At 60.8% G+C, this 57,288-nt stretch carries 50 protein-coding genes and 1 tRNA gene (2 of these 51 running past the window's edge); 23 read left to right on the forward strand and 28 right to left on the reverse strand.

What is annotated here, in order from left to right; genetic code table 11:
* From ACQKKX_RS19225 to rfbC, 10 genes are all read right to left on the reverse strand, one after another.
* On the reverse strand, positions 1 to 775 hold the 5' portion of the coding sequence (locus tag ACQKKX_RS19225) for a hypothetical protein (protein WP_427572978.1). Its footprint begins 602 nt before the window's first position; the window shows 775 of its 1,377 coding nt (coding positions 1-775); it begins with the start codon at positions 773 to 775; its stop codon lies off the left edge, out of view.
* On the reverse strand, positions 772 to 2,001 hold the full coding sequence (locus ACQKKX_RS19230; protein ID WP_427572980.1) for a glycosyltransferase family 4 protein: 1,230 nt from the start codon (positions 1,999 to 2,001) through the stop codon (positions 772 to 774). Before ACQKKX_RS19230 ends, ACQKKX_RS19225 begins: the two co-directional genes overlap by 4 nt.
* Positions 2,002 to 2,031: 30 nt before the next feature.
* Positions 2,032 to 2,859, reverse strand: a complete 828-nt coding sequence (locus ACQKKX_RS19235) for a glycosyltransferase family 2 protein (protein ID WP_427572982.1) — start codon at positions 2,857 to 2,859, stop codon at positions 2,032 to 2,034.
* Between the two features lie 105 nt (positions 2,860 to 2,964).
* The gene (locus ACQKKX_RS19240; protein WP_427572984.1) at positions 2,965 to 4,161 is read right to left on the reverse strand and encodes a glycosyltransferase family 4 protein; all 1,197 of its coding nucleotides are present in this window, start codon (positions 4,159 to 4,161) and stop codon (positions 2,965 to 2,967) included.
* Entirely contained in the window at positions 4,161 to 5,558 is a 1,398-nt protein-coding gene (locus tag ACQKKX_RS19245; protein WP_427572985.1) for a hypothetical protein, read from the reverse strand. Before ACQKKX_RS19245 ends, ACQKKX_RS19240 begins: the two co-directional genes overlap by 1 nt.
* Positions 5,559 to 5,637: 79 nt before the next feature.
* Positions 5,638 to 6,864, reverse strand: a complete 1,227-nt coding sequence (locus tag ACQKKX_RS19250; RefSeq protein WP_427572987.1) for a glycosyltransferase — start codon at positions 6,862 to 6,864, stop codon at positions 5,638 to 5,640.
* An 83-nt stretch (positions 6,865 to 6,947) separates the two neighbouring features.
* Entirely contained in the window at positions 6,948 to 7,847 is a 900-nt protein-coding gene (rfbA, locus tag ACQKKX_RS19255) for a glucose-1-phosphate thymidylyltransferase RfbA (RefSeq protein ID WP_427572989.1), read from the reverse strand.
* Positions 7,848 to 7,936: 89 nt separating this feature from the next.
* The gene (gene rfbD / locus ACQKKX_RS19260; RefSeq protein WP_427573080.1) at positions 7,937 to 8,839 is read right to left on the reverse strand and encodes a dTDP-4-dehydrorhamnose reductase; all 903 of its coding nucleotides are present in this window, start codon (positions 8,837 to 8,839) and stop codon (positions 7,937 to 7,939) included.
* A 5-nt stretch (positions 8,840 to 8,844) separates the two neighbouring features.
* Entirely contained in the window at positions 8,845 to 9,900 is a 1,056-nt protein-coding gene (rfbB, locus tag ACQKKX_RS19265) for a dTDP-glucose 4,6-dehydratase (RefSeq protein WP_427572991.1), read from the reverse strand.
* 35 nt (positions 9,901 to 9,935) lie between these two features.
* Entirely contained in the window at positions 9,936 to 10,493 is a 558-nt protein-coding gene (gene rfbC / locus ACQKKX_RS19270; RefSeq protein ID WP_427572993.1) for a dTDP-4-dehydrorhamnose 3,5-epimerase, read from the reverse strand.
* A 683-nt stretch (positions 10,494 to 11,176) separates the two neighbouring features.
* On the opposite strand from rfbC, the gene ACQKKX_RS19275 reads away from it, so the two are divergent.
* The 5 genes from ACQKKX_RS19275 (at position 11,177) to ACQKKX_RS19295 (ending at position 17,833) form a co-directional block, all read left to right on the forward strand.
* Positions 11,177 to 12,481 carry a UDP-glucose dehydrogenase family protein gene (locus ACQKKX_RS19275; RefSeq protein WP_427572995.1) on the forward strand — a complete coding sequence of 435 codons (1,305 nt, stop codon included), beginning with the start codon at positions 11,177 to 11,179 and terminating at the stop codon, positions 12,479 to 12,481.
* Between the two features lie 260 nt (positions 12,482 to 12,741).
* Positions 12,742 to 15,021 carry a polysaccharide biosynthesis tyrosine autokinase gene (locus tag ACQKKX_RS19280; protein WP_427572997.1) on the forward strand — a complete coding sequence of 760 codons (2,280 nt, stop codon included), beginning with the start codon at positions 12,742 to 12,744 and terminating at the stop codon, positions 15,019 to 15,021.
* A 236-nt stretch (positions 15,022 to 15,257) separates the two neighbouring features.
* Positions 15,258 to 15,334: transfer RNA gene (locus tag ACQKKX_RS19285), tRNA-Pro, on the forward strand.
* Between the two features lie 361 nt (positions 15,335 to 15,695).
* On the forward strand, positions 15,696 to 15,941 hold the full coding sequence (locus tag ACQKKX_RS19290) for a hypothetical protein (RefSeq protein ID WP_427572999.1): 246 nt from the start codon (positions 15,696 to 15,698) through the stop codon (positions 15,939 to 15,941).
* 530 nt (positions 15,942 to 16,471) lie between these two features.
* Positions 16,472 to 17,833, forward strand: coding sequence for a hypothetical protein (locus ACQKKX_RS19295; protein ID WP_427573001.1), 1,362 nt, complete (start codon positions 16,472 to 16,474; stop codon positions 17,831 to 17,833).
* A gap of 518 nt (positions 17,834 to 18,351) precedes the next feature.
* Here the strand turns inward: ACQKKX_RS19295 and ACQKKX_RS19300 are convergent.
* The gene (locus tag ACQKKX_RS19300) at positions 18,352 to 19,710 is read right to left on the reverse strand and encodes an MFS transporter (RefSeq protein ID WP_427573003.1); all 1,359 of its coding nucleotides are present in this window, start codon (positions 19,708 to 19,710) and stop codon (positions 18,352 to 18,354) included.
* Positions 19,707 to 19,847, reverse strand: coding sequence for a hypothetical protein (locus tag ACQKKX_RS19305; RefSeq protein WP_427573004.1), 141 nt, complete (start codon positions 19,845 to 19,847; stop codon positions 19,707 to 19,709). The genes ACQKKX_RS19300 and ACQKKX_RS19305 overlap by 4 nt, the downstream gene beginning before the upstream one ends.
* Before the next feature lie 190 nt (positions 19,848 to 20,037).
* On the opposite strand from ACQKKX_RS19305, the gene cyoA reads away from it, so the two are divergent.
* The 5 genes from cyoA to ACQKKX_RS19330 all read left to right on the forward strand — a co-directional run bounded on the left by cyoA (position 20,038) and on the right by ACQKKX_RS19330 (position 25,144).
* A complete protein-coding gene (gene cyoA / locus ACQKKX_RS19310) occupies positions 20,038 to 21,231 on the forward strand; it encodes a ubiquinol oxidase subunit II (protein ID WP_427573006.1) in 1,194 nt (397 codons plus the stop codon).
* Positions 21,232 to 21,259: 28 nt separating this feature from the next.
* A complete protein-coding gene (gene cyoB / locus ACQKKX_RS19315; protein WP_427573008.1) occupies positions 21,260 to 23,260 on the forward strand; it encodes a cytochrome o ubiquinol oxidase subunit I in 2,001 nt (666 codons plus the stop codon).
* 4 nt (positions 23,261 to 23,264) lie between these two features.
* Positions 23,265 to 23,885 carry a cytochrome o ubiquinol oxidase subunit III gene (gene cyoC / locus ACQKKX_RS19320; RefSeq protein WP_427573010.1) on the forward strand — a complete coding sequence of 207 codons (621 nt, stop codon included), beginning with the start codon at positions 23,265 to 23,267 and terminating at the stop codon, positions 23,883 to 23,885.
* Positions 23,882 to 24,286 carry a cytochrome o ubiquinol oxidase subunit IV gene (gene cyoD / locus ACQKKX_RS19325; RefSeq protein WP_427573012.1) on the forward strand — a complete coding sequence of 135 codons (405 nt, stop codon included), beginning with the start codon at positions 23,882 to 23,884 and terminating at the stop codon, positions 24,284 to 24,286. The genes cyoC and cyoD overlap by 4 nt, the downstream gene beginning before the upstream one ends.
* Positions 24,287 to 24,373: 87 nt before the next feature.
* Entirely contained in the window at positions 24,374 to 25,144 is a 771-nt protein-coding gene (locus ACQKKX_RS19330; protein ID WP_427573014.1) for an SURF1 family protein, read from the forward strand.
* A gap of 288 nt (positions 25,145 to 25,432) precedes the next feature.
* Here ACQKKX_RS19330 and ACQKKX_RS19335 read toward each other — a convergent pair whose 3' ends face one another.
* The 3 genes from ACQKKX_RS19335 to mqo form a co-directional block, all read right to left on the reverse strand.
* Positions 25,433 to 26,353, reverse strand: coding sequence for a helix-turn-helix domain-containing protein (locus ACQKKX_RS19335; RefSeq protein WP_427573016.1), 921 nt, complete (start codon positions 26,351 to 26,353; stop codon positions 25,433 to 25,435).
* 293 nt (positions 26,354 to 26,646) lie between these two features.
* Positions 26,647 to 27,531 carry an MBL fold metallo-hydrolase gene (locus ACQKKX_RS19340; protein ID WP_427573018.1) on the reverse strand — a complete coding sequence of 295 codons (885 nt, stop codon included), beginning with the start codon at positions 27,529 to 27,531 and terminating at the stop codon, positions 26,647 to 26,649.
* Positions 27,532 to 27,646: 115 nt separating this feature from the next.
* Positions 27,647 to 29,350, reverse strand: a complete 1,704-nt coding sequence (gene mqo / locus ACQKKX_RS19345) for a malate dehydrogenase (quinone) (protein ID WP_427573082.1) — start codon at positions 29,348 to 29,350, stop codon at positions 27,647 to 27,649.
* Between the two features lie 288 nt (positions 29,351 to 29,638).
* On the opposite strand from mqo, the gene ACQKKX_RS19350 reads away from it, so the two are divergent.
* Together ACQKKX_RS19350 and ACQKKX_RS19355 are read left to right on the forward strand one after the other, a co-directional pair.
* On the forward strand, positions 29,639 to 30,316 hold the full coding sequence (locus ACQKKX_RS19350) for a response regulator transcription factor (RefSeq protein WP_427573020.1): 678 nt from the start codon (positions 29,639 to 29,641) through the stop codon (positions 30,314 to 30,316).
* A complete protein-coding gene (locus tag ACQKKX_RS19355) occupies positions 30,294 to 31,682 on the forward strand; it encodes an ATP-binding protein (protein WP_427573022.1) in 1,389 nt (462 codons plus the stop codon). The genes ACQKKX_RS19350 and ACQKKX_RS19355 overlap by 23 nt, the downstream gene beginning before the upstream one ends.
* Before the next feature lie 123 nt (positions 31,683 to 31,805).
* Here ACQKKX_RS19355 and ACQKKX_RS19360 read toward each other — a convergent pair whose 3' ends face one another.
* The 3 genes from ACQKKX_RS19360 to ACQKKX_RS19370 all read right to left on the reverse strand — a co-directional run bounded on the left by ACQKKX_RS19360 (position 31,806) and on the right by ACQKKX_RS19370 (position 33,426).
* Positions 31,806 to 32,192: a hypothetical protein gene (locus tag ACQKKX_RS19360; RefSeq protein ID WP_427573024.1), complete on the reverse strand. Its 387-nt coding sequence runs from the start codon at positions 32,190 to 32,192 to the stop codon at positions 31,806 to 31,808.
* A 253-nt stretch (positions 32,193 to 32,445) separates the two neighbouring features.
* Positions 32,446 to 32,691, reverse strand: a complete 246-nt coding sequence (locus tag ACQKKX_RS19365) for a DUF982 domain-containing protein (protein ID WP_427573026.1) — start codon at positions 32,689 to 32,691, stop codon at positions 32,446 to 32,448.
* A 42-nt stretch (positions 32,692 to 32,733) separates the two neighbouring features.
* Positions 32,734 to 33,426: a GntR family transcriptional regulator gene (locus ACQKKX_RS19370; RefSeq protein WP_427573028.1), complete on the reverse strand. Its 693-nt coding sequence runs from the start codon at positions 33,424 to 33,426 to the stop codon at positions 32,734 to 32,736.
* A 512-nt stretch (positions 33,427 to 33,938) separates the two neighbouring features.
* Here ACQKKX_RS19370 and araD point away from each other — a divergent pair.
* The 4 genes from araD (at position 33,939) to ACQKKX_RS19390 (ending at position 38,655) form a co-directional block, all read left to right on the forward strand.
* On the forward strand, positions 33,939 to 35,690 hold the full coding sequence (gene araD / locus ACQKKX_RS19375; protein WP_427573030.1) for an L-arabinonate dehydratase: 1,752 nt from the start codon (positions 33,939 to 33,941) through the stop codon (positions 35,688 to 35,690).
* Positions 35,691 to 35,701: 11 nt separating this feature from the next.
* Positions 35,702 to 36,427 (forward strand): ribonuclease activity regulator RraA, encoded by a 726-nt coding sequence (locus tag ACQKKX_RS19380; RefSeq protein ID WP_427573032.1) that lies wholly within the window; start codon positions 35,702 to 35,704, stop codon positions 36,425 to 36,427.
* A 453-nt stretch (positions 36,428 to 36,880) separates the two neighbouring features.
* A complete protein-coding gene (locus tag ACQKKX_RS19385) occupies positions 36,881 to 37,930 on the forward strand; it encodes a four-carbon acid sugar kinase family protein (protein WP_427573034.1) in 1,050 nt (349 codons plus the stop codon).
* Positions 37,931 to 37,932: 2 nt separating this feature from the next.
* Complete coding sequence (locus ACQKKX_RS19390) at positions 37,933 to 38,655, forward strand: FadR/GntR family transcriptional regulator (RefSeq protein ID WP_427573036.1); 723 nt, start codon at positions 37,933 to 37,935, stop codon at positions 38,653 to 38,655.
* 70 nt (positions 38,656 to 38,725) lie between these two features.
* On the opposite strand, the gene ACQKKX_RS19395 is transcribed toward ACQKKX_RS19390, so the two are convergent.
* The gene (locus ACQKKX_RS19395) at positions 38,726 to 38,944 is read right to left on the reverse strand and encodes a hypothetical protein (protein ID WP_427573038.1); all 219 of its coding nucleotides are present in this window, start codon (positions 38,942 to 38,944) and stop codon (positions 38,726 to 38,728) included.
* Positions 38,945 to 39,264: 320 nt separating this feature from the next.
* Here ACQKKX_RS19395 and ACQKKX_RS19400 point away from each other — a divergent pair, with 320 nt between their 5' ends.
* Positions 39,265 to 40,152 (forward strand): hypothetical protein, encoded by an 888-nt coding sequence (locus tag ACQKKX_RS19400; RefSeq protein ID WP_427573040.1) that lies wholly within the window; start codon positions 39,265 to 39,267, stop codon positions 40,150 to 40,152.
* 187 nt (positions 40,153 to 40,339) lie between these two features.
* Here ACQKKX_RS19400 and ACQKKX_RS19405 read toward each other — a convergent pair whose 3' ends face one another.
* The 3 genes from ACQKKX_RS19405 to ACQKKX_RS19415 are packed head-to-tail and all read right to left on the reverse strand — an operon-like array spanning position 40,340 to position 43,622.
* Positions 40,340 to 41,461, reverse strand: a complete 1,122-nt coding sequence (locus tag ACQKKX_RS19405) for an iron-containing alcohol dehydrogenase (protein ID WP_427573042.1) — start codon at positions 41,459 to 41,461, stop codon at positions 40,340 to 40,342.
* On the reverse strand, positions 41,458 to 42,417 hold the full coding sequence (pdxA, locus tag ACQKKX_RS19410; protein WP_427573044.1) for a 4-hydroxythreonine-4-phosphate dehydrogenase PdxA: 960 nt from the start codon (positions 42,415 to 42,417) through the stop codon (positions 41,458 to 41,460). Before pdxA ends, ACQKKX_RS19405 begins: the two co-directional genes overlap by 4 nt.
* Positions 42,418 to 42,419: 2 nt before the next feature.
* On the reverse strand, positions 42,420 to 43,622 hold the full coding sequence (locus ACQKKX_RS19415; protein WP_427573046.1) for a sialidase family protein: 1,203 nt from the start codon (positions 43,620 to 43,622) through the stop codon (positions 42,420 to 42,422).
* Positions 43,623 to 43,974: 352 nt separating this feature from the next.
* Here ACQKKX_RS19415 and ACQKKX_RS19420 point away from each other — a divergent pair, with 352 nt between their 5' ends.
* The 5 genes from ACQKKX_RS19420 to ACQKKX_RS19440 all read left to right on the forward strand — a co-directional run bounded on the left by ACQKKX_RS19420 (position 43,975) and on the right by ACQKKX_RS19440 (position 49,963).
* Positions 43,975 to 45,492 carry an ABC transporter substrate-binding protein gene (locus ACQKKX_RS19420; RefSeq protein WP_427573048.1) on the forward strand — a complete coding sequence of 506 codons (1,518 nt, stop codon included), beginning with the start codon at positions 43,975 to 43,977 and terminating at the stop codon, positions 45,490 to 45,492.
* Between the two features lie 105 nt (positions 45,493 to 45,597).
* Entirely contained in the window at positions 45,598 to 46,512 is a 915-nt protein-coding gene (locus tag ACQKKX_RS19425; RefSeq protein ID WP_427573049.1) for an ABC transporter permease, read from the forward strand.
* 14 nt (positions 46,513 to 46,526) lie between these two features.
* A complete protein-coding gene (locus tag ACQKKX_RS19430) occupies positions 46,527 to 47,456 on the forward strand; it encodes an ABC transporter permease (protein WP_427573051.1) in 930 nt (309 codons plus the stop codon).
* Positions 47,449 to 49,068, forward strand: coding sequence for an ABC transporter ATP-binding protein (locus ACQKKX_RS19435; RefSeq protein WP_427573052.1), 1,620 nt, complete (start codon positions 47,449 to 47,451; stop codon positions 49,066 to 49,068). The genes ACQKKX_RS19430 and ACQKKX_RS19435 overlap by 8 nt, the downstream gene beginning before the upstream one ends.
* Positions 49,069 to 49,081: 13 nt before the next feature.
* Positions 49,082 to 49,963, forward strand: coding sequence for a dihydrodipicolinate synthase family protein (locus ACQKKX_RS19440; protein ID WP_427573054.1), 882 nt, complete (start codon positions 49,082 to 49,084; stop codon positions 49,961 to 49,963).
* 425 nt (positions 49,964 to 50,388) lie between these two features.
* On the opposite strand, the gene ACQKKX_RS19445 is transcribed toward ACQKKX_RS19440, so the two are convergent.
* From ACQKKX_RS19445 to ACQKKX_RS19470, 6 genes are all read right to left on the reverse strand, one after another.
* Positions 50,389 to 51,243 carry a dipeptide ABC transporter ATP-binding protein gene (locus ACQKKX_RS19445; RefSeq protein ID WP_427573056.1) on the reverse strand — a complete coding sequence of 285 codons (855 nt, stop codon included), beginning with the start codon at positions 51,241 to 51,243 and terminating at the stop codon, positions 50,389 to 50,391.
* On the reverse strand, positions 51,240 to 52,118 hold the full coding sequence (locus ACQKKX_RS19450) for an ABC transporter ATP-binding protein (protein WP_427573058.1): 879 nt from the start codon (positions 52,116 to 52,118) through the stop codon (positions 51,240 to 51,242). Before ACQKKX_RS19450 ends, ACQKKX_RS19445 begins: the two co-directional genes overlap by 4 nt.
* 2 nt (positions 52,119 to 52,120) lie before the next feature.
* Positions 52,121 to 53,041 carry an ABC transporter permease subunit gene (locus tag ACQKKX_RS19455; protein WP_427573060.1) on the reverse strand — a complete coding sequence of 307 codons (921 nt, stop codon included), beginning with the start codon at positions 53,039 to 53,041 and terminating at the stop codon, positions 52,121 to 52,123.
* A gap of 16 nt (positions 53,042 to 53,057) precedes the next feature.
* Positions 53,058 to 54,062, reverse strand: coding sequence for an ABC transporter permease subunit (locus ACQKKX_RS19460; protein WP_427573062.1), 1,005 nt, complete (start codon positions 54,060 to 54,062; stop codon positions 53,058 to 53,060).
* Between the two features lie 159 nt (positions 54,063 to 54,221).
* Complete coding sequence (locus ACQKKX_RS19465; protein ID WP_427573064.1) at positions 54,222 to 55,817, reverse strand: ABC transporter substrate-binding protein; 1,596 nt, start codon at positions 55,815 to 55,817, stop codon at positions 54,222 to 54,224.
* 391 nt (positions 55,818 to 56,208) lie between these two features.
* On the reverse strand, positions 56,209 to 56,622 hold the full coding sequence (locus ACQKKX_RS19470) for a MarR family winged helix-turn-helix transcriptional regulator (RefSeq protein WP_427573066.1): 414 nt from the start codon (positions 56,620 to 56,622) through the stop codon (positions 56,209 to 56,211).
* A 246-nt stretch (positions 56,623 to 56,868) separates the two neighbouring features.
* On the opposite strand from ACQKKX_RS19470, the gene ACQKKX_RS19475 reads away from it, so the two are divergent.
* Positions 56,869 to 57,288, forward strand: the 5' portion of a protein-coding gene (locus tag ACQKKX_RS19475; protein WP_427573068.1) for an organic hydroperoxide resistance protein. Its footprint extends 12 nt past the window's final position; the window shows 420 of its 432 coding nt (coding positions 1-420); the start codon lies at positions 56,869 to 56,871; the stop codon falls past the right edge of the window.

Consider the following 57,288-nt stretch of genomic DNA (forward strand, 5'->3'; position numbering starts at 1 on the left):
TGATCGCCCGATCGCGCACGAACCAGACCGTGAAATAGATCGCGACATAAAGGAAATAGACGCCGAGCGCCGTCTTGCTGGTCGAGACCTGGATCGCCCACAGAATGATCGGGAACGCGATGATGTTGGTCAGAAAACTGTAATGCGGCGACAGCAGGATGAAGATGAAGATCACCATATAGGCGGCCATTGTGCTGTCGCCGGCAAGCCCGCCATAGCGAATGCCGCCCTCCTGCCACCAGAGTTTTGTGGCCTCGCGCTCCATGCCGAACGAGCTGATCGTCTGCCCGACCCACGGGTATTCGACGTAAGGGTTGGCCAGCAGGCCGAGGACTGAAGCCCCGCAGATGAGGATCAGCACCGCCCTTACCCATCGCCGCTCGGTCACGGAACGGCCGTAGAAGCAGAAGCCGACGAACATCGGGATGAACATCTTGATCGAGGAAAACAGCGAGAAGGCGGAGCTGTTCATGAAGAAGATGCTGGTGATCGTCGAGATGATGAAGATGTAGCAGAGATACATCCCGATCGCGTTCTTCTTGACGAAGAACTGCTGGTAGAAGAACAGGCCCATTGCCACGAAGGACATCAGGTCCGGCACGAACCACAGGAAGGACACGTGCAGCAGCTGGAACAGATAGCGGATGCTGCCGGTCAGGCCATCGCGAATGGCAAACAGGATGAAGGTCACGACGAGGAAGAGATAGATGACCTCCTCCCAGTCGATGCGGGGCCTGTCGCTCTGATAGGGTCTGGACTGGGATGGGCTCGTCATACCGTCTGCGGCTCCACGGCACGGGACGCTGCAACCGACACATACACATCGCCGATCTGGCGCACCATGCGGTCCGACGTATAGGCGGTGAGGAACCGCCGGCGCCCGACCTCACCGAACTGTTCGAGCGTTTCGTGGTTCAGCCCGGCAAGGCAATCGTGCAGCGCATCTGGATCCTCGGGCGGCACCAGCATGCCGTATTTGCCGTTTCCAAGAATTTCCACCAATCCGCCGACGGCCGCCGCAACCACGGGCTTTTCCATGCGCATCGCCTCGATCGCCACCAGCCCGAACCCTTCCCAGCGTGACGGCACTACGAGCACGTCGCAAGCTTTCATCTGGGCATAGACCCCATCGCGGTCCATCCAGCCGAGCTCGGTGATATGGGAGGGCAGCGTGTCCGGCATGTTTTCGGTGCTGACCGCAAAGCCGCCGACAAGGCGGACGCTCAAGCGATCGCCAAGCCCCTCGACTGCTTTCAGCAGAATATCGACGCCCTTCTGGTAATCGTATCGTCCGGCGTAAAGAAGGCGGATTCGATCGTCCTTCCATTCGGCAGCGGCGACCGCCGGCACATGCCGGTCGATGCCGCTTTCCACCAGCGTCACCTTGTCCGGTGAAAGGCCGAGTTCCATGGCCCGGCGGTATTCGTGTCGCGAAATGACAATGATGCTGTCGGCGACATTGCCGAGCTTGCGCTCGATCACCTCGGCGATGCTGCGGACATAGCGCGCACCCTGCATGTCCACCGACCAGCCATGCGGGCAAAAGACGATGCGATATTGCCGGCGCAGGCCAAGCACACGCACGATGACGCCCGCGACCGACGAATGGGCATGCACGACATCGGGCCGGAACGCGTCGATCGCCTGCAGGTAGCGCTGCATCAGCAACAGGGAGCCGATCAGCCGCGTCGGCCGCTTGAAGGTGATGATCTGCGCGCCGCATTCGCGGATCGCGGGGTCAATGAAATCGAAATGCGTTTCGGGCACCAGAAGCTGGACGTTGTCGCGCCCGTAAGCCTCGACCTGATGCGGGATCAATTCGGCCAGGTAGGAACCGGTGCCGCCGATGATGCTTTCGCAGACATGCAGTATCTTCATCGTTTCACCGCATCCGGCGGGACGAACGGGTTCGACCGGATTTTCCACCGCCAACGGACGCCCGAGCCGACGCGCCTGCCGGAGCACCGTGACGCCTTCGACTGCGCTGATGTGATCCGACAAACGAAGTCCTCCCAAACAAAGCTTTCAGTCTCAAGACCGCATGATCTTTTTAAGACCGGGCGAACGGATCAGCGGCAGCGAGAACCGTCGACCGAACATGACCAGACTTCTCAAATGTGCCCGCCCCGCAAAACTGAAAGGGCTTGCCGCACTCGATCTTTGATGGTCGTGCACGAGCTGCGCGCCCGGGAAGCAGATCACCTTCTTGCCGGCGCGCCAGACGCGGGCGCACAGATCGACATCTTCCATGTAGAGAAAATAGGCCTCGTCCATGCCGTTCAACTGCGCGTAAAGGTCGCTGCGGATGACGAAGCCGGTCCCCATCACCCATTCCGCCTCGAACGGTTTGCCGTCGCGCCAGGCTTCGCGCATGAGATGACGGTCGATGCGGCCGGCGAACATCTTGCCCAGCATGTTGACGCGGCGCGCACCGATATCGAGAATCGAGTAGAAACGCCGCGCCGAATATTGTCGGCTGCGGTCCGGATTGACCAGGTCGAGACCGACGAGACCGACGCTCGGATCACGGTCCATATAATTCAGCACCCGCGCGACACTGTCGAACTCGAAATAGGTATCGGGGTTCAGCACCAGCAGATAATCCGCATCCGTATGCTTGTAGCCTTCGTTGATGCCGGCGCCGAAACCGGCATTGCGGTCGGACGCGATCAGCCTGACCCCGATCGGCAGCTTGGCGCGCAAGACGGGCACGCTGTCGTCGCCGGAAAGATTATCGACGACGATAATTTCTTCCGGCTTGGCGACGGATTGCGCGATCATCGATTCCACGCAGCGGATCGTAAGACCGGCGGTGCGGAAATTGACGACGATGACGTTGAGAAGCGATGTGTTTGTCATCTCTGACCCATATGTTCGTGATGGGATGAAGTGCGCCGCCGGGACATCGGAAAGGGTGGCGGCAGAAGCGTTCTGCACGTGAAACAAGAAATAAAAATCATATACTTATGCCCTCTTTGTCGCACAGGAGAGCGGATCCAGCCCCGCGTCGAAGACGGTATCGGTGCTTTCCGCCCTCGGCGGATCGATCTCCAGCGCGTGGAAGAAGATATCGGCCTGTGCGACCGAGCGGCGATACATGGCTTCGATATGCGCCCGGCTGGCTTCGGCAATCGCTTCACGGTTGGCGGCAAGATCGGCGATGGCGCCGTCGAGCAGGTCCGTGTCCCTGTCGAGATCGAAGGACATGATGCGATCGGCCGTGCGCAGGCGCTCGGGGATGCAGCCGGTGGAAGAGGCCAGGATATCGCAGCCATAGCCATAGGCTTCGAGGATCACCAGCGGATCGGCCTCGTCGACCAAGCGCGACGGCAGCGCGAAAAGGTCGAGCCGTTGGTAAAACGCATCCTTGGCATCGTCGTAGACGGGGCCGAGATATTCGGCGCGGTCTGGATATTTCTGGCAGAAGGCGAGGATTTCTCTGCTGAGGCTTTCGTCGCGCACCGGGCCTGCGAGCACGAAACGAAAGTCGTCACGCCGGGCAAAGATGCGCTCCGCCAGCGCCATCAGATAATCCACCCCCTTTTCGCGGGTGAGAACGCTCAGGTGCCCCATCGTGATCGGGCCTGTGCGTACAGCACCCGCAAGCTTCTGCCTGAAAAAAAGATAGGCATTGGGCAGCACGAAGCTGCGGGCCTTGAGTTCGGGCGTCAGGTAGAGCGCGGCATACCTGTCCCGCATCGCTTCCGACAGAAACACGTGGCGCTGATAGCGACCGCTCACCGCCACTAGCGCGCGCGCCGACCATGTCGGGCCGAGATTGATCGGCCGGAAGGAATGGTGGTGGATGACGTGATCGAGGCGCTTGAGACGCAGCGCCGCCAGGCAGCCCATGAACAGCCACAGACCGTTCTGCCCCGGCGGCGAGCTATAGACATGATCCGTGCGCGGAATGGAAAACAGGATGATCAGCGGCAGGACGAGCGCGGCGGCGATCTTATCCGCACCGGAACCGCCGGTCGGCAGCACCGTCACCGGCGCGTGCTTTTCGAACTCGGCAACGATATGGCGATTGTAATTGGTCTGGCCGTTGAGCGGCTGCGGCATCGGGCCTATCACCCAGATGCGGCTGCGCCCGCCCTTTTTGGCCTTTGCGGCAGAGGCTGCGGAAAACAGCGATCGAACGAAGGAAAGAACCGACATTATTTGCGCACCTCGCTCCATTCGCCCAGCTTGATTGTGACCGGATCCCGCGCGGAAAAATCGAGAACAACAGGGGCCGGACCGATGCGGCCGGGTTCTGCTTTGGCCAGACCTTGAGCCTCGCATAGAGCCTCAGTCTTCTTCGGCTGCGTGGAAGACGTGTAACCCGCCTTCACCCAGTCGCCCTTCGTCCACATGACGATTTTCTGGCTGTCACCGGTACCAAGCCGCGCGACAAACACATCCGGCTGCGGTTCGCGGATTTCGACGCTGTCGGCCGATTTTACCAGTTCGGCGGCGGCACCCATAAAGCAGGCAGCTGGCTTGGGCTCATCCTCATAGGAAAACAGACCGTAATTGCTTTCACGCTCCACCGGATCCGGCGAAATGTTCTTCAATTCGTGCATCCACACCCCTTTGATGTAAGGGATTGCAGAGGCATGCAGGATGAACTGGGCGAATTGATAGGCTGAGGTGTCGAGCGGCATGCCGCAATTGCCCTTGGAAGTCGGCCAGCCGAATTCCGTGATGTAGATCGGCGCCTCGGTTCCGCCGCGCACCTGTTTCAGATCCGCCTGCAGTTTCTCGACGCGGTCGATCATTTCCTTCGCCGTGCGATCATGCGGATTGGCAGAGCACTGATTGTAGAGATGCACGGACAGGCCATCGGCCCCTAGCATCACGCCATCGCGCACGATGGCCTTGGCCCAACCCCAGTCTTCGTCATCACCAACGGCCCCAACGACGATCTTCGCCTCCGGATCGACCTGCCGGATCTTCTCGACGGCCACCTGGGCGACGCGGACATAATGGCTGGCCGCACGTGGATCGTCCTTCGGCCCCTCGCCCATGATGCGCGGCTGCGGTTTGCCGGTGCCGATATACATGTTCCATTCGTTCCAGATCTCGTAGATCGGATCGTATTGTTCGGTCAGCTCGACGGCCTTGCCGACATAATCCTCGAACAGTTCAAGCGCTGAATCGCTGATGGGCGGCACGCCTCCTTTGACGGCGGAATTGGCAAGGCCGAGATTGATCATCGGCGTCAAACCGGCCTGCGGCAGGAAATTCATCAGCCGGCCGGACTTGGCCAGAACCGGGCCCGACGGCGGGAAATTGAACGACTGCCACGGCATGTAATCGCGAAAGCTGGTCGCGCCGATCTGGGCGAGTTGATCGCGCACCTTATGCGCATCCTTGTATCCGAGGATGCGAACCGTGCCGAAATGCGTGTTGGCGCCAATGATCGGGGCGACATAGCCTCCGTCGCGCGGTGCTTCGAACGTCACGGATTGGGCCGATGCCGACGACGCGCAGGCGAACACACCGAAGCAGGCGCTCATGAGCGCCATGCGAAAACCGATCCGTGCCGATGAGTTATGGCCTGCCGTCTTCATGTCTTTTTCCTGCTTTTGCGCATGTCTCCCGACCCCGAGGCCGATACCGCACGCGACGCATGGAATTGTGCGCATGGCCTCAAACGGCCACCCGCCCGTCGAAATTCTTGATCTGGTCGATGAAATCGAGATAACGCCCGCCGAGATAGTCCTGATCGAACTCGCCTGCCTTCGATGCGGCATTGGCTTTGTAGCGTTCCAGCTTTTCGCGATCGGCCAGAACCTCTTCCAGCGCATCGCGCCAGGCGTTTTTATCGCCCGGCGGCACCAGAATGCCGTTCTCGTCATGCTGCACCAGTTCCGGGATACCGCCGACACGGCTGCCGATCACCGGCACGCTCATGCCCAGCGCCTGAATGACCACACCCGGCGAATTTTCCATCCAGATCGAGGGGATGCACAGGACATCGCTGCCGCCGATATTGTCGATCGCCGTCTGCAACGGCACATGGCCGGTAAATTCCAGCCATGTGTGGTGGCCGAACCGGGCCTTCAGCGCATCCGCATCGGCGCCCGATCCCACCACCTTGAAGGTAAACGGCCATTTGTCGGCAAGCTCTTCCGCCGCTTCGAGAAGCACATCCACGCCCTTGGCGGATTCCAGCCGTCCGGCATAGACGAAGCGCACGATATCGCTCGGCTCGCGCGCCACCGTCGGCGGCGGGTATTTGTTGGCGTTGAGGATATGCGCCATCGGGTAATCAGCCAGCGGCTGAAACATCGCATTGCGCTCCAGGTTCGCCCTCGAGGGGGAACAGAAGCCGATGCGGCGCATGGCGCGAATGCCGCGACGCTTGTAGTCCGCCGACATCTTGCACGGTCCGCATTGGGTCTCGCAGGTCTTGCCATCGACGAACATCGTCAGCTTGACGCAGGAGAGCGCCATGTCCGGCATCACATACATGACCGGGATATCGCGCTTGCCCAGTTCCGGCAGAACATTATGGCCGATGCCGGTGATGTAATGCACGTTGCAGAAATCCGGCTTGAACTCGTCAAGAACCTTGGCCACCATCTTGGGATTGCGCGGATCGAGATGATCCTGCAGATGCCAGAGCGGTTTCTTGTATTTCGAGACGCCGCGTCCCTGTTTGAAGATCGGGTAAGGCCTCGGCATGTAGAGGCTCCAGATCTTCATGCCATCGACCATCTCGCCGTATTTTACCTCGTCCGGTGACTTGGCAGCCGTCAGCACGCCGATCTCGTGGCCTCGGCTCTGCAGCCAGGTCGTGAGGTTGAACGCCGAAATTTCCGCACCGCCAAGGATGTTGGGCGGGAACATCGCCGAGATCACCAGAATACGCATTCACACCTCGAATTGTTGCCGGACTGCCTTGTGCCGGTCGGGTCGCCCTCCTCCCAAAGGGCTTTATCTCGACTTTACGGGTCTCAGAAACCCAGGTCGTATTTGGTCTTGGCAAGCTTCATCAGGTACTGGCCATAGGCGCTCTTGCCGAGCTTGACGGCGAGCTTTTCAAGCTGCGCGTCATCGATATGGCCCATGCGGTAGGCGACTTCTTCCGGGCAGGCGATCTTGAAGCCCTGACGCTTTTCCAGCGTGCCGACAAAGTCCGCGGCATCGAGCAGGCTGTCCGGCGTGCCGGTATCGAGCCAGGCATAACCACGACCCATCAGCTCGACCGAAAGCTGGCCGCGTTCCAGATAGATGCGGTTGACGTCGGTGATCTCAAGCTCGCCGCGCGGTGACGGCTTCAGGTTGGCGGCGATGTCGATGACCTGTTCGTCGTAGAAATAGAGCCCGGTGACCGCCCAGTTGCTCTTCGGCTGCGCGGGCTTTTCCTCGATCGACAGTGCCTTCATCGAGCCATCGAACTCGACCACGCCGTAGCGTTCCGGATCGGTGACATGATAGGCGAAGACGCGCGCGCCCTTTGCCGCCCCTTGGTCCGTGCCGCCGTCTTTCGGACGCATCAGCTGCGGCAGGCCGTGACCGTAATAGATATTGTCGCCGAGGATCAGCGCCGACGGGTTGGAGCCGACGAAATCCGCGCCGATGATGAAGGCCTGCGCCAGACCATCCGGGCTCGGCTGCACCGCATAGTCGATCGAAATGCCCCATTGGCTGCCGTCACCGAGCAGACGCTTGAACGCCTCGTTGTCATGCGGCGTGGTGATGATCAGGATGTCCTTGATCCCGGCCAGCATCAGCGTGGTTAGCGGATAATAGATCATCGGCTTGTCGTAGACCGGCATCAGCTGTTTGGAGACGGCCATGGTGATCGGATAAAGCCGCGTGCCGGAACCGCCGGCAAGAATGATACCCTTCATGCGTTTTCCTTCCTGTGAGGGCGGAGTTTTGACATCCGCGCCGATCGCTGGAACGCCCTGCGCCGCCATGGGCGTAGAGCCTTTTCGGTTTAGCTGTTCGCCACCCGTTCATCGCGAGCCAGAAGCCTGTCGAGCACGACCTTGGTGGACTGTTTCCAATCCGGCAGTACGATGCCATAGGTTTTGGCGAGTTTTTCCGTCGACAGCCGCGAATTGGCAGGCCGTTTCGCCGGGGTCGGGTATTCCTCGGTGGTAATGCGGCCGACCGTAACGGCCTTGCCGCTTTTTGCCTGCAGGGAGGCAAAGATCTCCTCGGCGAAATCGGCCCAGGTCGCCTCGCCGCTGCCGGTCAGATGGAAGGTGCCCCGCAGTGCCGGATCGGGATCCGTCGCCAGACGCTTGGCGATCGCGATGACCGCATCAGCGATGTCGAGCGCGCTGGTCGGCGTGCCGTGCTGGTCGGCCACGACATTCAGGGCATCGCGGGTTTCCGCCAGCCGCAGCATCGTTTTAACGAAATTCGCGCCGTAAGGGGAATAGACCCAGGCGGTACGCAGGATGGCGTGGTTGGGCGTCGCCGCCGCAATCGCTGCCTCGCCGGCAAGCTTGGACTGGCCGTAGACCGAGACCGGACCGGTGGCATCGGTTTCCAGGTAGACGCCGTCCTTGGTCCCGGGAAACACGTAGTCGGTCGAGATGTGCACGACCGGGATGTCCAGTTCATCAGCGACTTCGGCCAGCGCCTGCGGGCCCTTCGCATTAACCGCAAAGGCCAGTTCCGGCTCGCTTTCGGCCTTGTCGACGGCCGTATAGGCGGCAGCCGAGACGATGGCATCGGGCTTAATCTCGGATAGAACGCGGCGGATCGAGGAAAGATCGGCAAGGTCCATTTCCGGCCGCCCGACGGCGATGATTTCGACGTCCGCGTCCGACCCGCGTTCGATCAGCGCGGTGACGACCTGTCCCTGTTTTCCGGTCACGGCAATCCGCATGCGCATCAGCCCTTCTTCAGAACGCCGAGACGTTCGCCGGAATAAACGCTCTGCCTGAGCGGCTGCCACCACCATTCATTGTCGAGATACCAGCGCACGGTGCGCTCGATGCCGCTGTCGAAATTTTCCTCAGCCTTCCAGCCCAGATCCGTTTCCAGCTTGGTGGCGTCGATAGCGTAACGCGCATCATGGCCGGGACGGTCGGTGACGTAGGTGATAAGATCGGCGTGCGGCGTCGCCTTGGGGCGAAGCTCGTCCATCAATTCGCAGATGCGCTTGACGACATCGATATTGCGGCGCTCGTTGCGGCCGCCGACATTATACTTCTCACCCACACGGCCGCGCGAGGCAATCAGGTCGAGCGCACGGGCGTGATCCTCGACATAGAGCCAGTCGCGAATGTTGACGCCCTCGCCATAGACCGGCAGCGGCTTGCCATCCATGGCATTCAGAATGATCAACGGGATCAGCTTTTCGGGGAAATGGTAGGGCCCGTAATTGTTCGAGCAGTTCGAGACCACTACCGGCAGGCCGTAGGTGCGATGCCAGGCGATCGCGAGATGGTCGCTCGCGGCTTTCGACGCGGAATAAGGCGAAGACGGATCGTAAGGCGTGACTTCCTCAAAAAGACCTTCATCACCCAGCGAACCATAAACCTCGTCGGTCGAGACATGCAGGAAGCGGAAAGCTTCCTTTCGCGCCGGCGAAAGATCGTTCCAGTAATGGCGGGCGGCTTCCAGCAGCGAGAACGTGCCCATGACATTGGTCTGCACGAAATCGGCGGCGCCGCTGATCGAGCGGTCGACATGGCTTTCGGCAGCCAGATGCATGATCCGGTCCGGTCTGAAGGACGTCATAGCCTCCGACATCCTCTGCAGATCGCAGATATCGGCCTGCAGAAACTGGTAGTTAGCAGCGCCCTCGATCTCCTTCAGGGAAGCAAGATTGCCGGCATAGGTCAGCTTGTCGACATTGAGCACTTCGACGCCGACATTTTTGACGAGATGGCGCACGAGGGCCGAACCGATAAAACCCGCTCCGCCGGTCACGAGAATACGCATGATCTGCTCCGTTCTTTCGCCTGTTCCGGCGATGATCAGTAGGTGAAGGAAGGCGGCAAATCTGCCAGCTTCGGCTGCTTCCTGTCCTTGTCGGACAAGATGGCATCGTCGAGCGGCAACGGCCATTCAATGCCGATTGCCGGATCGCTCCACAACAGGCCGCGGTCGTTTTCGGCACTATAGGGCGCCGTCACCTTGTAATGGATAACGCTGTCGGGCGCGAGCGTGGCAAAGCCGTGGGCGAAACCGGCCGGCACGAAAAGCTGCTCGCCGTTTTCCATCGACAGCTCGGCGCCGTACCATTGGCCATAGCTCGGCGAACCGACACGAATATCGACGACGACATCGAAAATCCTGCCTGCCAGGCAGCGTACCAGCTTGCCCTGCGCGAATGGCTCGAGCTGGAAATGCAGGCCGCGCACCGTGCCGACGGATGCCGAAAGCGACTCGTTTTCCTGCACGAAATCCACATCCGCGACATTCTGCCGGAACCAGCCGTCCTTGAAAATTTCGGAAAAATAGCCGCGGTGATCGCCCAGTCGCGTCGGAATAATCTTGGCCAGTCCGGCCAGCGGCAATCGTTCGATCTTCATTGCGCACCCGTCAGTTTCATGAGAGCCTTTTTCGATCAAAAAAGGTATTCAGGACAGCGGTATCCGGAAAAAAGTACCGGCATGCCGCTTGGGATTTTCCAGTTTCGGCCCCTTGATCCTCACGGGTTCAGGGCTGCTTGAAATCGCTGCATTCGCAAGTGCTCGGCCGCAGGTTTGCACTTTTCATGCTGCAAAGCAACATATTCTGTGTCTCTGTCAACTTTGCCCTTTCTGATTTTTTCACCAAACTGCCGGCGGGAACTAGGTTTGGGGCTGCCTATGACAAGGGTTACTCAGATATTTAAAAAATGACCATAATGCGAAACCGTCACGATTTTTATAAGCTTGTGAAGCCGCGCCATCGGCTCACTGCATTTGTTTTATGGCCATCATAGGACGCAAATAAAACACTTTTGTATCAAAGGCATAATTGCTCTCGGCATTTAAGGCCGGACGAAATTCCGGCCCGAGTGGCGCAAATCGCGATCAAAAAAGGTTAATATCGCCGGACAGGCTACATCGCCCGGCCATGCCGATTGAAAGAAAGGGCCGGCGCCCCAGCTATGTCACGCCACCAATCGAACTATCTGTCAGAAAATGGCTTTTTGTCGTTGTCCTGATACAGAATATGACACAATAATGCCGCGCTGCAGCATCAACCTAGTCCTAACACGCGAGGGAATATGCGTATCACCATGATCGGTTCTGGCTATGTCGGTCTCGTCTCCGGCGTCTGCTTTGCGGATTTCGGCCACGACGTCATTTGCGTCGACAAAGACAAGTCCAAGATCGACGCGCTCGAAAAGGGCGTCATGCCGATTTACGAGCCGGGTCTGGACCAGATCGTCGCCGACAATGTCAAAGCTGGCCGCCTGACCTTCTCCACCGACGTTGCAAACAGCGTCAAGGATGCGGACGTGGTGTTCATCGCCGTCGGCACGCCATCGCGTCGCGGCGATGGCCACGCAGACCTTTCCTATGTCTATGCTGCCGCCAAGGAGATCGCGCAGCATTGCACGGGCTTCACCGTCGTCGTGACCAAGTCGACCGTGCCTGTCGGCACCGGCGACGAGGTGGAGCGCATTGTCAAGGAAGCCAATCCTGGCGCAGATATTGCCGTCGTTTCCAATCCCGAATTCCTGCGCGAAGGGGCGGCCATCGAGGACTTCAAGCGCCCCGACCGCATCGTCATCGGTCTCGACGACGACCGCGCCCGTGGCGTGATGACCGAAGTCTACCGCCCGCTTTATCTCAACCAGGCGCCGCTGCTGTTTACCGCCCGCCGCACGTCCGAACTGATCAAATACGCCGCCAACGGCTTTCTCGCCATGAAGATCACCTTCATCAACGAGATCGCCGACCTGTGCGAAAAGGTCGGCGCCAATGTCCAGGACGTGTCGCGCGGCATCGGCCTCGATGGCCGTATTGGTGCGAAATTCCTTCATGCCGGTCCCGGTTACGGCGGCTCCTGCTTCCCCAAGGATACGCTGGCCCTGGCGAAAACCGCGCAGGACCATGAAAGCCCGGTGCGCCTGATCGAGACCACCATCTCGATCAACGACAACCGCAAGCGCGCCATGGGCCGCAAGGTCATCGCCGCGCTGGATGGCGACGTGCGCAGCAAGAAGATCGCTGTGCTCGGCCTCACCTTCAAGCCGAATACCGACGACATGCGCGACAGCCCGGCCATTGCCGTGATCCAGACACTGCAGGATAGTGGTGCGACGATCGCCGCCTACGATCCGGAAGGCATGGAAAATGCCAAGAAGCTGATCGAAGGCATCGAATATGTCGCCGGCCCTTACGAGGCGATCGCCGATGCCGATGCGATCGTCATCGTGACCGAGTGGAACCAGTTCCGCGCCCTCGATCTGCCGCGGGCAAAGGGTATGATGAAGAACCCGGTCCTTGTCGACCTGCGCAACATCTACCGCCCGGCGGAAGTGGCAAAGCATGGCTTTGCCTATCACGGCATCGGCCTGCAATAAGCCGCCTGCCGCGTGCCGCTTCTTGCAGACGGTGGCACGACAGGCACGGCAAGACGCGAAAAATGGCCCCGGTACATTTCCTTTGGCCTGCCCGGGGCGATTTGCTGGACTACCGTCGCCGATGACACGATGATGCCCTGGCGATGAAAGACAAGCGGACCCTGCCGCGGGCAGCGCATCATCGCGGCAGTTGGAAAGAACCCGGACCCTTGCGTCGCAACGGCTGCGACGCCTGGTCCAGGGACCAAGAGGAGCACTTGATGAGAGTACCTGACCAGCTCTCCTTTCAGCAGGCACGCGACCAGGCCGGTCCTGCAGGGAGCGATCCGGAAATTACTCTGATCGATTTCGACGCCATCCTGGCGATGATCCGTCGACAATGGCTGGTCATGGCCGTGATGACGGCGGCCTTTGCCGCCATCGGCTTTGCCTATGTGTCGACGACGGTGCCGCAATATACCGCCTATACTAGTCTCATCATGGACCGCGGCACGAGCGGCGTCATTTCCGACATGAGCGAAAACCAGTCGCGTGTCACGGTGGACGACGAGGCGTCCATTCTCAGCCAGCTGGAAATCATCAAGTCAGACAGTGTTGCCGATGCCGTCGTCGACAAGCTGAACCTTTCGCAGAACCCGGTCTTCACGGGCGCGTCGGGCTTTTCGCTCGGCAAGCTGCTAGGCCCGCTCAACATCGCACAGTGGTTTCGCTCCGACGAGGACGTGGCCGAAGACACGCGGACGATGGCACGCACGATCCTGCAGAAGAACATGGCGGTGGCACGCAGTGGCCAGTCCTATGTCATTAATCTTGGCTACACCTCGCCCTCGGCGCAGCTTTCTTCCGATATCGCCAATGCCTATGCCAGCACCTATCTGCTCGACAAGTTCAATGCCCGCTTCCAATCCACGCGGCGCGCGAGCGAATGGCTGGAACAGCGGCTGGCCGAATTGAAGCAGCAGGTGATGGATTCCGATCTTGCGGTGCAGAAGTTCCGTCGCGACAACGGGCTGATCGCCGCCAAGGACGGTCTTCTCGTCAACGAACAACAGCTTTCCGAACTCAACAGCTCGCTGATCGTCGCACAGGCCGATACCGCCCGCGCTCAGGCCAAATACAACCGCATCCAGACCATCATCAACGAGCGCCGTTCGGATGCGCTGGTCACCGACGCTCTGGTCAATTCAATCTCCGCCAACCTGCGCGACAAATATCTGACCGCCTCGCGTCGCCACGCCGAGATTTCGCAGAAATTCGGGGAGAACCACGTGCAGGCGGTGCGCCTGCGTGGCGAGATGCAGCAATATGAAGAGCAAATGTTCGATGAACTTGGCCGGATAGCCGAGAGCTACCAGAGCGAGCTCGACGTTGCCCGCGCCAAGCAGAAATCCCTTGAGGAAAATGTCGCAAGTCTGACCTCGGTCTCGGCCATGGCCGGCGAGACGCAGGTGCAGCTGCGCGAGCTCGAGCGATCGGCCGACAGTTACAAGAACCTCTACCAGACCTTTCTCGCCCGCTACCAGGAAGCCATGCAGCAGCAGTCCTTCCCGGTGACGGAAGCGCGGGTCATCACGCAGGCGACGCCGCCGCTCAAGCCGAGCCGGCCGAACAAGCCGATGCTGATGACGTTGTTTGCCTTTTTCGGCCTGGTCGTGGGTGCCTCGATCGGCGGCTTCCGCGAATTCCGAGACCGTTTCCTGCGCACCGGCGACCAGGTTCGCGACCAGCTGGGCCTCGAATATCTCGGCCTCGCGCCGCTGATCACCGGCGCGGGGAGGCCGGCCAATGCAAGCGAGCCGGCGCGACCCGGCGTCATTCGCCCCCTCGACAATGCCTATTGCTACTGCGTCGATCACCCGTTGTCGCAATTTTCCGAGACGCTCCGAAGCGCCAAGATGGCAGCCGACCTGTCGTTTTCCGGTGAGGGCGCCAGGGTGATCGGCGTCGTGTCGGCGTTGCCGGGGGAAGGCAAGACAACCATTTCCGCCAATCTTTCTGGCCTTCTGTCCATGCAGGGCGCGCGCACGCTGCTGATCGATGCCGACCTGCGCAATCCCGGCGCGACGAGGGCGCTTGCCCTGCATGCCGACCGGGGCATCCTGGAAGCATTGACCGAGAACGAGCCGCTTGACCGGATCCTGATGTTCGATCCGCAGACGCACCTGGCGTTCCTGCCGGCTGTGGTGCGCCGCCGGGTTCCGCATTCCTCCGACCTTCTGGCATCGCCGGCCATGGCCCGGATCATGGAGACCCTGCGCCGCAATTTCGATTACATCATCGTCGACCTGCCGCCGCTCGGCGCCGTCGTCGATGCCCGTGCCGTCGCCCCGATGCTCGATTCCCTCGTCATGGTAGTCAAGTGGGGAGAGACCTCGCCGGCGGTCGTGCGTAACACCCTGTTTGCCGATGCAGAACTGCATGCAAAATGCGTAGGCGTCGTCCTGAACAAGGTCGATATGGAAAAGATGAAACTATACGGCCAGCACGGATCGAACGAATATTATCACAGCCATTTCGCGAGCTACTACCACGAGAAATAGCCCCTTCCGCAAGACCTCGGCTTTACCAACGCTCACCCGATATCGGGAACGAGCCGTCGGCATCCCAATGACGCCCGATCCGCCCAAGTCCTTGCCTCTGCTGCATAAACCGTCGAGCTCCTTATCCATGCGAGCCGTTGGCCACATGCTCAACCCTGTCACAAAAAATCCAAGAATTATGTTCTTTACCGCTTGTGCGACGAAAGCGGCTCGATTATAGAAACCCCCGCTGGTCACGGAGTGTAGCGCAGTCTGGTAGCGCACCACGTTCGGGACGTGGGGGTCGCAAGTTCGAATCTTGCCACTCCGACCAGCCAGAAGGCCTTGTCCCGAAAGGCTTGCAGGCGCATGACGCTGCACAGGCTGTCCTTTCCAATCATATATTTCGACCGCAAAGATGAGGCTTGGCGATCGCTGTTTTCGTTCAGGGTCAGGCCGCTCTAATGGCGACCGCATTGCCATGAATGCTGCCCGGCGCGTGCTTATCGCTCCACCGAGCGGTGAACAGAAAGTTCATCCGCTCATGTCCGCCTCGATCGGCCCGCCAGGGCGAGCGGTGTCGTGACAATTTCACATTACTTTCCTCTTGCTCCGGTTGCGCCAAATGCTAGCATTATACAACCGGCTACGAGGGACCATCCATGGACAGGCGATCGTTTCGGAAAGTCTCGGCAATGTCTGACGATGCCATTACGGTTCGGATCAGGTTTGACGAAGACGCCATTGTCGGCGTTCTGGATTTCCCGTCCTTTTCCCTTCCTTCAGGGAAACTTCTCAGAGCGGATCACTTGCCGCCTCTAGGGGCCGATGACGCATTGGCGAAGGCCGTCAAAATGCTGCCGGTCGCGCCTTTCAACGAGGTCGTGGTTCTCCTTGCCGATGGCATCGAGTGGCAGCCGCAATGGGGCAGTCTTGTTTGAAACAGCAGGGAGTCTGAGGCGACTGCGGGAGAACCGCCTCCGGCAGCAAGGGCTCTGCGCACTTCGCTGCGCAGCTGGCGATCAAGCGACAAGAGGTGGTGTAAATCCTGGTGGACGGATACTTGGATGCCCGCGCAATCTAAGCGGGAACCGGATCGGGACTGCAAAATTTGGCGGGTTTTCTAATGTGTCAGGATTCGCTATTCGCCGGATCCTATAAAACTGTCACATATTCCGTTTAGCGGTACTATCCTGAGTTGATCTAGGGCATCGATCGAATAAAATGCCTGGTCGTCGGCAGCATTTATTATTATCGCCTTCTTTATAAGCAGACGATAGCATGGCAACTTAACGGTCGATGGCGATGCAGATCGAAACCGGGGAACGCGGGCCATCCCATGACGGCGGACCATGATAAGAGCATGCAAGCGAAACGGGCGTCCTGATTGCCGGCGGAGCGACAAATTGACATCATTTGCGAAGCCGAGGGGCACATGCACAATCTATCCATTCCTGTGACGGCGCTTTTCATGTCCGTCCCAATAGCCCTCTTTTCCGTTCTCGGCTACGAGATCAATCCGGCATTCTTCCTGGCTCCGTTGGTGGCGGTCGCCTTTCTGTTTGCTTTCCCCAACCGTTACGTCATTGCCTTTACCGCCGCTGCTGTGGGTGGGGCCGTGTCGGTCCTGGTGGCAAATTACGCCGATCCACAGAACGTGGTTAAATCCGCGCTTGGCCTCTTGCTGATGCTGATTGCACCCAGCTTTTTCTTCCTGGGGCGTTGGATCGGTGCCAAGCGATGTAACCTTGAGCGGCTGTGTTTCTGGCTTGCACTGTTTTCCGTCGTATTCCTGCTGCCCGTCACCATTCGCCTGCTGTTCAATGGAGAGCCAGTGCGTGCCTATATCGGCGTCGGATACGCGGTTCTCAACGCGCAATGGTTCGGCCTACCGGTGTTTGCAAGCTTCGGCGTGCTGAGCCTCGCCTATCTGATATGTCTGCAGATGTTCATTCTGGCAGGCGCGATGACGCGGGTGAACCGGATGTCCTTCAAGGCGATCTTTTTCATCGGCCTTTCGGCTGCCGTGTTCCTCGTCATGGGCAGCGACTCGCGGTTTGCGCAGATGTGCATCGCCTGGCTTGCGATCACCGCCGTCGGCTACTGGATCTTTAGGCGGGAAAGTCTGAATACCGCCCTCGTGCTGTTGGCCATAGCCATCGGCGTCGGCGGGACGTTGGCAAGGATATCCACGGTCGATTTGCGCCTCTACCAGACGGCGACGACGATCATCTCAAATATCGGCACCGAACAGGTCAGCAAAGCGGAAGCGATCGACAGAAAAATCGAGCAGAAGATCGAAGAGACCGTCGGTCCGCAGGCCAATGCAAGCTCTCTTCCTCCCTCCGAACTCGCCGTAATCAAGAAGGAAGCCATCGTCGAAGTGGAGAAGGAACATACCGTCGCGGATATAACGACCGGTCGCGGTAGGCTCTTTTCCGCCGGCCTGGAGGAGCTGTCGGCATCACCGATCATCGGTAACGGTTTCAATGGATACGGGCGGTTCTCGCCGAACGGCGCCGACCAGATCCTGAGTGCCAATACCTCTACGCATGTCTACTACCTAACGATTTTCTGGAAGGGTGGCCTGATATTCGGGCTTCCGTTGCTCGCCTTCCTTCTGATGGCCGCACGAGATGGCTTCAACAATCGCGCTTGGGCAACGGGCGTCGGCTTCTATATCACCAGCATGGTCGCTCTGGCATTCGGGCCGATGGCGCTGACATGGGACATTCTCTACGTGCCCAGCGCCGGCGCCTTGGCATGGCTTCTCTTTGGCGTGCTGGCCGGTGGTCATCACGATGCCGGACGGCATCAGGAATTGGCCGTATAGGCGGAGATCGCAACGGACCTTTGGCGCCTATCCACCCCGCATTGTTAATTCTTTGAGGAAACGACTTTCTCGCCTTACCCGCCCGAACCGCTCCATGGATCGGCTGGCGTCCCCGGGTGCAATGTTCCCACATGCTGCGTCGTCACGGGACTGTCCGCCTCGAAACCGGCGCAATCGGCGGACGCACGGATCCCGTCCGGGTAGACCTCCGGGCCTCGTCTTCGCCTCCATCCCCGCCGGCGGACGCCTGGGAACTTCTTTGCCGCAATTGGGTTGACCATGCACAGCTTCCCCGTGAGGGGCATCGGTTCAATAGCGAGGAGAAGATCCATGCAAAACAGTCAGCCCCAGGCCCGTCGTGGCATGGTCAAGTTCGTCATCACCATCTTTCTCATCGCCATCGTGATTGCCGGCATCTATCTGCTGGGCTTTACCCCCGGAGAGGCCTGACCCCGCCTTTCCCGAAACGAAAAGCCCCGGCGCATCGGCGCCGGGGCTTTTTTTTGGTCGACCGGCGTTCAGACCGTGCCGGCGCTGTCCGAACTGTAGTCCAGCGCCCGGCTGACGCCCAATGCGACAAGGGTACAGATCGCACCGGAGATCAGATAGCCGCCGATGAAGATGATGCCGAAATTGCTGGCAAGGCCCAGCGCCACGAGTGGCGCAAAACCGGCACCGACCAGCCAGGACAGGTCGGAGGTGAAGGCCGCACCGGTATAGCGATAGCCCTGGCTGAACCTGAACGACACCGCGCCGGAGGCCTGGCCGAACGACAGGCCAAGAATGCCGAAACCGATGATGATGAAGGCATCCTGGCCGGCCGGACCGGCATCGAGCAGGAAGGGCGCGGTGAAGCTGAAGATGGCGATGATGATCGCACCGATCATCAGCTGCCCGCGCCGGCCGATGCGGTCGGCGAGCATGCCCGACAGGATGACCGTCATCGCACCGACCACCGCGCCGGCGATCTGCACGAACAGAAAGCCCGCCGGCGGCTGGCCGCCATAAAGCGTCACCCAGCTCAGCGGGAAAATCGTCACCAGATGGAACATGGCAAAGCTTGCGAGCGGCACGAATGCCCCGAGCAGGATGTCGCGACCATGGCGATTGACGGTATCCAGAATGGGGCGGGCTTCCAGCTCATGATTTTCCAGCTGCGCACCGAACTCCTTGCTGGCAACGATGCGCAGGCGGGCAAACAGCGCCACGACATTGATGGCGAAAGCCACGAAGAACGGATAGCGCCAGCCCCAGCTTAGGAAATCCTCGTCGCTGAGATTGGCGACGAAATAGCCGAACAGCATGCTGGCAATGGCAAAACCGATCGGCGCGCCGAGCTGCGGGATCATCGCATACCAGCCACGCCGGTTTTTCGGCGCATTCAGCGACAGAAGCGAGGCAAGACCATCCCAGGCGCCGCCCAGCGCAAACCCCTGACCGAGGCGAAACAGCGCAAGCAGCGCCACCGACAGCATGCCGACGCTTTCATATCCCGGCAGGAAGGCGAGCGACGCCGTCGAGCCGCCGAGGATCAGGAGCGCAATCGTCAGTTTCGTGCCGCGCCCATAGACACGGTCGATCCACATGAACACGACCGAGCCGACCGGACGGGCAAGGAACGCCAGCGAGAACACCGCGAATGAATAAAGCGTGGCGGTGACCGGATCGGGCGCGAACGAAAACACCAGACGCGGAAACACCAGAACCGAAGCCAGACCGTAGACGAAGAAGTCGAAGAATTCCGACACGCGGCCGATGACGACGCCGATGACGATGTTGCCGGGCGAGACCGGCTTGTCCTCATGCATCTGCCGGACATCGTTCTCGGCGGATGTCGAAGAGGGGGTTGCAGAAGAGGGTATTGCGACAGCGGTCATGAATTGCGTCCTCCTTCGCTTTCAATTCCGGCACCAACAGCACGATGATGGCTGCGAATGCGGTCGGCAATCAAGAACATTCTTAAAAGAAGAGAGGATTTCATCGCTTTACGCCGTTTTCCCTGCAGTCCCGCCATGGAGCCGCCTCATTTCCGCCTTATTTGAAGAAGGAAGGCGGTGTGGGGCTTCTGCGTCACGCAATGGCTCCCGCAAGGGATGGTTCCCTTGCGGACAAGCATTTTTTGTTGCGATGCGACGAAACACCTCATAGAGGCTAGGGCGATGCTGCATTAGTCCAATTGAACAATGCGAATTTCGAACAGAAAGATGCCTAGGTTGTTGAAGCTTGTCTCTCGCCTCTGTGCGCTCGCCATTCCCCTTGCCCTTGCCGGCTGTGACATGGTCGTCATGTCGCCCTCAGGGGATATCGCGGCGCAGCAGAGGGATCTCATCGTCGTCTCCGTCCTGCTGATGCTGCTGATCATCGTGCCGGTGATGTTCCTGACCCTTTATTTCGCGTGGCATTACCGCCATTCGAACACCAAGGCGCGCTATGAGCCCAACTGGCATCATTCGACACGCCTCGAAGTCGTGATCTGGTCGGCACCGCTGGCCATCATCATCGTGCTTGGTGCCATTACCTGGATCAGCACCCACAAGCTCGATCCCTATCGCCCGCTCGACCGTCTCGACGCGGAGCGTCCGATCCCCGCCGACGCCAGGCCGCTCGAGGTCGAAGTCGTCGCGCTCGACTGGAAATGGCTGTTCTTCTATCCGGAATACGGCGTCGCCACCGTCAACGAGATGGCTGCACCGGTCGATCGGCCTATCACGTTCAAGATCACCGCATCCTCGGTCATGAACTCGTTCTACGTTCCGGCGCTGGCGGGCATGATCTATGCCATGCCCGGCATGGAGACCAAGCTGCACGCGGTCATCAACAAGGAAGGGGTGTTTGACGGCATTTCGGCCAACTATTCGGGCGCCGGCTTCTCGCACATGCGCTTCAAGTTCCACGCCGTGACCAATGACGGCTTCGATGGCTGGATCGCACGCGTCAAGCAGAACGGCACCGCGCTCAGCCGCGACGCCTATCTCAAGCTCGAAAAGCCTTCCGAGCGCGAGCCGGTCCGCTATTACGCCAGCGTCGAGGACGGTCTGTACACCCGCGTACTCAACATGTGCGCCATCCCCGGCAAGATGTGCATGAACGAAATGATGCATATCGACATGATGGGCGGCGCCGGCGTCGAAAGTCACGAGAACCGGGAAAAGCTGAAGTATGACAACCGTCATGCGGAATCCGGCCCGGGCGAAGCGGAAGCGCCGGGTGCAACCTTCCCGGCCACCAACGAACCGGCCCGTTCGAACACCGCGCCTTCGCCGGGCACCGAGGGCAACAACCAGGCCCCGCAGAATGAAGGCCATGGAGCTCCTCAGCAGCAGCCGGCCGACTCCCAGGCGGACGACAACAATCCGGCTCCCGCTCAGCTGAACAATAACGGCTCCAGCCAGCCCTGACGCAGTAAGAAAGATTTTGGAACGAACCATGTTCGAGAACACAAGTCTGACGCAGCTTATTTTCGGGCGGTTGTCCTTCGACGCCGTCCCGCATGAGCCGATCGTCATCGTCACATTCTTTGCCGTCGTCCTTGGAGGCATCGCCGTCCTCGGACTGATTACCTACATGAAATGGTGGGTTCCGCTGTGGCGGGACTGGGTCACCAGCGTCGATCACAAGAAGATCGGCATCATGTACATCATCCTCGCTATCATCATGCTGCTCCGCGGCTTTGCCGACGCCATCATGATGCGTATCCAGCAGGCGATCGCCTTCAACGGCAATGAGGGCTACCTCAACGCCCATCACTACGACCAGATCTTCACCGCCCATGGCGTGATCATGATCTTCTTCGTGGCGATGCCGTTCGTGACCGGTTTCATGAACTATGTCGTGCCGTTGCAGATCGGCGCACGCGACGTGTCCTTCCCCTTCCTGAACAACTTCTCGTTCTGGATGACGACGGCCGGCGCCGTCATCATCATGATCTCGCTGTTCGTGGGTGAATTCGCACGTACCGGCTGGCTGGCCTACCCGCCGCTGTCGGGCGCGGACTACAGCCCGGGCGTCGGTGTCGATTATTACATCTGGGGCCTGCAGGTCGCCGGCGTGGGTACGACGCTGTCCGGCATCAACCTGATCGCCACCATCGTCAAGATGCGCGCGCCGGGCATGTCCTTCATGAAGATGCCGATCTTCACCTGGACCTCGCTCTGCACCAACATCCTGATCGTCGCCACCTTCCCGATCCTGACCGCAACCCTCGTGCTGCTGTCGCTCGACCGTTACGTCGGCACCAACTTCTTCACGAACGATCTCGGCGGCAACCCGATGATGTACGTGAACCTGATCTGGATCTGGGGTCACCCGGAAGTCTACATCCTCATTCTCCCGGCTTTCGGTATCTTTTCCGAAGTCGTTGCGACCTTCTCCGGCAAGCGCCTGTTCGGTTATGCCTCGATGGTCTACGCCACCTGCGTGATCATGATCCTGTCCTACCTCGTATGGCTGCATCACTTCTTCACCATGGGTTCGGGCGCATCGGTCAACGCCTTCTTCGGCATCACCACGATGATCATCTCGATCCCGACGGGCGCGAAGATGTTCAACTGGCTGTTCACCATGTATCGCGGCCGCATTCGCTACGAAGTGCCGATGTACTGGACGGTCGGCTTCATGGTCACCTTCGTCATCGGCGGCATGACCGGCGTCATGCTGGCGATTCCGCCGGCCGACTTCGTCTTGCACAACTCGCTCTTCCTGATTGCCCACTTCCACAATGTCATCATCGGCGGCGTGCTGTTCGGGCTGATGGCGGGCGTCAGCTACTGGTTCCCGAAGGCGTTCGGCTACAAGCTCGATCCTTTCTGGGGCAAGATGTCCTTCTGGTTCTGGCAGATCGGCTTCTTCTTCGCCTTCATGCCGCTCTATGTTCTGGGCCTGATGGGTATTACCCGCCGCCTCTCGCAGTTTGAGGATCCGTCCCTGCAGATCTGGTTCATCATCGCCGCCTGTGGCGCCGGCATGATCGCTCTCGGCATCGCCTCCTTCGTCATCCAGCTCATCGTCAGCTATTTCAAGCGCGAACAGCTGAAGGACGAGACCGGCGACCCCTGGAACGGCCGCACGCTGGAATGGTCGACGTCGTCGCCGCCGCCGGAATACAACTTCGCACTCACCCCGATCGTCTACGACCACGACAGCTGGGATGACATGAAGAACCGCGGCTATGTTCGTCCGGTCGAAGGTTTCCGCAAGATCCACATGCCGAAGAACACCGGCACGGGTGCCATCCTCAGCGGTCTCAGCGTCGTCCTGGCGTTTGCCCTGATCTGGTACATCTGGTGGCTCGCCATCGTTGCCTTCGTCGGCATCATCGCAGTCTCGATCGCCCATACCTTCAACTATGATCGCGATTTCTACATCCCCGTGGAAGACGTCATCGCGACGGAAGGCAAGCGCACTGAACTGCTTGCAAAGCAGGTGTAAGACCATGAGTGAGCTCAACACACAGACGGCCGAAAAGCCGGAATTCTACCTGACGGAAGATCATCACCCGGAAAACTCCACCAATCTGGGTTTCTGGCTCTATCTGATGAGCGACTGCCTGATCTTCGCGATCCTGTTCGCAACCTATGCCGTGCTCGGCCGCAATTATGCGGCCGGCCCCTCGCCGGCGGACCTGTTCGACCTGAAGCTGGTTGCGATCAACACCGCAATGCTGCTCTTCTCGTCGATCACCTACGGTTTTGCGATGCTGCAGATGGAACGCGGCGCCAAGGCGGAAACGCTGTTCTGGCTCGGCATTACCGGCCTGTTCGGTCTGGCCTTCCTGGGGCTCGAACTCTATGAGTTCTACCACCTGATCCACGAGGGTGCGACGCCGCAGCGTTCGGCCTTCCTGTCGGCTTTCTTCACCCTTGTCGGCACCCACGGCCTGCACGTCACCTTCGGCATCATCTGGCTGGTCACGCTGATGGCTCAGGTCTCCAAGCGCGGCCTGATCCCGGAAAACCGTCGCCGCCTGATGTGCCTGTCGATGTTCTGGCACTTCCTCGATGTCGTCTGGATCGGTGTCTTTTCTGTAGTCTATCTCATGGGAGTAGTCGGATGAGCACGAACGCCCCTTCGCACGAAGATGCGCACCAGGCACATCATGCCCACAGCCATGGTCACGAGGCGAGCCACGGTTCGCTGAAAAGCTACGTGATCGGCTTTGTCCTGTCGGTCATCCTGACGGCGATCCCGTTCTGGCTGGTCATGGGCGAGGTGATCGAAAGCAAGGTTGCTCTCGTTGCCGCCATCATGATCCTTGGCGCCATCCAGATCGTCGTTCACATGGTGTATTTCCTTCACATGAACACCCGCTCCGAAGGCGGCTGGACGATGATGGCGCTGATCTTCACGATCGTCATCGTCGCCATCGCGCTCGCCGGTTCGCTCTGGGTCATGTACCATCTTAACACCAACATGATGCCGGCGATGTCGCCGGAAATGATGCGAAACTTGCCCTGACGGGCAAGGTATTGAAGGGCGGCTCCGGCCGCCCTTTTCTTTTGATGCCGCGGCAAAAGTCGCGAACGAACTTACGGCACTCCGTTCATGTCTTCCGAAAACACATCCGAGATTGCAAGGCCGGCCGGCAAGGGCCGCATCATCCTGTTCACGGCCATGCTGATCGTCACGGCGGCGACCACCGCGCTCGGCGTCTGGCAGGTACAGCGCCTGATCTGGAAACGCGAACTGATCGCCCGTGTGGATGCGCGCGTGCATGCCGAACCGGTCACCCCTCCCCCGGCTTCCGCCAATGTCACTGCCGCGGACGACGAGTATAAACACGTCCGTATCTCGGGGACTTATCTCAACGACAAGGAAGCTTTCGTTCAGGCCGTCACCTCGCACGGCCCGGGCTACTGGGTCGTGACCCCGCTCCTGACCGCAAACGGTTCGCATATCCTGATCAACCGGGGCTTCGTGCCCGCCGATCGCCGCGATCCGTCGACGCGCGCTACAGGACAGGTTCAGGGCCGGACCGAAGTTACCGGCCTGTTGCGCATCAGCGAACCGGGCGGTGGCTTTCTGCGCGAGAATGATGCCGCCAACGATCGCTGGTATTCGCGCGACGTCGCCGCCATCGCAAGCGCAAAGGGCGTCTCCCCCGTGGCGGCCTATTTCATCGACGCCGAGGCAACGGCTTCCCTGCCGCAAGCCCCCGTCGGCGGACTGACGGTCGTCAGCTTCCCCAACAACCACGCCTCCTACATCTTCACCTGGTTCGCGCTGGCGCTGATGTCCGCGGCTACCGCCTTCTATGTCCTGCGCGGTCGCTGGCCCTTCATGCGCCGCAAGGTCTTGCGGGACGAAACGGTCTGACGGTCTTTATGGAAACGGTCGCAACGGAGTGATCGCCACCGGTCCGGCGATCACCCGGCCTTCCGGGGCCGGAAAAGACAAAGGGCGCTCGACCCTTGCGGGGAGCGCCCTTGCCGACCCGGACAATCTCGAACGCGATCGCCTCACGCTGAACAACGCGGTGCTCGCAAGAGATCATCGGAACGGGTGGTAGACCCTAGATGCGCATGACCGGCCCGGTTTTCAAGACCCTGCTGATAAACGTTTGGAGCCCGACTGGCCGGCCTTTCGGCCGACAACGAGCGGCGCCTATTGAAGTCTGTAATTACGCCAGGCAGCGGGCGTCATGCCGGTCTCGCGCATGAAAGCGCGCGTGAAATGGCTGTGATCGGTAAAGCCGCAGCGATGGGCGATCGTCTGCAGCGGGAGCGCGCGCTGCGCAAGCAGTTCCTTGGACCGGGCGATCCGCATCTGCATCAGCCACTGATAGGGCGTCATTCCCGTCGCCTGTCGAAAGCCCAGCGACAACTGCCGCGCCGACACGCCCGCGGCTGCCGCGATCAGCGCCACCGACAGGTTTTTCTGAAGGTTCTCGAGAACATAGTCCTTGGCCGCCTTCTGCTGGCCTTCCGAAAGGATGCGCGTCTGGCACACCGGGACGTCGTCCAGTTCCGGCAGGTATCCGTAGTCGTGCAGAAGATGCGTGCACATGGCGATCGCCATATGGCGCAGCGTCGCGGCCGACGACATGTCCTTGCGCTCAAGCAGCGGCAGGAGCGCCGTGCCCATATGGGCGACGATCGTATCGGCGACGCCCCGCTGACAACGCAGGCTGCTGGCGGTGAGATCGACCATCAGTTCGCCCATTTCGTCGAAAAGGTCGTGGGGAATGACGAAAGCCAGCGTGTCCAGCGAGGTCTGCAGCATGATCGAGGCGCCCTGGCCGAGATCGACCAGGCAGATCGAGCCGCGCGGATAAAGCCGAGGCACCGTCAGCGACCCGTCCGGCCGGATATCGCAGTGGCTGACATCATCAAGATAGAGCATGAGGAAATAGGCGTTCTGGGCTGGCAGCCGCACTGCCACGGGCACCTGCGCCACATCGCGACGCAACCGGGTCACGGAAAAGGCCGCATTCTTGACCGGCACCGTGGTCAGGCAAGGTGCATAGGCCAATCCGAAGCAGCGGCCGACCTGGTCAACATCGTGAGCAAGTGTTTCCAATGACATCACCAGACATCTTTCGAACAAGATCGGTTGAACGACCGGATCACTGCACCATAGAAGAGCGCGGATAACCGTGCAAGAACAACCCTAAACAATCAATAATTGCGCAATCAATTATTCCAATAAATATCATGCCGGTAGCGACGCCACCTCGCGCACGCCGGTCACCGGCCGGGAATCTTCCAGACCGAATCCCGCGCGGCTGCGATAACAGAAAATCCGTGACAATGACATGTTTTTGTGAGGCTGACCGCGACGGTCGTAAAGCACCCTGCGGCGGTGCTGTGGGGTGAAACCTACCAGCGAACGTTGCCGAAAGCGTTGAGCGGGATTTTCAGGTAGCGATTGCCATCATCCTCGGCAGCCGGCAACGCCCCGGCATTGAGATTGACCTGCAGCGCGTGCAGCAACAGTTTGGGAAAGGGCAGCGTCTCGTCACGCCGCTTTCGGGCGGCGATGAAGTCCTCACCGGTTCCCCGCAAATGGATGTTCTTCGCCTTCTGCTCGGCCACGGTGCTTTGCCAAAGCGGTGCGCGACCTTCGGGACAATAATCATGGCCGGTGAACAGCCGGGTATCATCCGGCAGCGCAAGGATCCGTTCGATCGACGCCCACAGGCTTTCCGGACTGCCGCCGGGAAAATCGGCACGGGCCGAACCGCTATCGGGCATGAACAGCGTGTCGTGGATGAAGGCGGCGTCGCCGACGAGATAGGTGATCGATGCCAGCGTATGGCCGGGCGAGTGCATGACCTCCACCTCCATCTCGCCGATTGCAAAACGCTCGCCGTCGGCAAACAGCCGGTCCCATTGCGATCCGTCGCAGGCAAGATCCGGCATGTTATAGAGCTTGCGCCACAGCGCCTGTACTTTCACCACCTCTGCGCCGATCGCCGTCGGCACGCCGGTCCGCTCCTTCAGGTAGCTGGCCGCCGAAAAATGGTCGGCATGCGGATGGGTATCGAGGATCCATTGCAGGGCAAAACCCTGTTCCGCGATATGGGCCAGAAGAGCATCGGCATTCCGTGTCGCGGTAGAGCCCGACTTCTCGTCGTAATCAAGCACCGGATCGATGATCGCGCAGGCCCGCGTCTTCGGGTCGGCCACCACATACTGGATGCTGCCGGTGCGTTCGTCGTAAAAACCCTTAACCAGCGGCCGTGCCGGAACCGTCATGCGCATGCCTTTCGTTCTTCAGGCCCCATCCCTAACCGATCGGTCGGAAAATCGAAACCCGCATGGCCGCACGTAAAAAGGCCCCGACGCGCGGGGCCTTCACGTCAGCTGATGGCGGTGCTTAGAGCGCCAGACCCGGGGCCATCTTCACCTCACCGGCCGGTGTCATCGGCCTGCTATAGGCGGCCGGGTCCATGGCCGGCGATGCGATGGCAAGCTGCAGGCGCTCTTCGGTGGCGGCCCATTCCTTGACGAGCATGTCCGGGTTTTCGTTGAGCTTCATGCCGTAGCTCGGCACGATCGCATGGACGCGTTCCTGCCATTCCGGCGTCTTCAGCTTTTCGCCAAACACCTTCTTCAAGACGTCGAGCATGATCGGAGCGGCAGTAGATGCGCCCGGAGAAGCGCCGAGCAGAGCCGCGATCGTGCCGTCCTCGGAGGCAACGATTTCGGTGCCGAGCTTGAGAACGCCGCCCTTTTCCGGGTCGTTCTTGATGATCTGCACGCGCTGGCCAGCCTGCCAGTAGCGCCAGTCCTCAGCCTTGGCATTAGGGAAATACACTTTCAGCGCCTCGAAACGGTCTTCGTCCGACATCATCAGCTGGCCGGCGAGATACTGCACGAGGTTGAACTCGTTGGTGCCGACCTGCAGCATGGGCCAGATGTTTTCGAGCGTAACCGAAGCCGGCAGATCGAACAGCGAACCTTCCTTCAGGAATTTGGTCGAGAAGGTTGCGAACGGTCCGAACAGGATGTGGCGCTTGCCGTCGAACACGCGGGTATCGAGATGCGGCACCGACATCGGCGGCGCTCCGGTCTCGGCCTGGCCATAGGCCTTGGCGAGGTGCTGGTTGACGATATCCGGGTTGTCGCAGACGAGGAAGGAACCGCCGACCGGGAAGCCGGCATAGGCATCGCCTTCCGGAATGCCGGACATCTGCAGCAGCGGCAGGGCGCCGCCACCAGCGCCGAGGAAGACGAACTTCGCCTTCACCGTCGTCGCGTCACCGGTCTTGGTGTTGGAGAAGCTGACGCTCCAGCTGCCGTCGTCGTTCTTGACGATATCTTCGACCTCGGACGATGTGCGCAGCGTGAATTGCTGCTGTGCCTTCAAATGCGCCACATACTGGCGCGTGATCTCGCCAAAGTTGACGTCGGTGCCGAGCGGGCTCCAGGTGACGGCCAGTTTCTGGTTCGGATCACGGCCTTCCATCATCAGCGGAACCCATTTGGCGATCTGCGCATGGTCGTTGGAGAACTGCATGCCGGCAAACAGCGGGCTCGCCTTCAGCGCTTCATAGCGCTTGGCAAGGAATTCGGTGTTCTCGTCGCCCCAGACGAAGCTCATATGCGGGGTCGAGTTGATGAACGAGCGCGGGTTCTTCAGAACGCCCATGTCGATCTGGTGCGACAGGAACTGGCGGGTGATCTGGAAGGCTTCGTTGATCTCGATCGCCTTGGAGATGTTGACATTGCCCTTGGCATCCATCGGCGAATAGTTCAGTTCGGCAAGCGCCGAGTGGCCGGTGCCGGCATTGTTCCAGCCGTTGGAGCTTTCCAGCGCCACGTCGTCGAGACGCTCGATCATCTCGATCTTCCACGTCGGCTCGAGCTGCGAGAGCAGCACGCCAAGCGTGGCGCTCATGATGCCGCCACCGATCAAAAGCACGTCGACGCTGCCGTCGGAGGCCTGACCCTGCGCCCAGGACGGCATGGCGCTGACGCCGATCGCGGCTGCACCGGTTGCGACGGAGCCCAGCAACTGGCGACGGCTCACGTTAAGGCCGCCTGTAGTGGTTTCAATGTTCTTGTTCTTGGAAGGCATATGCACCTCGGTCTTGTTATCCCGCCCGGCTGAAAGCCCTTTCGACAGGGCCAGCGGAAGCGGCACGTGGGCGCGCGACGTTCTGTCGCGCATGATCTGCTCGGGCCGGGTTTGCGCCTTCAAATTGACAAACGCCATTAAATTGGAATTTAAGAAATCGCGCAGAAGCGCCTGGCTCCGCGAATTCCATCCGGGGCGCGACGGCGGTGGGGAAATGCCAGATATGCGCGACGACCTTACCCGCTGACTGCAAGGCCGGGCGAGCGGGACAAAGCGCAGGAAGACGCCATGACCAAAGTCGTTCTGATCGAGGATGACGCCGATACGGCGCAGGATATCTGTGCCGAACTGCGAGACAGTGGCTATATCGTGGACTGGGCGGCCGACGGCCTCTCCGGTCTGGAGCGCGCGCGCGCAGCCGATGCGGACGTGCTCGTCATCGATCGCATGCTGCCCGGCATGGATGGGCTTGCCGTCATCGACACGCTGCGCCGGGAAAAGGTCCGCACGCCGGTTCTGGTGCTGAGTGCGCTCGGCGCCGTCAACGATCGCGTCAAGGGGTTGCGCGCCGGCGGCGACGACTACCTCACCAAGCCCTTTGCCGTCCTGGAACTCGTCGCCCGCATCGAGGCGCTGCTGCGCCGCCCTGCCGATACCGCGGCCAAGACCATGCGTGTCGGTCCGCTGGAAATCGACCTGATCGAACGCACCGCCAACCGCGCTGGCCGCGAGATCGAGCTTCTGCCGCGCGAATACAAGCTGCTCGAATACATGATGCGCCACAGCGAGCAGTTGCTCACCCGCGCCATGCTGTTCGAGGAAGTGTGGAAATACAAGTTCGTGCCGGACTCGAACCTCGTCGATGTCCATATGGGCCGTCTGCGCCGCAAGGTCGACGGGGCCGGCGAGGCTCCGATGATTTCCAATATCCGTGGAGAGGGCTTTGTTCTTCGCGCGCCTGACTGACTGGATCTGGAACTCTACCTTCCGCTACACGGTCGCGCTGGTGGTCGCCATCGGTGCGACGGTGATGCTGAGCCTCACCTTCGCCTATGTGACGACCAGCCGTGAACTGGTGTCGTTTCTCGACAGTCTCATCATCCAGGAATCCGACGCGATGGTCGCGCAGTCCCGGCAGGGCCTGCTGACGCAGTACGAGGAAAGACTGCGGCAGGACCCGCGTCGCTACAAGCCGGCCGGCCTGTTTACCGCGGACGGCAAACGGATTTCCGGCAACATCCGCCAGTGGCCAGCCGGCCTCGAAGTCGATCAGGCTCCGATACAGGTGGATATCGACCGCATCGACCCGGACCTGCGGATGATCCAGCCGTCACGGGCGTTGGCCCGGCGGCTCGCAGACGGCAATATCGTTGTCGTCGGGTGGAGCACCAAGGATAACGAACAAACCGCCTCGGTGGTAAGGCGCGGCCTGATTTTCGGTCTGTTGCCGGCTTTTCTTCTGGGTCTTGCCGCCTCGCTGCTGTTTGCCGTCCGCTCGCAGCGGCGCATTCGCGAAATGCAGATGCGCGCTGCCGATATCGTCGCCGGCGATTTTTCAAAACGGCTTCCGACACAAAACAGCGAGGACCCGCTCGACAAGCTCGCGCAGATCGTCAACGGCATGCTGGACGAGATTCAGACGCTGGTGGAAAACCTTGCGGCCATCGGCGACGATATCGCCCACGATCTTAGAACCCCGCTTGCGCGGGTGCGCATCGGGCTGGAGCGGGCACGCCGCAGCGCCGTGTCGGAGGAGGAGTTTCGTGCCGCCACCGACCGCGCCATTGCCGGCGTCGACCATGCGATCTCGATCATCACGGCGCTGCTGCGCATTCGCGAAATCGAGCAGACCCGCCGCTTTCAGGCTTTCGGCAATGTCGACCTTGCCGACCTGATCACCGACGTCGGCGAACTCTACGAACCCTTTGCCGAGGAAAAGCGGCTTGCGCTGACGGTTCATACCGACATCGGTGGGATCGTGCAGGGCGACCGCGACCTCCTGTTCGAGGCAGTTGCCAATCTCGTCGACAATGCCGTGAAATACACGCCGGAAGGTGGTCGGATCGACCTGGCGCTACTGGCTGAGGACAGGCAGGTTCTGATCCGCGTGAAGGACAGCGGTCCGGGCATTGCCGAAAGCGAACGCGAATTGCTGGTCCGGCGGTTCTACCGTTCCGACCGCAGCCGGCATACCAAGGGTCTTGGCCTCGGCCTGACGCTGGTATCGGCCATCGTCAAACTGCACGGTTTCAGGTTCGAGATCCGCGCGGGCGACGGGTTTACGGCGGAGATTCATGTTCCCGGTGGCGAAGCCGGGCGCAACGATGCTTGATATTTTTCCATGCAGACGAGAGGCAGTCTCCGGCCGGTGAAGAAACCTAGCCATCCGCTGCGCGCGAACCGTCAACAATAAATTGGGACATGCATCAGAGGCGTTTTCCCAACCCATGCAACGCTAGTGGTCTCTGCCGACCCGCCCGATAATGTCAGCCCGCTGGCACGTTCCGGTTGCCGGAACGATGTCGAGCTTGTCGCCCACCCTGAAATCATCCGCGGGCGTGCCGATCTCGAACTTATATCGACACGGGATGGCCTCTCCCGTCGCTGCGGTTCTTGAAAAAGACAGTTCCGCTATCGTTACGATTTTCGCATCACGACGACTGACCTCTTCGTTCCAGACGGCCTCGACCATCGCGACAGAGTGCTCGAAATGCTGGAGCCGCCATGCATAAACACCGAGAATGACAGCGCAGATCGCCAAACCGGCCAGAGGGGACACGACCCTCATGATCGTCAATTGTCGCGTCACCTTGGGGTCAAATTTCTGTCGAAGCATGACCATCCACCCCTGCCTTCCCCACAATTATGAAAGCGCATTCCGACAGACCTGATCATACGGCGCCCTACAGCGCCGGAACAGCCGTCTCGACAGGATTAGCACGCCCTAAAAATGATGGCCCGACCATGTCGCCTAGAAACGTCGTGGCGCAGCCGCTGTCGACGAAGCCCTCGATCCGCTCATCGACTCGTTCACCGGGGGTCCGGGATGAGACGGCGGTACCGCACATCCGCCGAGCCCGCGGTGCGCTCGACCGTCATTTACCGACCAGAATCCCGGCTTCCACGGCGGCTGCGACAAACGCCTGCCGCGCATCTTCATCCGCGCGCTTGCCCTTGGATACATCGGCGCAGATCAAAAGCGCCTTGTCGAGCGCCGGCTCGTCCTCGATCGGCCAGTCCTCGATCATCGCCCACGATGCGGCCTGCGTCGTCTCGATTGTCGTTTCGACCGGCGGTTCGCCGATCATCACGACGACCGGCCTGCTCCAGGGTTTCTGCATGTCTTTTGGTCCTATGAGAAAAGTGGCTCCTCATAGAACCTTTCAGCGGCGAATGTAATCCGGAAACGCGGTGCTGATCTCATCGATGATGGAAAGCGTGCCGGACAGATGCTTTCTGAGGGCCTCCATTGCCGCTTCCGCCTCTCCGGACCTGATGCCATCGATAATCGCCTGATGATCGCTGAGCACCCTCTGCATCTTGCCGGGCATGGGCAGGTTCAGCCGCCGCAGCCGATCGAGATGCACGCTCTGGCGGCGCACATTCGCCCACAGTCGATCGAGGCCCATCAGGTCGTAGAAATGCCGGTGGAATTCGCGGTCGATCTCGTCGAACCGGTCATGGGTCTCAGGGGTCGCGACGGCTCGCTGGCGCGCGAGAATCTCGCAAAGCGCGTCCGCTGTCGCTTCCGGGCTATCCTGTGTCAGCCGCCGGACCGCCTCAAGCTCGATCGACAGCCGCAGAAACTGGGCCTGGCGGGCATGCCCGAGATCGATCTTTGCAACGACCGTGGCATATTGCGGATAGACATCGACGAGCCCCTCCTCCTGGAGCCGCATCAGCGCATCGCGCACCGGCGTCTGGCTGACCCCGAATTCCGTCTGCAGCACCGCGCGCGAAAGCACCGTGCCCGGCGCGAGTTCCACCCTGAGGATCCGGTCACGCAGGATCTGCTGCACCTGCAGGGCCACCTGCCGGGAGCGATCGAGCTGTGCCCCTTTGGTCGTGTCACTCATGCATCCGTCATCCCTATTGCATTCCACATGTTCCGGTCACCCGTACACTCGCGCGCGGTTCACCGGCATCCGCCCATCGCTGATCGACGAAGCCGCGAAGCCGCGAAGCCGCGAAGCCGCGAAGCCGCGAAGCGTTACCTCGGGGAGATCTGCCCCGCCACGACAATGATCACATAATCGACGTTGATGCACTGATGTTTTAGTGCTTCAATGGACTCGGAGGGAAGGAGGATGGCAATTGGCAGTCTCTACGCATGGTCGAAGTGCGGACGATGAACGCTTCGATCCCGGTGTCAGCCGCTACCTGATCTTATGCCAACGCCCATGCTTGTTCCGAGCCCATGGGGATGCCGGAGGCCTCGGACAGCGGCGACGATACGCACCATGACGCTACGCGGCCCCCATCTTATCGCCGTCAGTGCGCCCTCACCCACCTGTCCGTCATGCCAGACAAGCCGCCAGTCATCGCTGAGAAATTGATGGCTTTTGCGCCAGTTACGAAAGTTCATTTGATGTCCAACAACGCGCTTCCGAAAATCAAAAGGCCGCAAGACCTGCGCAGCGCCCGCTGGTTCGCGCCCGATGACCTGCGCTCCTTTGGCCACCGCTCGCGCATGATGCAGCTCGGTTATTCCGAAGAGGAGTTTCGCGACAAGCCGGTCATCGGCGTGCTCGATACATGGTCCGAGCTCAACACCTGCCACGCCCATTTCAAGGAACGCGTTCAGGATGTGAAGCGCGGCATCTTTCAGGCAGGCGGCTTTGCGGTGCAGATGCCGTCGCTGTCGCTGGATGAAAGTTCGCTGAAACCGACCTCGATGCTTTATCGCAACATGCTGGCCATGGAGACGGAAGAGATGATCCGCGCCCATCCGCTCGATGGCGTAGTGCTGATGGGCGGTTGCGACAAGACAACGCCGGGCCTTATCATGGGTGCGATCTCCGCCGGCGTGCCTATGATCTACCTGCCCGCCGGGCCGATGTTGCGCGGCAATTATGCCGGTCAGGTTCTCGGCTCCGGCTCCGATGGCTGGAAATACTGGGACGAGCGCCGCGCCGGCCTTATTACCGACGAGCAATGGCTGGGCGTTCAGGGCGGTATCGCCCGCTCGGCCGGCACGTGTATGACCATGGGCACAGCATCCACCATGACGGCGATTGCCGACGCTATGGGGCTGACCCTCCCGGGCGCCTCCTCAATCCCCGCCGTCGACGCCAACCACCAGCGCATGGGGGCAGATTGCGGCCGCCGCATCGTTGACATGGTCTGGGAGGACCTGACGCCGCAGCGGATCGTCACCGAGGGCGCCTGCCGCAACGCCGCGATCGTCGCCATGGCGACCGGCTGTTCCACCAATGCCGTCGTCCATCTCATCGCCATGGCGCGCCGCGCCGGCGTCGACCTGACGCTTGACGATCTCGATGCGCTCGGCCGCGTTACACCTTTGATCGCCAATGTTCGCCCCTCGGGAAAAGACTACCTGATGGAGGACTTTTTTTATGCGGGTGGACTGCGCGCGCTGATGAAGCAGATCGAGGACCGGCTCGACCTCTCCGTCATGACCGTCACCGGCCGCACGATGGGCGAAAACCTTGAAGGCGCAAAGGTTTATAACGACGACGTCATCCGGCCGTTCTCCAACCCGGTCTATCACGAAGGGTCGCTTGCCGTGCTGCGCGGCAACCTGTGCCCGAACGGCAGCGTCATCAAGCCCGCCGCCTGCGATCCGCGCTTCCATGTGCACGAAGGCCCGGCCATGGTGTTTGACAGCTACCCGGAGATGAAGAAGGCGGTGGACGACGAAAACCTCGATGTCACGCCCGACCATGTTCTGGTGCTGCGCAATGCCGGGCCTCTCGGCGGCCCCGGTTTTCCCGAATGGGGCATGCTGCCCATCCCGAAAGCGCTGATCAGAAAGGGTCATCGCGACATGCTGCGCATTTCCGATGCCCGCATGTCCGGTACCTCCTACGGCGCCTGCGTGCTGCATGTGTCGCCGGAAAGTTTTGTCGGCGGTCCGCTGGCGTTCCTGAAGAATGGCGACATCATCCGCCTCGACCTGCCCAACCGCCGGCTCGACATGCTGGTGATCGAGGAGGAACTGGCGCTTCGCCAGGCCGAATGGAGGGCGCCCGAACCGCGTTTCCAGCGCGGCTATGGCTGGATGTTCTCAAAACACGTCACCCAGGCCGATCAGGGCTGCGATTTCGATTTTCTGGAAACCGGGTTCGGCAGATCGGCCGGTGAGCCGGATATTTATTGAGGAGGGAAACAATGACCGACTACGTGCTCAGCGACGCCGTGCGCGCCAGATTCAAGAAGATTTCAACGGCCTCGCTGGCAACCGCTCTGTTCAAGCGCGGGTTGCGCAACCAGTTCATCCAGGGCGTCGTGCCGGTTTCGCCGAAGAGCGAAACCATGGTCGGCCAGGCGTTCACGCTGCGCTATATCGTGGCGCGCGAGGATCGCAACCCGATCACCGTGTTCCGCAATGCCGATCACCCGCAGCGTGTGGCCATTGAGACCTGCCCACCCGGCCATGTGCTCGTCATGGACAGCCGCAAGGACGCTCGCGCCGCCACCGCCGGCTCGATCCTGATCACGCGGCTGGCGCTGCGCGGTGCGGCTGGCGTCGTGACGGATGGCGGCTTTCGCGACGCGGCGGGCATCGGCGCGCTCGACATGCCGGCCTATTTCGCAAAACCCTCGGCACCCACCAACCTCACGCTGCACGAGGCGATCGACATCAACGTGCCGATCTCATGCGGCGATGTCGCCGTGTTTCCTGGCGACGTCCTGGTCGGTGACCACGACGGCGTCATGGTGATCCCCGCCCATCTGGCAGACGAACTGGCGGAGGAATGCACCGCCATGGAAAGCTACGAGGATTTCGTACTGGAACAGGTCAAGGCCGGCGAGGCAATTATCGGCCTCTACCCGCAGACGAATGATGAATATCGCGAACGATATGAGGCCTGGCGCAAGAAGAACGACTGCTGACGACAAAGGCCAACTAACCCTGTCGGCGTTGGCCAAGCGGCATGACGCACCATGGCACTCGTGTGCGATGCGCAGCGACGACCTCGGCCAGGCCGGATCCGGCACTTTTACGCACGGCGGCCTCAACGCCGCCCGCCTCTTCGCCCCGCCGCAAACACGCTCGACCGACACCGAAATAGACGACACTGCCCCCGGGTCTGCTCGCGCCTCGCAGCCACCCTGTCATTTCCGATCCGGAACCTGAATAGCGCAACCAGCGGATCAGGCTGCTCTCAAGAAAAGCAGTGCAACCACTGCGATACACGCCCCAACATGAGATTGCCGCAGGCCTCAATTCGGCACCCACGTCACCGGACGACGATCGCCTCAAACATTTGTAACATTTTTTCCACTAGCTATTGAGAATGAAGCCTTTTAGAGTAGAAGAAAGATTACAACATACGGTGCGGATGCATGCTGGCCATTCTTGCGGACGACCTGACTGGAGCCCTGGACTCGGCGGCTCCCTTTGCTGGACGCGGTCTTCGCACCGAGGTTGCACTTACCCGTGATGCCATGACCGCCATCGTGGCCGATCGGCCGGATGTCATCGCCATCAATCTCCATACGAGGGAGATCGGCGTGGACGCGGCACGTGCCGCGACCGCCTCCGCGATCGGCATGCTGCCCACGGGTACACGCCTGTTCAAGAAAGTCGATTCCCGGCTTAAGGGCAATATCGTCGCCGAGCTCGACGCCATCCCGTTTGCCCGCGCCCTGGTTGTTCCCGCCATTCCGGAATTCAACCGTATTGTAGAAGGCGGTTCCGTTCGCGGTTTTGGTGTTGACATGCCCGTCGACATCGCCGGAAAGCTCGGCCCCCATGCCGTGCGCGCCGTCATACCCGACACGAGTAGCGCCGCCGACATCGACGCCGCACTCGACGTCGCTCAGGCTGACGGCACCGACCTCTTGATCGGCGCGCGCGGTCTGGCCGAGGCGCTGGCACGACGCATGACGGCGCAGGTGCAGGCGCGACCGGCCGACATTCCGACGGGCCGCATCACTTTCGTCATCGGCTCGCGCGATCCGATCACGCTCGCCCAGATCGATACGCTGCGTGCCGGACACGACATTGCCTATATCGCCGCGCCGAACGGCCGGATCGCCGAAACGGTCAGGCCCGACGCCGCCCTGACGCTGGTCCAGGCAACGCCGGGCGATAGCGAACTTGACCCACAGGACGTTTCCGAGGCGCTGGCCGACGGGCTGTCCGAAGCCTTCCGCGCAACTTCGCCGCCCGACGTCGGATCGACCGGTACGCTTCTGCTGTCTGGCGGTGCAACGGCCGAGGCCGTGATGCGTCGCTTGAGCGTTACCCGCCTGCGGCTGCATGGCGAATGCCTGCCAGGCCTTGGGCTCGGCTCCGCGGATGGACGCTGCATCATTGCCAAATCCGGCGGTTTCGGCCATCCCGATACGTTGAAAAGGATTGCGGACATGGCGCTGGGAAGGGTGATCTGAAAATGGGAGTGGAAACGGGAACCGCCCGCAAGAACTTGGCCGATATCGTGTTCGAGCGTTTGCTGCGCGCCATCAAGTCGGGCGCCTACAAGCCGGATGAACGCCTGCCGACCGAACATGACCTCGCCGCCGAATTCGAGGTGTCCCGCCCTGTCATCCGCGAGGCGTTGAAACGCCTGCGCGATCAGAGCCTGATCTATTCGCGCCGCGGCGCCGGCAGTTTCGTCCGTTCCACCGGCCTTCGAAATCCGCTGGGCTTCGGCCAGCTGGAAAACGTCGCCGACCTTTTGAACTGTTACGAGTTTCGCCTGACGCTGGAACCGGCCGCGGCCGCCGCAGCCGCAAGCCGCCACGATGCCGACAACCTGAAAGCGATCCGCCAGGCCTTGGAAATGCTGCGTGATGCCACCAACCGGCAGTCGCACCGCGAAGACGCCGATTTCCAGTTCCATCTTGCCATCGCGCGTGCCGCACAGAACAATTACTTCTCAACCGCCATGGAAGCACTCAAGGACCATATCGCCGTCGGCATGAAATTCCATGGCGCCTCGGTCAAGCGCGAGGCCTCGGGCCTGTCCCGCGTCTTCGGCGAGCACGACGCGATCGCCACGGCCATCGCCAATCGCGATGGAGACGAGGCCAGACGGCTGATGCTCGAGCACCTGCAGGGATCACGCGAGCGGCTGTTCCAATCGTCCTATCAGTTGATGCACGCGCCGAAATAGTGGTGCACATGCGACGCCGGGCCCCCGTCGGGGCCGCGGGCCATCCGTCTCGAATGGCTCTGCCGTTGCCTTAATCAGCTTTGGCGTTCTGGCTGTCCCTTATCCTCCGCCACCTGATGAGATAGCCGAATCCCGGCCCGATCAGCATGCCCCCAATGATCCAGTGGATCAGAGTCAGCGGCTTTTCGTCCGGATCGTGGTCGGTGAGATAGAGGAAGAGAAAGAATAAAGCGACGCCCAGAAACATGAGCGCGATTGGAAAAAAGACGCTGCTGCGAAAGGCTTTCATGGGAACACTTTCTTGAGGACAGGCAAAGCTCTGATGGAGATAATGGAGCCGACGCCTGCAGCAAGGGGCTTGTCAGCAAGAGGTGCCTGCACATGCGTCCCAAGGAACCGAGCTTGGCACCACGTGTTGACCTTTTTATCCTGCAGCCGCCCCCCCCCCGTCGTCGTGATCGGTTCGTCTTCCCCGCCCCGCCACGTACAAGCCAGGCGCACCGCCTGTGCCTTTGGCCGTCAACTTGGCGGCCGCCTTGCCAGTGCGACACCCTCCTAGGATGGAACTTCTCCTGCAAATTCGACTTGAGGTAGAAATCGGAGGCTGTCATGTCCCTTACCCGCCGCCAAGCCGTCGCGTCTGCTCTAAGCCTGCCGCTTCTGCCGCTGTTGTCCCGACCGGATGTGCGGGCTGCCGACGATGACAGTGCGTTGTTCTGGCGCTTCAAGACGGCATCCGCGCAGGCAATTTTGTTCGGCTATGTCAGGGGGCGCGCCGATGCGTTCCCGCAGGTGATTGACGACGGCAAGCGGCATATCGACAGGACCGACACCATCATCGCCGATGTCGATCCGGCCACGACGCTTGGCAGCATGACCTTCGAGAAGCATGATCTGAAGCCGATTTTCCTTAAACTGCCGAAAGCGGCCCAGGACGAGCTTGCGACGATCTTTGCGGGATCGAAGGCGATACCGTCCTTTTCCAACCTGACGGCGCTGGAGCTGAATATCCTGCTGGCGGGGGAAGGCCAGCATGGTTTCAGCGCTGAGGCCCCAAGCCTTGGCGGCGCGCTTCTGACCTATGGTCAATCCCTGAAGCGGCCCGTCGCAACGCTGCTGGCGCGCAACGAGATCGCGGCGCTGACAAAACCGTTGACACTCGACACCGCCAACGCGGTCGCTCCCGATAGCGTCATCTACCTGCTCGGTCTGCGCCGACGCTTCGGTCCGATAGGGGCGCATCTCGATAACCTCTACGGTGCCCGCAAAGGCGGCGAACTGGGCAGGCTGGGCGCGGAAATGAGATCGCGCGGCGTGATCGACCTCACTCATTTCCTCAATCTGGAGGGCATGCGCGCGCTGCTGATCGACCGGCTTTCAAGCCTGCCTGCCGGCACCGACGCCTTCATCACGCTGCCGATCGGCCTCCTCGCCGGACCTGACGGCATCTGTGACGCCCTGCGGTCCCGCGGCGCCGAAGTGACGGCGATCGGGTGAAACTGCCGGGCACATTCGGCCGACTATAGGCACGGCACCACCGCCGAAGCCCGCTGATCAAGGCCGCATGTCGTTCATGGCGCGAGGCTGGCGCGTGAAGGCCCGCCTTGGCGCACAGGCAGGCTTCAGCGCAACGGGGCGCTCTGCCAGTCCCGTGCGCATCGCCCATCTTGCACCACACCGGGCCTCAGAAACTGGCCCGGTAAATCCCGAGCACATCCTCAACGCTCATATCGGCCGGATTGTGATCCATCAGCCGGCGAATGGCATGCGCATCGGCCGCAAAGCGCGGCAGGTCTTCTTCTTTCGCACCATGTCTTGCCAGCGACATCTCGATGCCGAGATCGGCACAGAAGGCGTGGCCTGCACCGCTCAGATCAGCCTGCGACAGACCCTTGCCGAAACCGAGCGCTTCCGCCACTTCGGCCGTCTTGTCCGCCACGACCGGCTGGTTGAAAGCGAGCACGTGCGGAAACACGATGGCATTGGCCAGCCCGTGCGGCAGATGCAACAACGTGCCGAGCGGATAGGCGATGGCATGGCCTGCCGCCGTGTTGACCGGCCCGAGGCAGATACCGCCATAATAGGAGGCGAGCATCATGCCCTCGCGGGCCTCCCGGTCCGATCCGTCCTTCACCGCGCGGGCCAGATATTTGCCGACGAGCGAAAAACCCATGCGGGCAAAACCGTCGATCATCGGATGCGCGCGCTTGCTGGTAAACGCCTCGACGCAATGCGCCATGGCATCCACACCGGTCGCGGCAGTTACCGCCGGCGGCACCGAATAGGTGAGCTCCGGGTCGAGCACGGCGAGATCGGCGATCAGATGCGGGCTTTCCACCGCGATCTTGGCTCCGGAGACGGGATCGGTGATCAGCGAACGGATACCGGCTTCCGAACCGGTGCCGGCGGTCGTCGCCACCTGCGCAAGCCGCGTGCTTCTTCCCGCCACCTTGTTGGGACCGGCGACATCGGCAAGCGCCTGCTCGCCATCCCAGAGCGCCGCCACCAGCTTGGCGACATCCATGACGGAACCGCCGCCGAGACCGACAACGAGATCCGGTTTAGCCGCACGCGCTGCAGCGAGCGCCGCATCGAGCGTGGCAATTTCCGGCTCGCCGGGAATGGCATCGAACAGAGAAACCTTGCCCGGCAGTTTCAGCCGGTCGACAAAGCCGGCGGTAATCGGCGTGGCGATCACCAGCGTCGAGGCAACGTCACCGGCCCAGGGACCGACTTCGCCGATCGTGCCGGCGCCGACGATCAGCCGTTTTGGCTGATGCAGGATGATGACGGGAGCGCTGCTCATGCCTTGTTCCCCTTGCCACCGGTCACCAGCTTGCGGGCATAAGCAATGGCTTCCAGCATGTTGCCATGGTTGGCGATGCCCTTGCCGGCAATGTCGAAGGCTGTGCCGTGGTCGACCGAGGTGCGGTCGATCGGCAGGTCGACGGAGACGTTCACTGCCGTATCGAAGGCAACGAGCTTGATCGGGATATGGCCCTGGTCGTGATATTGCGCGACCACCAGATCGAAGGCGCCGGAATAGGCGCGGTGGAACACGGTGTCGGCCGAGATCGGACCATAGGCATCGATGCCTTCGGCACGGGCAGCGGCAACGGCCGGGGCGATCTGGTTGTCATCCTCGGTGCCGAAAAGGCCGTTTTCGCCGCAATGCGGATTGATGCCGGCAACTGCGATGCGGGGCGCTGCATAACCCGTGCGCTTCAAATGGTCATTGCCGGCCTTGATCGTGGCCAGCACCCCCTCGGTGGTGGCACGGCGGATGGCTTCCTGCAGCGACACGTGGGTGGACACGTGGATGACCTTCAGCTTTTCCGAGGCCAGCAGCATATAGGCAGCCGCCGATTTCGTCAGGCTGCGCAGCATGCCGGTATGGCCGTCGTAATGATGACCGGCCAGATTGAGCGCCTCCTTGTTGATCGGTGCGGTCACGACGCAGCCGATCACGCCGACTTCGGCATCACGCACGGCCTTTTCGATAAAACGGAAGGCCGCATCGCCGGCAACCGGCGACAACATGCCCCATGGCAGCGGCGCGCCTTCGATCGGCAGATCGATGACGTAAGGCGCGAGATCGATATCGACGCCCAGCGCCTTACGGGCAGCTTCCAGCGTCGGCAGGTTGCCGTAGATACGGGTATTGGCGCGGTCCGCGTCACCCATTTCGGCCAGCGCCCGCACCGTGATTTCCGGTCCGACGCCGCAGGGGTCACCCATGGTGATGCCGATGATACTGCTCATGATTATTCTCCCACTGCGGTCCGTGAACTGGCATTGGCCCAGCCAGGAGCCAGACGAACATATTTGATGGCGCGCCTGTAATAGGTGTAGGCGATGTGAAGACTGCCGTCGGTGCCTTCCAAGAGCCACGGATAGGACATTTCCTTGTTGTGGCCGTCGATGGAATTGTTCGACATGCAGGTGCCCGGGCCGTCCTCGATGACGATCCGCTGCGAAAAACTTTTTGCCCCGTCATCGGATAGGCACACGGACACGGGCGCGCGCGGCACGCCCCAGATCGGCACGCAGCCGCCATCCGGATCGGCATCCGGTCGGTCGTCATCCTCACCCAGCTCGTCGTAAAGCGAAGCGCGGCGGTCGCTCGACATCTGCGCATTCACCGGGTTGCAGATCATCGCGATCCGCCCGTCCTTGAGAGTAATCGCGGCAACGGAAGAGTTGTTGTTGGGCACATCCGTCGCCTGTGGCACAGACCATGTGCGGCCACCATCGGCGCTTTCCGTGCGATAGACGAAATCGGCCTGACGACGACGAAACACCGCCGCCAGCTTGTCGCTGCCGATCGAGAACGGGCTCATATGGACGCAGCCGGTCGACTGGTCGAGATCTTCGAGGACCCAGGTCTTGCCGCCATCCTGCGAAATGCCGACCGCGGCGCGGTCATGGCTGCCGTTCCATTTCTGGCCGGGACGCTGGATGCAGCGAAAGATCGGCAGAAGCCATGCGCCATCATCTTGCACCACCAGCGGCGCACGCACGAAACAGCCGCGCGGCAGATCGAGATAGTCTCCCTCGCCCGCCGTCAGCTTTGTCGGGTCGCTAGGATCACGCGAAATTTCCGCCATGCGGATACGGCATTCATCCTGATTGCCGGAAGGCTGCGAGGTGTGGAACAGGATGAGCCTGCCATCCGGTGCCGCAAACAGAACCGGGTTCTGCTCGGAATGTCTTGGGTCGAAACTCAGGCGCTGCGGTTCACCCCACTGGTCGGAGCCCTCGGCAAGAACCGAAGCGAAGACGGAAATGTCCGACTTTCCTTCCAGCGTGCCGCCGAACCATGCGCAGATCAGCGCACCATCCTCAGCCAGATGCAGAAAGGATGCGTGGTTCTGGATCATCGGAGAGGCAAGCATCGCCTCATGGCGTCCATGGCCAACGGCTTTCACCGTGCCGTTCATGACGGTTGCAATCTGTTCAGGCGTCATCAGGGTCTCCTCTTATCCCCATGAAAATCACCCAAATAACAAAGTTGTCAAGTTTGAAAAATTTGCCAATTTGCCATTGACGATCAGAACACTAGACACATGTGTTTGAAATTAAACCGTTTTATGAAAGTCGATTTTGTACAAATTGACGGCTCCGAATATTTAATTTGACAAACTTGACAAGAAATCCGATGGTCTGCGTCAGCCCAACAGGCATAGATCAAGGGACGGAGGCATCCCGGTCGAAGCAAAGGGCCACGGAGGAATGCCTTCAGACTGCGCGGCTAAGAACAGCCGGCGCGCCATGAACAGCAAGCGGTGCGCAACGTGCACCCAGAGGGAGGAGAATGACATGAAGACTTCGCATTTGCTTGGAGCCTTGCTCGGATCCGTCCTCGCACTCGGCTCCGGCGTTGCGCCGGCTTATGCCGCGTCGAGCGACATCAAGATCGTCCTGCCGGAAGAGGCCGACCTGCTCGAGCCCTGCATGGCAACGCGCTCCAATATCGGCCGCGTCATCATGGAAAATGTCAGCGAAACGCTGACCGAACTCGACGTGCGCGACAAAAAGGGCGTCATGCCGCGTCTCGCTGAGAAGTGGGAACAGAATGCCGATGGTAGCTGGCGTTTCCACCTGCGCCAGGGCGTGAAATTTTCCGACGGCAAGACGTTTGGCGCCAAGGATGTCAAATATTCGTTCGACCGCATTTTCAGCGACAAGAACATCTGCGAGTCCCGCCGTTATTTCGGTGGCATGAAGTTCGACGTGAATGTCGTTGACGACAACACCATCGACTTCAAGGTCGATCCGGTTCAGCCCATCCTGCCGCTGCTTCTGTCGCTCGTCACCATCGTTCCGGAAGGCACGCCGCTGGAATTCGTGCGCGAGCCGATCGGCACCGGCCCGTACAAGCTGTCCAACTGGACACCGGGCCAGCAGATCGTTCTCGATGCCCGTGACGATTATTGGGGCAAGAAGCCGGCCGTCACCAAGGCAACCTACCTGTTCCGCTCCGATCCGGCCGTTCGCGCCGCCATGGTTGAGGCCGGCGAAGCCGATCTTGCACCGTCGATCTCGCAGGTCGAAGCCACCAACGAGAAGACTGACTTCTCATACCTCGACAGCGAAACAGTCTATCTGCGTATCGATGGCAATATCGCGCCGCTCAACGATGTCCGCGTCCGCAAGGCGCTGAATCTGGCCATCGATCGTCAGGCCTTCATCGGCACGCTGGTCCCGCAGGATGCGGTTCTCGCCACCGCTCTGGTGCCGCCGACCACGCTCGGCTGGAACCCGGATGTGAAAGTGCCCGCCTACGACCCGGATCAGGCCAAGAAACTGCTTGAAGAAGCCAAGGCTGCCGGCGTTCCGGTCGACACCCCGATCACCGTCGTTGCCCGCACGGCCAACTTCCCGAACGTGACGGAAATCATGGAAGCCATCCAGGCGCAGTTGCAGGATGTCGGCTTCAAGATCGACCTGAAATTCGTCGAAGTCGCCGAACACGAGGTCTATTACTCGAAGCCGTTCAAGGAAGGTCGCGGCCCCACCATCGTCGCTGCCATGCACGACAATTCCAAGGGCGACCCGTCCTTCACCATGTTCTTCAAGTACCACAGCAATGGCACCCAATCGGGTTATTCCGATCCGAAGGTCGATGATCTCATCGCCCGCGCTTCGGCCGCCACCGGTGATGAGCGTGCAAAACTCTGGTCGGAACTGATCGCCTATGTCCACGACGATCTCGTCGCCGACGTCGCGCTCTTCCACATGGTCGGTTACTCGCGCGTTTCCGAACGTCTCGACTTCAAGCCCAGCATCGCCACCAACTCCATGCTGCAGCTCTCCGAGATCGGCATCAAGAACTAACTACCACCTCAAGGGTGACCCCGCACCGAATGCGGGGGTCGCCCCAAAATCGAAGCGAAATGGGCGGCGGCTTCGTCGCCGTCCATTCCAGCAATCGAGGTCATCATGCTCAGTTTCATCCGCAAGCGCGCCTTTGCCAGCCTCATCTCCCTGATCGGGCTGCTGGTCATGGTGTTCTTCCTGTCGCGCCTGACGGGCGATCCGGCATCCCTCTTTCTCCCCGTCGAAGCCTCCGCCGAGATGAAGGCCGAGTTCCGCGCCCTTCACGGCCTCGACCAGCCGCTGCTCGTGCAGTTCGGCCAGTATGTCGGCAACGTCCTGACCGGCGATCTGGGCGAAAGCCTGCGCAAGGCCCGCCCCGCGCTCGATGTCGTGCTCGAAGCCTTCACCTGGACACTCTGGCTCGCCCTCATCACCATGACGCTGGTCACGGTCTGCGCCATCGTCGTCGGCTCGCTCGCCGCTTTCCGCACCGGCGGCTTTTTCGACCGCTTTTCCTCGATGGTTTCGCTGATCGGCGCGTCCGTGCCGGATTTCTGGCTCGCCATCGTCGCCATCGTCGTCTTCGCCATCCAGCTCTCGTGGCTGCCGACATCCGGCACCGGCTCGCTCGCTCACTGGATCCTGCCGATCTGCGTGCTCTTCGTGCGCCCCTTCGGCATCATCGTTCAGGTTGTGCGCGGCTCGATGATTTCGGCGCTCTCGTCCGCTTACGTGAAGACGGCCCGCGCCAAGGGCGTCAAATCCGGCCCGATCATCTTCGTCCACGCATTGCGCAACGCCATGCTGCCGGTCATCACCGTCATCGGCGACCAGGCGGCGAGCCTGCTCAACGGCGCCGTCGTCATCGAAACCATTTTCGGTTTCCCGGGCGTCGGCAAGCTGATGATCGACAGCATCCTGCAGCGTGACTTCAACGTCGTTTTGGCGGCGATCCTCGTTACCGCTTTTGCCATCTTCCTCATGAACCTCGTGATCGACCTGGCCTATGCCCTGCTTGATCCGCGCATCCGCTACTGAGGATCGATATGACCATGGCCATTCAATCCACACCGACTAAAGAAATCATCGCGGAAGAACCGAGCGCCATCGTGCGCATGGGCCGCATGCTGTGGGCCGACAAGTTCGCGCTCTGTGCCGCCATTTTTCTCGTCTTCGTCATCGTCATGGCCATCATCGGCCCGACCCTGCTCGATGATCTCGCAACCAAGCAAAACCTGCGCGGCCGCAACCTCGCGCCCTTCATGTTCGACCGCGAATGGTTCATGTGGCTGGGTGCCGATGCGCTCGGTCGCCCGCTCTGGCCGCGCATCATCGTCGCCACCCAGAACACCATCATGGTCGCCGCCGGCGCCGTGCTGATCTCGGCCATCATCGGCACGCTGCTCGGCCTGATCGCCGGCTTTGCCTCGGAGCGCGTAAGCCAGGTCATCATGCGTCTCGCCGACGTCATCATGTCCTTTCCATCGCTGCTCGTCGCGGTGATCGTGCTCTACATCCTCGGCTCGTCCATCATGAACCTGATGCTGGTGCTGTCGATTACCCGTATCCCGGTTTATCTGCGCACCACCCGCGCTGAAGTTCTGGAAATCAAGAGCCGCATGTTCGTGCAGGCCGCCAAGGTCATGGGTGCGTCGTCCAAGCGCATCCTGTTCCGCCACATCCTGCCGGTGGTGCTGCCAACGCTGACGACGCTTGCCACGCTCGATTTCGCCTATGTCATGCTGGCGGAAAGCGCGCTTTCCTTCCTCGGCATCGGCATCCAGCCGCCGGAAATCACCTGGGGCCTGATGATCTCTCAAGGCCGTCAGTACCTCACCAATGCATGGTGGCTGTCCTTCTGGCCGGGTCTGGCGATCATCCTCACCACGCTCTCGCTCAACCTTCTGTCCAACTGGCTGCGTATCGCGCTCGACCCCGTGCAGCGCTGGCGCCTGGAAATGAAAGGACCGAAACATGGCTGACCATCTTCTCGAAGTCCGCAACCTCTCGGTCGACTTCCACACTGCCTCGGGTGTCGTGCATGCCGTGCGCAACATCTCCTATTATCTCGACCGTGGCGAAACGCTCGCCATCCTCGGCGAGAGCGGTTCCGGCAAGTCGGTCTCGTCCTCCGCGATCATGAACCTCATTGACATGCCGCCCGGAAAAATCTCGTCCGGGGAAATCCTGCTCGACGGCAAGGATCTCTTCAAGATGAGCGCCGAGCAGCGTCGCGAAGTCAACGGCCGCCGCATCGCCATGATCTTTCAGGACCCGCTCAGCCACCTGAACCCGGTCTATACCGTCGGCTGGCAGATGCGCGAGGCGCTCAAAACCCACGGCAAGGGCAATAGCGAAGCCCAGGCCGAGGCTTTGCGCCTGTTCAAGCGCGTCGCCCTGCCCGATCCCGAACGCGCGCTCGACAAATATCCGCACGAATTTTCCGGCGGCCAGCGCCAGCGTGTCATGATCGCCATGGCGCTTGCCCTGAAACCTGACCTGCTGATCGCCGACGAACCGACCACCGCGCTCGACGTGACGGTACAGGCGGAAGTGTTGAACCTCTTAAAGGAACTGCAGCGCGAAACCGGCATGGGCGTGCTGATCATCACCCACGATCTCGGTGTCGTCTCCGAAGTCGCCGACCGCGTCGTCGTCATGGAAAAGGGCCAGTTGGTCGAAAGCGGCACGGTGCGCGAGGTCTATCACAACCCGCAGCACGCCTATACGAAAAAGCTGATCGCCGCCGCTCCCGGCAAGGGCGACATGCACGAGCCAGCGACGTCAGACGACGCCATCCTCCGCGTCAAGGATGCCCGCAAGTTCTATGGCGGCTTCGAAGCCCTGAAAGGCATTTCTTTCGATCTCAAGGCTGGCGAAACCGTTGCGGTTGTCGGCGAAAGCGGCTCGGGCAAATCCACTCTCGCCCGAATCCTGCTGCGCCTTGAAGAGGCTGATGGCGGCACTGCCGAATGGAAGGGCAAGGACCTTTTCACCATGTCGCCGGGCGATCTGTTCAAGCTGCGCCGTGACCTGCAGATGGTGTTTCAGGACCCGACCCAGTCGCTCAATCCGCGCATGACGGTGTTTCAGCTGATTTCGGAAGCCTGGGTCATCCACCCTGAAATTCTGCCCAAGGCAAAATGGCGTGAACGCGTCGCCGAACTGCTGGGTCAGGTCGGCCTGTCCGCCGAACATATGGGGCGCTATCCGCACCAGTTCTCCGGCGGCCAGCGCCAGCGCATCGCCATTGCGCGCGCGCTGGCGCTCGAACCGCAACTGATCGTCTGCGACGAAGCCGTCTCGGCACTCGACGTTTCGGTTCAGGCGCAGGTGATCACGCTTCTCGACAAGCTGCGCAAGGAGATGGGCATCGCCTTCATCTTCATCGCGCACGACCTGCCGCTGGTGCGTGACTTCGCCGATTACGTCATGGTCATGCAGAAGGGCGAGGTGGTGGAATACGGCACCGTCGCGCAGGTCTTCGACAACCCCCAAATGCCCTACACGCAGGCGCTTCTCGCCGCCAGCCTCGATCCCGACCCGGACGTGCAGGCGGCAAACCGCAATGCGCGCCTCGCCAAAGCATCCTGACAGGAACAGACCCATGACCAAGAAAGCCTTCGTTGCCATCGTCACCTGCTTCAACGATGACGAGACCATCAATTTTGAGGCAACCCGCGCCCAGGTGCGCCGTCAGGTGGCGGCCGGCAACAACATCATGTGCGCCGGCACCAATGGCGATTTTTCTGCCCTCACCCACGGCGAAAAGATCAAGCTCTTGGAAGAAGTGGTCGATGAAGTCGGCGGCAAGGTCGATGTCATCGTCAATGCCGGCATGCCCGCGACCTTCGAGACTCTTCAGCTTGCCAAGGAGTTCGACCGGATCGGCGTCACCGGCATCGCCGTCATCACGCCCTTCTTCATCGCCTGCACGCAGGACGGCCTGATCCGGCACTTCTCCACCGTTGCCGATGCCGTCAACACGCCGGTCTATCTCTACGACATCCCGGCCCGCACCCAGAACCACATCGAGCCGGAAACCGCCCGAAAACTGGCCACCCACGGCAATATCGCCGGCATCAAGGATAGTGGCGGCGCACAGGAAACGCTGGCCGCCTATCTGCAGGTCTCGAAAGAGGTCGAAGGCTTTGAAGTCTATTCCGGTCCCGACCATCTGGTCCTGTGGTCCCTGCAGAACGGCGCTGCCGGCTGCATTTCCGGTCTCGGCAACGCCATGCCGGATGTTCTCGCCGGCATCGTCGGGAGCTTCAATTCGGGCAATATTGCGGAAGCCGAACGCCAGCAGGAAATCTACACCGCCTTCCGCACCGACCTCTACCAGCACGGCTTTCCGCCGGCCATGGTCAAGCGCGCGCTCTATCTTCAGGACGCTTCCGTCGGCGCCAGCCGCCAGCCGGCCCTGCTGCCCAACCCGGAGCAGGATGCCAAGATCGGCGAGACGCTGAAGAAGTTCGGTCTGCTGTAACCAGCCTGATCAGATCCACGATAAGGCGCTACGGAGACATCCGTAGCGCCTTTTTCTCTATCTCATCTCTCTCCGCCGTCATCCTTAGGCTTGTCCCGAGGATCTGACCACATCGCCTAAAACGAGACGCAGCAGATGCTCGGGACAGGCCCCAGCATGACGAGAGGGAATGGCATCAAGTGGCACGCGCTACCGTCGTCGTCAGCAGCAGATACCTTGTCGCCGGCACCTGGAGACGTTCGCCTTGTGGTCAGCGGTGCCGCCAAAGAAAAAGGCGCTGCGGAGACATCCGCAGCGCCTTTTTGTATCTCGACTGTCTCCCCCTCGTCATCCTCGGGCCTGACCCGAGGATCTAACCACGACGCCAAGAGCGCGGCGCAGCAGATGCCCGGGACGGGCCCGAGCATGACGACGTCGCGGCTAATTCAAGCGGCGCTCGCAGCCTTCTTGGCCGCAATACGGGCGCGAATGGATTCCACGTCGGACTTCGGCGTCGCCTTGAACAGGGTCTGCGTATATTCGTGTTTCGGGTTGGAAAACACCTCGTCACGGGTACCGTATTCGACCGCCTCGCCAAAATACATCACCATAACCTCGTCGGCGATGTAGCGCACGACGGACAGATCGTGGCTGATGAAGACGTAGGTGAGGTTGAACTCGTCCTGCAGGTCGGCGAGCAGGTTCAGCACCTGCGCCTGCACCGAAAGGTCGAGCGCCGAGACAGGCTCGTCGAGAACCAGCAGTTTCGGGTTCATCATCAGCGCGCGCGCAATGGCGATACGCTGGCGCTGACCGCCGGAGAACATGTGCGGATAACGATTGTAATGTTCGGGGCCGAGGCCGACCTTGATCAGCATTTCGGTGGCACGATTACGACGCTCGGCGGCCGAGAGATCGGTGTTGATCGCCAGCGGTTCACCAAGCACGTCGCCGATCTTCTGACGCGGATTGAGCGAACCATAGGGGTTCTGGAAGATGATCTGCACCTTCTGGCGCATGTCCGAGGTCAGGTGGCCCGGACGCGTGTCCATCTTCTTGCCGTCGATGATCAGGTCCCCGGAGGTCGGCTCATCGATGAAGGTGATCATGCGTGCCAGCGTGGACTTGCCGCAGCCACTCTCGCCGACGATCGCCAGCGTCTTGCCGCGCTCCAGCTTGAAGGAAACGCCCTTCACGGCATGCAGCGTCTTTTTAGGCTTCATGAAGCCGCCCGGCAGTTCGTAGTCGCGCTTGATGTCGCGGACTTCGAGCATGATGTCGGTGCTGTTGATGTCGCTCATGCTGATGCTCCTGCAGCCGTTGCTGCTGCTGAAGGCGCCGGTTCCGGATTGCCGTCGAAGAAGGCGGAAACCGTGGTCAGGCGGTCACCGGTGGCGTTTTCCGGAAGCGCCGCCAGCAGCGCCTTGGTATAGTTGCTCTGCGGGTTTTCGAACAGCGAAAGCACGTCGGCTTCCTCCATCTTGCGACCCTTGTACTGCACGACGACGCGGTCGGCGGTCTCGGCCACGACACCCATGTCGTGGGTGATCATGATCAGGCCCATGCCGGTGCGGGCCTGCAGGTCCATGATCAGGTCGAGGATCTGCTTCTGGATGGTCACGTCGAGCGCGGTGGTCGGCTCGTCGGCGATCAGCAGTTTCGGATCGCAGGCGATCGCAATCGCGATCATCACGCGCTGGCACTGGCCACCCGACATCTGGTGCGGGAAGGCATGCATGCGCTCTTCCGGGTTCGGCAGGCCGACCAGCTTGAACAGTTCGATGGCGCGCGCACGACGCTCCTTCTTGCCCATGCCGAGATGGATGCGCAGCACTTCCTCGATCTGGAAGCCGACCGTGAAGCACGGGTTGAGGCTGGCGATCGGTTCCTGGAAGATCATGGCGATATCCTTGCCGATCAGCTTGCGCCGCTCGGCGCCACTGAGCTTCTGGATATCCTGACCTTCGAACAGCATGCGGTCGGCGGTGATCTTTGCAGTATCCGGCAGAAGACCCATCACGGCCAGCATGGAGACCGACTTGCCGGAGCCGGATTCACCGACGATGGCAAGAACTTCGGCCTTGTCGACCTTGATGGAAACGCCGTCGACGGCGCGGAACCAGCCGGTCGAGGTTTCGAATTCGACGGTGAGATTGTCGATTTGCAGAAGCGACATGATCAGGACCTCTTCAGCTTCGGATCAAGCGCATCGCGCAGGCCGTCGCCCATCAGGTTGATGGCAAGAACGGTGATGAGGATTGCAAGGCCGGGGAAGGTGACGACCCACCAGGCGCGCAGGATGAATTCGCGGGCTTCAGCCAGCATCGTGCCCCATTCGGGAGACGGCGGCTGTACGCCCATGCCGAGGAAGCCGAGAGCGGCCAGATCGAGAATGGCGTTGGAGAACGACATCGTCGCCTGCACGATCAGCGGTGCGGTGCAGTTCGGCAGGATGGTGCGGAACATCAGACGCAACGGGCTTGCACCCGCGATGCGGGCAGCCGTCACGTAATCGCGGGACTTTTCGGCCATCACGGCAGCACGCGTCAGGCGCACGAAATGCGGCTGCAGCGTTACGGCAATGGCGATCATTGCGCTGTTGAGGCCGGCGCCCAGGATGGTGACAAGCACCAGTGCCAACAGCAGCGACGGAACGGCGAGGATCATGTCCATCAGGCGCATGATGATCGTGTCGACCCAGCCGCGGTAATAACCGGCGATGACACCGACGATGATGCCGGCCACCAGCGACAGCGTGGTGACGACGAGGCCGACGAACAGCGAATACTGCGCGCCGTAGATGAGGCGCGAGAGAATGTCGCGGCCGATCGGGTCCGTGCCGAGAACGAAGCTCCAGCTGCCGCCATCCACCCATGCCGGCGGCTTCAGCACGGCATCGCGATACTGTTCGAACGGCGAATGCGGTGCGATGACGGACGCGAGGATCGCGACGAGAACGAGAGCGACGAAAACGTAGAGGCCGATGACGGCGCCGCGGTTTTCGGAAAAGTAGAACCAGAACTCCTTGAGCATCTGGCGGCGCATCTGGGCGCTGGAGACGGGCTCCGCAGCTTTTTGGGTAAGTGTGGCGTCGGCCATGGGATTTTGCTCCTTCTTAGTGGCGGATACGCGGATTGACGAGACCGTAGAGCACATCGACGATCAGGTTGACGGTCATGATGATCGCGGCGATCAGCAGAAGACCACCCTGGATGACGGCATAGTCGCGGCGGAAGACGCTATCGAGGATCCACTTGCCGATGCCCGGCCAGGAGAAGATCGTCTCGGTGAGGATCGCACCGGCCAGCATGACGCCGACCTGCAGGCCGACCGTGGTAACGACCGGGATCATGGCATTGCGCAGCGCATGCACGCCGATGACGCGGAACGGCGAAAGACCTTTTGCGCGGGCGGTGCGGACGTAATCTTCAGACAGAACTTCCAGCATGGCCGAACGCGTCTGGCGCGCGATGACGGCGAGCGGAATGGTGGAGAGCACGATCGACGGCAGTGCCAGATGGCTGAGTGCCGAGGTGAATGCGCCCTTCTGGCCCGAGATCAGGCTGTCGATCAGCATGAAGCCGGTGACTTGCGGGAAATAGAACATCAGCGAGATGCGGCCCGTCACCGGGAACCATTGCAGGATGCCGGAGAACAGGATGATGAGAAGCAGGCCCCACCAGAAGATCGGCATCGAATAACCGACCAGCGCGATGCCCATCAGGCCCTGATCGAAGATCGACCCGCGCTTGACGGCAGCGATGATGCCGGCCGGAATGCCGAGTGCGACGGCGATGATGATGGCACAGAAGGACAGTTCGACGGTGGCCGGAAACAGCGTCAGGAACTGGTCGAGAACCGGCTTCTTGGAAACGATCGAGGTGCCGAAGTCACCGGTCAGAACGCCGCCGAGATAGTCGAAATACTGGATGACCATCGGCCGGTCCATGCCGAGCTGCGCGGAAATCTGCGCGTGGCGCTCCGGCGACATGACGCGCTCACCCGAAAGGAGCGCGACCGGATCGCCCGGCAGAAGGCGGATGAACGAGAACGCGATGATGGAGACCCCGATGAACGTCGGGATCAGGACGGCGAGGCGCCGCAGAAGGAAGCCAAACATTTTAAGCCTTTGCGGAAAAGGGGCGGCCCAGAGTCATGTATCTTGTCAAGCCATGCTTCCGGCCATTTCGGCGTCACCGCCATATTTTTGGGCATCTCATAAGAAAATGCCGCGGGAAACGCAATGTCTCCCGCGGCAAAAAGTTGTCAGAGTGCCAGATTACTCGGCGATATCGACAGCTTCGAAGGTGAAGTCGCCAAGCGGGCTCTGGGTAAAGCCGGTAACGCCCTTGCGCATCGGAACGATGGACAGGGAGTGGTCGAGGGTCGCCCAGGGAGCGTCCTTTTTGAAGATGACCTGTGCCTGTTCGTAGAGCTTGGTGCGCTCGTCCTGGTCGGAGGTCGACTTGGCCTTCTTTACGAGAGCGTCGAATTCCTGGTTGCACCACTGCGCGCGGTTGTTGCCGCCGACAGCATCGCAGCCGAGCAGGGTGTCGAGGAAGTTGTCCGGGTCGCCGTTGTCGCCGGTCCAGCCGAGGATGGCGGCACCGTCACGGTCCTTTGCCTTCGAACGCGACAGGTATTCTGCCCATTCGTAGGAAACGATCTCGACCTTGACGCCGATCTTGGCGAAGTCGTCCTGCATGATTTCGGCGGCGCGACGTGCGTTCAGCATGTACGGACGCGAAACCGGCATGGCCCAGATCTTCATCGACAGATCCTTGACGCCTGCTTCTTCAAGCATCTTCTTGGCGGCGTCGAGGTCGTAGGTGTCGTCCTTGGTCTCGTTGTTGTAGGACCACATGGTCGGCGGGATCGGGTTGGTGGCCGGCGTTGCCATGCCCTGGAACACGGCGTCGACGATGGCAGCCTTGTTGATCGCCTTGTTGAGCGCGATACGAACTTCCGGCTTGTCGAACGGAGCCTGCGTGGTGTTGTAGGCGAGATAGGCGATGTTGAGGCCTTCCTGCTCGAGAACCTGCAGGTTCTCGTCAGACTTCATGGCCTGCACGTCGGCAGCGTTCGGGTAAGGCATGAGGTGGCATTCGCCGGCCTTGAGCTTCTGGTAACGAACGGCGGCGTCAGTGGTGATCGCAAACACGAGATCGTCGATCTTCGGAGCGGTGCCCCAGTAATCGGCATTCTTCTTGTAGCGGATGATGGCATCCTGCTGGTAGGCGACGAAGGTGAACGGACCGGTACCGACCGGCTGCTGGTTCAGCTGTTCCTTGGTGCCGGCCTTTTCGAGGCTGTCGGCATATTCCTTGGACAGGATCGACGCGAACGGCATGGCGATGTTGGCAAGGAACGGCGCTTCCGGACGGTTCAGAGTGAACTTGACCGTGAGGTCATCGACCTTGTCGATCGACTTGATCAGCTTGGGGAAGCCCATGCCCTCGGCATATTCCCAGGTGCCGCCGGTGATGTACTTGTTCCAGGCGTTCTTCTCGTCGATCATGCGGCCGATCGAGAAGATGACGTCGTCAGCGTTGAAATCGCGGGTCGGGGTGAAGAAATCGGTGGTCTGGAACTTGACGCCCTTGCGGAGCTTGAACGTGTAGACCGTACCGTCCTCGGAAATCTCCCAGCTCTCGGCGAGGCCTGCTTCCGGCTGCGTGGTGCCCGGCTTGAATTCAAGCAGGCGGCTGTAGATCGGATGGCCCGATGCGTCGAAGGTCGTGCCGGCGGTGTAGAGACCCGGATCGAAACCTTCCGGCGAACCTTCCGAGCAGAACACGAAGGTCTTGGCGGCAGCGACGGTCGGAAGCATTGGCAGCGCGGCCAGTGCGAGTGCGGCGATAAGCGCGCGTTTCATGGAAAACTCCCCTTTTTGATTTCTTGTCCCTGAGGCACCCCAGAGACAAACGCCCGGATCGAAGCCGTGGCGTGTCCTCTTGAACCGTCCCCTGGTGCCAGTTCGAGTCGGTGCCGTCAGATACAGGACGGCACGCGCGCGTTGTCAACACACAATCTCGCGGTCGGGGCCCGGGCAACAAGATTTACGTTAACGTATCGGTCACAGCGTGCATGCAGATGCCATCGATCGCAGAGAGCATGGCACCGGCCACGATCGATGCGTGCAGGAAGACCGACCAACATGGTCTCGCGCGCCATCACGGCATCGACGATCGCGACAGGCTCGTTGGTTGAATGATCCGGCCCGCTGCGTATCAGTGTTATCGCATCCGGCCGGAGCGCCGGTGGGACTACCGCTTGCCGGCGCGCGCGAGATTGGCGGTCAGTCGGTTGATGGTCCCGAGCATCTCGCGTCCCTCCCCTCCTTCAAGCGCGACGGCCTGCGCGATGCATTGCATCACCGCTTCCGATTTGGTTTCAAGCGCCCTACCCGCCTCGGTCAGAAGGATATCGACACGCCTTTCGTCTTCAGAGCGGCGTTCCTTCTTCACCAGACCCATCAGCGTCAAACGCTTCAAAAGCGGCGTGACCGTACCGGAATCGAGGCCCAGCCCGTCAGAAATTTCGCCGACCGAAAGACTGCCGTCCTTCCACAGAAGGCGCATGGTAAGGAATTGCGGATAGGTGAGACCGAGCGGCTCGAGCGCCTGACGATAGACCCGGTTGAAGGCCTGCTCTGCCTTGTAGACGGCAAAACAGAGCATCTGATCGAGTCCCAGGTCGCTTCCTGAAAAAGCTGCGGTATCCGACATCCCGCGACCGACCCCAGGGGCTGGGGATGGCGCCGTTTCGAGGTCCGGTCCGGGTGATTTAGGCGGCGTTTTCATGCGCAAAAGATAAATCGCGCACAATCCAATTGCAAGCCATTGACATTATCAGCTCGCCGACTTAGATTGTGCGCAATAGAGTTTCACAAAATACAATTCGGCTTCAACCCAAGGAGAAGACCTATGTCTGTTGATGCAAAATACAAGACAAGCGCAACTGCAACCGGCGGCGGCCGTGATGGCAAGACATCGCTTGAGGATGGCAGCCTGTCGCTGCAGCTCGTCGTTCCCAAGGAACTTGGCGGCCCGGGCGGCGATGGCGCCAACCCGGAGAAGCTTTTTGCGCTCGGTTATTCTGCTTGCTTCCTCGGCGCGCTGCGCGTCGGTGCCCAGCAGCTGAAGACCAAGGTCCCGGAAGGCTCGACGGTCGGTGCGACGGTCGGTATCGGCCCGCGCTCGGAAGGCGGCTTCGGCATCACCGCGGCGCTTGACGTCTATCTGCCTGGACTTTCCGAGGAAGAGGCACAGAAACTGGTCGAGGTCACCCACGACATCTGCCCCTATTCGAACGCCATCAAGGCCAGTGTCGACGTCGACTTCACC

It is taken from the genome of Neorhizobium sp. NPDC001467, from assembly GCF_050275975.1.
Taxonomy (GTDB): Bacteria; Pseudomonadota; Alphaproteobacteria; order Rhizobiales; family Rhizobiaceae; genus Neorhizobium.

Excerpts from the sequence above, each read along its gene's own strand:
- ACQKKX_RS19305 (WP_427573004.1), bottom strand. The coding sequence starts at position 19,847 with ATGGCGGGACTGCAGGGAAAACGGCGTAAAGCGATGAAATCCTCTCTT.
- cyoB (WP_427573008.1), top strand. The coding sequence starts at position 21,260 with ATGTTCGAGAACACAAGTCTGACGCAGCTTATTTTCGGGCGGTTGTCC.
- ACQKKX_RS19415 (WP_427573046.1), bottom strand. The coding sequence starts at position 43,622 with ATGACGCCTGAACAGATTGCAACCGTCATGAACGGCACGGTGAAAGCC.
- rfbC (WP_427572993.1), bottom strand. The coding sequence starts at position 10,493 with ATGAAGATCGAACGATTGCCGCTGGCCGGACTGGCCAAGATTATTCCG.
- ACQKKX_RS19245 (WP_427572985.1), bottom strand. The coding sequence starts at position 5,558 with ATGAAGACGGCAGGCCATAACTCATCGGCACGGATCGGTTTTCGCATG.
- ACQKKX_RS19330 (WP_427573014.1), top strand. The coding sequence starts at position 24,374 with ATGTCTTCCGAAAACACATCCGAGATTGCAAGGCCGGCCGGCAAGGGC.
- ACQKKX_RS19470 (WP_427573066.1), bottom strand. The coding sequence starts at position 56,622 with ATGCTCTGTTTTGCCGTCTACAAGGCAGAGCAGGCCTTCAACCGGGTC.
- ACQKKX_RS19365 (WP_427573026.1), bottom strand. The coding sequence starts at position 32,691 with ATGCAGAAACCCTGGAGCAGGCCGGTCGTCGTGATGATCGGCGAACCG.
- cyoA (WP_427573006.1), top strand. The coding sequence starts at position 20,038 with ATGCCTAGGTTGTTGAAGCTTGTCTCTCGCCTCTGTGCGCTCGCCATT.
- cyoD (WP_427573012.1), top strand. The coding sequence starts at position 23,882 with ATGAGCACGAACGCCCCTTCGCACGAAGATGCGCACCAGGCACATCAT.
- ACQKKX_RS19445 (WP_427573056.1), bottom strand. The coding sequence starts at position 51,243 with ATGAGCGACATCAACAGCACCGACATCATGCTCGAAGTCCGCGACATC.
- pdxA (WP_427573044.1), bottom strand. The coding sequence starts at position 42,417 with ATGAGCAGTATCATCGGCATCACCATGGGTGACCCCTGCGGCGTCGGA.
- ACQKKX_RS19290 (WP_427572999.1), top strand. The coding sequence starts at position 15,696 with ATGTCTGACGATGCCATTACGGTTCGGATCAGGTTTGACGAAGACGCC.
- rfbD (WP_427573080.1), bottom strand. The coding sequence starts at position 8,839 with ATGCGGATTGCCGTGACCGGAAAACAGGGACAGGTCGTCACCGCGCTG.
- ACQKKX_RS19390 (WP_427573036.1), top strand. The coding sequence starts at position 37,933 with ATGGGAGTGGAAACGGGAACCGCCCGCAAGAACTTGGCCGATATCGTG.
- mqo (WP_427573082.1), bottom strand. The coding sequence starts at position 29,350 with ATGCCTTCCAAGAACAAGAACATTGAAACCACTACAGGCGGCCTTAAC.
- ACQKKX_RS19385 (WP_427573034.1), top strand. The coding sequence starts at position 36,881 with ATGCTGGCCATTCTTGCGGACGACCTGACTGGAGCCCTGGACTCGGCG.
- rfbA (WP_427572989.1), bottom strand. The coding sequence starts at position 7,847 with ATGAAGGGTATCATTCTTGCCGGCGGTTCCGGCACGCGGCTTTATCCG.
- ACQKKX_RS19360 (WP_427573024.1), bottom strand. The coding sequence starts at position 32,192 with ATGGTCATGCTTCGACAGAAATTTGACCCCAAGGTGACGCGACAATTG.
- ACQKKX_RS19440 (WP_427573054.1), top strand. The coding sequence starts at position 49,082 with ATGACCAAGAAAGCCTTCGTTGCCATCGTCACCTGCTTCAACGATGAC.
- ACQKKX_RS19405 (WP_427573042.1), bottom strand. The coding sequence starts at position 41,461 with ATGAGCAGCGCTCCCGTCATCATCCTGCATCAGCCAAAACGGCTGATC.
- ACQKKX_RS19300 (WP_427573003.1), bottom strand. The coding sequence starts at position 19,710 with ATGACCGCTGTCGCAATACCCTCTTCTGCAACCCCCTCTTCGACATCC.
- ACQKKX_RS19275 (WP_427572995.1), top strand. The coding sequence starts at position 11,177 with ATGCGTATCACCATGATCGGTTCTGGCTATGTCGGTCTCGTCTCCGGC.
- ACQKKX_RS19420 (WP_427573048.1), top strand. The coding sequence starts at position 43,975 with ATGAAGACTTCGCATTTGCTTGGAGCCTTGCTCGGATCCGTCCTCGCA.
- ACQKKX_RS19435 (WP_427573052.1), top strand. The coding sequence starts at position 47,449 with ATGGCTGACCATCTTCTCGAAGTCCGCAACCTCTCGGTCGACTTCCAC.
- ACQKKX_RS19240 (WP_427572984.1), bottom strand. The coding sequence starts at position 4,161 with ATGTCGGTTCTTTCCTTCGTTCGATCGCTGTTTTCCGCAGCCTCTGCC.
- ACQKKX_RS19395 (WP_427573038.1), bottom strand. The coding sequence starts at position 38,944 with ATGAAAGCCTTTCGCAGCAGCGTCTTTTTTCCAATCGCGCTCATGTTT.
- rfbB (WP_427572991.1), bottom strand. The coding sequence starts at position 9,900 with ATGCGTATTCTCGTGACCGGCGGAGCGGGTTTTATCGGTTCGGCCCTC.
- ACQKKX_RS19450 (WP_427573058.1), bottom strand. The coding sequence starts at position 52,118 with ATGTCGCTTCTGCAAATCGACAATCTCACCGTCGAATTCGAAACCTCG.
- ACQKKX_RS19370 (WP_427573028.1), bottom strand. The coding sequence starts at position 33,426 with ATGAGTGACACGACCAAAGGGGCACAGCTCGATCGCTCCCGGCAGGTG.
- ACQKKX_RS19430 (WP_427573051.1), top strand. The coding sequence starts at position 46,527 with ATGGCCATTCAATCCACACCGACTAAAGAAATCATCGCGGAAGAACCG.
- ACQKKX_RS19455 (WP_427573060.1), bottom strand. The coding sequence starts at position 53,041 with ATGGCCGACGCCACACTTACCCAAAAAGCTGCGGAGCCCGTCTCCAGC.
- ACQKKX_RS19465 (WP_427573064.1), bottom strand. The coding sequence starts at position 55,817 with ATGAAACGCGCGCTTATCGCCGCACTCGCACTGGCCGCGCTGCCAATG.
- cyoC (WP_427573010.1), top strand. The coding sequence starts at position 23,265 with ATGAGTGAGCTCAACACACAGACGGCCGAAAAGCCGGAATTCTACCTG.
- araD (WP_427573030.1), top strand. The coding sequence starts at position 33,939 with ATGTCCAACAACGCGCTTCCGAAAATCAAAAGGCCGCAAGACCTGCGC.
- ACQKKX_RS19350 (WP_427573020.1), top strand. The coding sequence starts at position 29,639 with ATGACCAAAGTCGTTCTGATCGAGGATGACGCCGATACGGCGCAGGAT.
- ACQKKX_RS19425 (WP_427573049.1), top strand. The coding sequence starts at position 45,598 with ATGCTCAGTTTCATCCGCAAGCGCGCCTTTGCCAGCCTCATCTCCCTG.
- ACQKKX_RS19340 (WP_427573018.1), bottom strand. The coding sequence starts at position 27,531 with ATGCGCATGACGGTTCCGGCACGGCCGCTGGTTAAGGGTTTTTACGAC.
- ACQKKX_RS19380 (WP_427573032.1), top strand. The coding sequence starts at position 35,702 with ATGACCGACTACGTGCTCAGCGACGCCGTGCGCGCCAGATTCAAGAAG.
- ACQKKX_RS19295 (WP_427573001.1), top strand. The coding sequence starts at position 16,472 with ATGTCCGTCCCAATAGCCCTCTTTTCCGTTCTCGGCTACGAGATCAAT.
- ACQKKX_RS19280 (WP_427572997.1), top strand. The coding sequence starts at position 12,742 with ATGAGAGTACCTGACCAGCTCTCCTTTCAGCAGGCACGCGACCAGGCC.
- ACQKKX_RS19250 (WP_427572987.1), bottom strand. The coding sequence starts at position 6,864 with ATGCGTATTCTGGTGATCTCGGCGATGTTCCCGCCCAACATCCTTGGC.
- ACQKKX_RS19335 (WP_427573016.1), bottom strand. The coding sequence starts at position 26,353 with ATGTCATTGGAAACACTTGCTCACGATGTTGACCAGGTCGGCCGCTGC.
- ACQKKX_RS19460 (WP_427573062.1), bottom strand. The coding sequence starts at position 54,062 with ATGTTTGGCTTCCTTCTGCGGCGCCTCGCCGTCCTGATCCCGACGTTC.
- ACQKKX_RS19400 (WP_427573040.1), top strand. The coding sequence starts at position 39,265 with ATGTCCCTTACCCGCCGCCAAGCCGTCGCGTCTGCTCTAAGCCTGCCG.
- ACQKKX_RS19235 (WP_427572982.1), bottom strand. The coding sequence starts at position 2,859 with ATGACAAACACATCGCTTCTCAACGTCATCGTCGTCAATTTCCGCACC.